The organism is Vibrio sp. THAF190c, from assembly GCF_009363355.1.
GTDB classification, from domain to species: domain Bacteria; phylum Pseudomonadota; class Gammaproteobacteria; order Enterobacterales; family Vibrionaceae; genus Vibrio; species Vibrio fortis_A.
Genome location: NZ_CP045339.1, coordinates 1383620 through 1441290 on the forward strand (window position 1 = coordinate 1383620; position 57671 = coordinate 1441290).

The window sequence follows — 57671 nt, forward strand, 5'->3', positions numbered from 1 at the left end:
ACTGCATTTCTTCCTCAGTTTGTCGATGTGTCGACCAATGTAAACGAGCAGTTTTTGATTCTTGGGCTCACATTCCTAATCTTGGAATTAGGCGCAATATCTCTTTACGCCATATTCGGTATTTATCTGAGACAGTGGTTCACCAAGCCGAAAATGGCCAAACGATTTAACAAGGCATGTGCTTCGTTTTTGGCACTGTCGGGAGCAAATCTGTTAATCAGTCGCCAATAATCTATCTACTATTCACAAGGAGTTTGAAATGAAAAAGACATTTAAGAATGTAAGTCCTGAATCAGGCGAAATCACGGTTCAATTGGACCAAGCTAAATTGAGCTTTCATGTAGAGTCTGGCGCTGAATTCACACTGGAATCAAGTGAAGGAGCTGATGTGGTGTTTTCCTCGACTAGTCCAGATGTAAACCTCGTCATCGAACCCGTGTGATTTACGTTAAACCTGTGTGATTTACGTTCAAAGAGTTAAGCCTGCTAGGAAGAAGTACGATGAATATTAAAGAGTTTTCTAACTTGGTGGGTTTGTCTGCTCATACGTTACGGTACTACGAGAAAATCGGTTTGCTGAAAAATGTTCAACGAACCTCTAGTGGGCATCGTGCTTATACATCGAAGGATCAAAAGTGGATCGAGTTTGTGGTGCGTCTAAAAGAGACCGCTATGCCACTTGAAGAGATTCTGGAATACGCGAGTTTGAGAGAACAAGGAGCAAGTACGCTGCAGCAGCGCCAAGCTTTGCTGGAGAAACATCAGCAGAATCTCAAGGCTCATATTGAGCAACAACAGTCACACCTTACTGCACTAGAAAACAAAATCGACCTTTATAAAAACAACAAAGTTGGTTGACTTAGAGTCAACTCTAACTTGTAAGCTTTTCTCTTATTAGAACCAATAGGAGAACAACCATGGAAACATCACGTTTTGATAAAGGTCTAGAGCTACTGACCAAGATTGATGGAGAAGCGGGGCAGAATGTTATCGAAAGCTTGCAAGATATTTGCCCTGACTTAGCCAAATATACGATTGAGTACCCATTTGGTGATATATACGCACGTGAAAGACTTGATCTGAAATCCCGCGAAATCGCGACAGTTGCTGCATTAACAGCCCTAGGTAATTGCGCTCCCCAGTTAAAAGTACATTTGAATGCGGCACTCAATGTGGGGTGCAGTGAAGAAGAGATCAAAGAGGTTATCCTTCAGATGTCAGTGTACGCCGGTTTCCCAGCGGCTTTGAATGGCATGTTTGCGTTTAAAGAGGTTCTAACCGAACGTTCTAATAATCGATTAATAGATAACTGATGCACAATACTTGGCATTTTTTGTCGGTGTGGGTTTGTTGTTTTGGGGCTAATGGTTTAGGTTAAATAGTCGCACTGTATATCGATGTGAGGAATGACAAAGGAGGTGAATTTTGCACTTTGAAATTGTTAAAGGTATAGATATTGCTCTCCAGAAAGAGCTTCTTCTAGTCGCGTTATGGACACCCGATGAGGAGCCCGTTCATAAACCAGAGGTCTTAGAGCTTCCTCACATCAAAGAGTACTATGAAGACTGGGGGAAGAGAGGGGATCTAGGTTTCTTTGCAATATCATCAACAAATCAACCAATGGGTATTATTCAGCTTCGCTACAAATCCAGTCAGACCAAGAAGTACGCAGATTATCCAGAAATCGCAATTGCTGTTCATCCTCAGTATCGTGGTCAAGGTGTCGCTTCAGCTTTAGTGCGTAAGTTGTTAGATTCTACGGATTGCGGTTTGAGGCTTGGTGTTCACCCTATGAATACTTCAGCCATTGCTTTGTATGAGAAGTTCGGTTTCGAAGTTTACGAAATTGCCAAAAGTGGTTTCCCGCAAATGGTTTTAGTTCGATAAACTAGCGATTAAAAGTAGGGCGTCGTAGTGACGCCCTTTGTGTTATTTAGAAACACTAAACGTGTCGTAATCACGCAGCAAAAATAGTGCGATACAAGCTGCGAGCATAGGCCATGAAGCGAAAAACAGTAAGTTATTGAACGGGTCCATATACTTACCAAAAGATGAGAACGTTGACCCTGCATGAAGGACTAAAATGGCACCATAAGTGTATTTCTTCCACAGACCTGCGATAAATGCGCCCAGAAATGCTAGCTGTGCGATGCCGAGAATTATCATCATGCCAACAGATATATCAATCCCATAAAAGCCAGACAGCACCTTTACCGCGTGTTCAGGAACAAGGATTTTATCCAAGCCCCAAAACAGAAATACGATAAAAATACCAATTCTTAGAAGCAGTAAACTAGTAGCCAATTTCGTTTGAAGTTTCTTTTCCATGATTTTCCTTTTAATGCACTTTACGGTGCAATGCGATGAATTACTCCCCAAAGCAGACCTACTGGTTTCGAGTTTTATTTCGTGGATTTTTGATGGTGTGTGTAACAAGGCATTTCATGGGTTTGATGAGACACGCTTAAGAGAAAACTATTGCTGATGCTGTGGGGAGTATGCGGCCGACAGTGAGCCGACATTTTTTAACTCGGATTAGAGTTCTGATACCACTTGGGTTAGTCTGAGCTATTCAATAAACGCAACGAAAGAACTGAATGCGTATGATCACTTGTTATGTTCGCTATGTGATAGATCCAAAGAAAGTAAAAGAGTTCGAAGAGTATGCCAAGATGTGGATACCGCTGGTGGAGAAGTTTGGTGGTCAACATAATGGTTACTTCTTGCCTTCTGAGGGGGCGAACAATATTGCGTTGGCACTATTCACCTTTGAGAGTTTGACGGCTTACGAAGATTATCGAATCAAATCTTTAAACGATCCTGAGTGTATTGAGGCTTTTGCTTTTGCCGATAAGGCGGATTGCATCATCAGCTATGAACGCAGCTTCTTCCGTCCAGTTCTGAAATAACAGATATTAGAGCTCATACATTCACGATTGACATAGGAATTAGGCATATATGGTCACTATCGAACGACTCACTGAAGCTCAAATTGAGCCGGTAAAGAAGGTCAAATTAGCTGAAGAACAGGTTAAGTTTGCAGCGACGGCTGAAGAGTTTTTACAAGATGGTAGTGAGACGACTCACCTACATATTATTAAGCTAGATAATGAAGTTGTCGGATTTTTTAAGTTAGATATTGCCTATTGCGAAAGTTACGAGTTTTGCCCAGAGTCTGGTATAGGATTAAGAGCGTTCGCGTTAGATAAGAATCAACAAGGTAAAGGGCTTGGTACACTCGCGGTAAAGGCTCTGTTTCCGTATCTAAAAGAGCACTATTCCTCATTTGAGTTCATCTATTTAACCGTAAACCTGAAGAACCCTGGTGCGATTGCTTGTTATGAAAAGGGTGGTTTTGAAAAGACCGATGAGCTGTATCTCGGAGGCGCTGCGGGCCCGCAACATATTATGCGTGCACGGTTCTAGCTAAGGATTAAAACACGAATAGTCTTCAACATATTTAGTAATACACACTATTAAATAGAGTATAAATTCTGCTTTAAGTCACTAATTTTAAAGACTTAGATTGACGCTTTCTGGGAGGTGTTGTTGTAATCGCAACTTTGAAATTATAAAACAGGCTTGAGTTATACAAAATGGAAATGAGTCAAGAAAGCAGGATAATCGACGGGAAACCATGGGTTTGCAACTTTGGCATACGAATCTTCGCACTTATCATCGATTCGTTAATTCTCGGTGGAGTAGGGTTCGTCCTAAGTAGTTTTTTTGAACAACAGTTCATTCAACTCGGCGATCTTGCTTGGGCTGTTGGCGCGCTTGTATCTATCTCTTACTTCAGTATTTTTAACAGTTCGTTAATGGGCGGACAAACCTTAGGTAAGAATGCTACCAACATAAAGGTTGTTGATGCCAACAACAAAACACTGAGCTTTCCAAGATCATTAGCGAGATACTGTATTTTCTCAATTCCTTACTATCTTGGGAGTGTAACGGCCAGTAGTGAGATGATGCTGCCTTTTACTGATACGATTGTCTCGTTTCTCGTAATAGCTGTGTTCTTTGGGACAGTTTACCTTTATATGTTCAATAAAGTGACGCGTCAGACTTTGCATGACGTCATCGTTGGGTCATTCGTAGTTAATCTAAATAGTGCACCCGCCGTAACCCCGACGAAAGTGTGGAAAGGACACTTAATCATTATTGTTACGTTGGCTTCGTTATTGACAGTGGTCCCTGCATTTTTCTCTGAAGAGGAGACTGTGGATCGTTTAACTGTTACGCAAGAGATTTTGGATGACTTTGATGTTGTTTCATCATCTTATGTTGCGTCTGGGACGCGTCATTTCAGCTCTTCAGAAACAGGCTCTAGAACTACAACGTACGTAGATGTGAGCGTAACTCTGGTAGAAGACGATGTTCTCAATGAGTCTATAGCTCAAGCAATTGCGCAAGAGGTGGTTTTTAGCTATCCAGAATCTGTCGAAAAGGATGTATTGAATGTGACTCTTTCCTATGGCTACGATATTGGCATTTGGTCTAATTGGAATAGCAAAACATATCGCTTTAACCCCAAGGAGTAGTAATGCTTCGTAGGGCCGCGTACTACAAGTACTGTTTGTGATTTTTTAGGTTCTGTCATCGAAGAAGCCGGTTAGGGCATCTTCGATAACAGGGCAATGTCAGAATCGATGGCGTCAGTTTACTTTTAAACTGGCGCTTTTCGTTTCTGGGTTAGTCACGTTCAAACGCAGTGAAAGCGTAGTCTTGGTGTAGGCTTGCTTGATATTCACCACTTTCGATTTGTTCAACTAGTACATTTGAATCGCCTAAACGTACGTTACGCACCATGTGATGGAAATTTGTTGGTAATGTTGCTTTAAGTTCTTGGTTGCTCATCGTGTTTAATGAAGAAGCAAACTTTTCAGCAGCACTTTGCGCTTGTTCTTGAGTTGCAAAAACACCCACGTTTAGGTCGGCTTCACGCTCAATTTGAACCCAAGAAGATGAAGCGAAAGAAGCAGAAGTGAATGCTAGAGTTGCTGCAAGAGTAATAATGCGTTTCATAATGTAATCCTCAAATAATCTGTTTTCTTGAGGCGCTTTGCCTCGGTACAACGCCATTATTATGCAAAACATAAGTGTGATAAATATCACATTGTTCTTTTCACTGATGCCAAAAATACACGAATAAAAACTTGGTTTTCCATTTTTTGCCCCAAATGTGGCTGAGTTTTGAACGTAGAAGGGGCGCCTTGATGTACTTTATAGATCTTATATCAACGATTGTATGGTGAGATCATCTTGTGATAATAAAGCTACAGGTATAAGCTCGTTATAATCGTAATATTTATTTACTCTCTATATGGGAGGTATAAGATTGGCGGGGATGGGAAATAAATGGATAAAAAAAGAGCAGCAATAAATTGCTGCTCGAATCTTTCGGAGTTAATAAGTAACTTTCAAAGGCAGTGGGGAAAGTCAACGAAGAAGATAATAGTTTAAATACAGTGGTTTGTCTCGATAATAAATAGCCATACATTGTGGTAATAATTGCATGAAACTGTCTTTAAATATAAAAAAGCCCACAATATGTGGGCTTTTGACTAGCGGCTTTATATTAGAACGAGTAGCGAAGTGCCAATGCTAAAACATCATCTTCACCATCTACGTCAGTGATCTTGTATTCAGCAAGTGTTTTGAAGTTAGGAGTTAGGTTGTATTCACCACCTAGCGAGTAATAATCAACTGTCTCTACGCCGTCTTTCTCTAGGTTGTTGTAACCGATAAGAGCGTTAAGCTCTTCAGTTACCTGATAAGTAACGACTGCTTCAATACCTTCGTAATCAACACCGTTATCTGTACCGTCTTTTTCCCAGTTCTCGCCATCGCTGAACAGCACTGCAGCGTACAGATTTTCATAAGTGTATGAAACTGCTGCCGTTACAAGCTCAGAATCTGCACCAGCGGCTGCGCCTTCACCTTCGTTGTAGCCCAGTGCCACTTTTACGCCGAATGGCAGTGCGTAGTCTGCTGCAATGCCGTATGAAGAGGCATCAGTTGAAACTTGATCGTTTTCGCCTTGATAGCTTACGTGTACGTTAAGCGCATCGTAAGAACCTGTTGCCTTGAATACAGAATCTGAACGGCCAGTACCAAATAGATCAGCACTTACACCTGCAGCTTCGTTACCAAACTCTGGGAAAATATCTGTGTAATCAGACACTAGTGTTACTGCACCAAATTGGCGACCGTAGCTTACAGCCCAGAATTCAGAGCCTACACCTACGTAACCTTTACGTACGTCGAACTCGTCACCGTTATCATCTGCGCTATTAGACTTGAATTGCAGCTCGTACAAACCGAATGCGTAAAGGTCATCATTGATTTGAGATTTACCGTCTAGGCCAACACGGATGTAGCTTTGATCTCCGTCTTCTGTTTTATCGCTAGAAAAATAGTAAGCGCCTTGAGCTCTGCCGTGAATATTCAGTTCAGTTTCTGAATCAGAGTAAACTTGTGCTGCATTAACTGCAGAGCCAAAGATTGCGGCACCAATCGCCAGCGAAATGATTTTCTTATCCATATTTTAATTACCACTACATTGTGTTTGAAGTCGAAGTAATTATCTATACACGTGGATTATTTAAAAGTGAGTAATTATCAATTCACTATGGTAAATAATAAGCACAAGTATTTGGAATAAACTATTCTATTTTGTTATTTGTCGAACAATTATACAAAGTGATCCGTGTTCGGTTACAACAAACGGAAAGTGCTTTGCTACAATAGATGTGATTATATTTTTTCTCTCAGTAATATGATGCTAGAGAGAAGAAAAGAATAACCGAAGAATTCCAGTCCTTCTTCAACCAGTGTTTTTATATCTCTGTTGTAGCCATCCCCTAAAAACTCCATCCAGAACCCTTTATAGCCAGCAATTCGAGAAAATATAAGGAACATAAAAACACCGATTATCCAAACAAGGAAACTATCGGTTGCTGTAAATCGTTTCGCTGCAACAATTACGCTTTTTCGGTGAGAGAACATTTGATAGGCAATTGTTGCCACTATGGCACCAGCGGGAACCTTCCAAAAGCCATGAAATAGGAACAGCTCAAATACTTGGTCAAGCTCTCTCGACACGAGTAGTAGCATGAGCAGAGCATGAATTTTCAATATCGATGAAAAGGCACGACTTTCTTGGGCTTTAATGTAACTAATTAGCGCGGTACCTAAGAGGATAGCAACTTGGCTGATCTCAAGTACAGAGCTCTCTTTGGTGTGAGAGTCAAAGTGAATACTAATGTAAGCGACGACTAGTGTGAGTAAGAAGCTATGTAAAATAATGAATGTATCAAAGACGCGGTCGCTGCGTCGCTCGTCATAAATTGGGCTGATGTATTGCATTGCGTAAATCCAGAAAGTGGTAGAACGATAGAGTAAACGAGAGTCTTGTTATAAGTAGGTTTCCCAAATTGGCGTTGTACCAATTTCACTCTGTATTGAGTCGATAAACAGTTTTGCCAAAGGTTGCTGATTGCGATGTGAGTACATAGCAAAGATATCGCTGTGAGTTGACAGCTGGTACTCAGGCAGAAGTTGTACAAGCCCTTGTTTTTCTATGTCTTCCTGTAACATGAACTGGCCAATAACTGCATAACCAAGGCCGTCCTTTACCGCGTCCATGATCAGATCAGTTTCGTTTACCTTGTATTTGGCATTCATGTTGAATGTTTTGATTTCACCAGGTTGCTTGTCATCAACAATTCTGATCTTGTCTGATAGGAAAGATTCACTTGAATACACGACCGCTGGTAGCTTTATTAACTCTTCTGGGGTTTGTGGATTGCCGTGTCTTGCTAAGAAATCTTCTGAAGCAATGATGGCCAGCTTATTGGTCGCTAGCTTGCGGACAATCATGTTCGACTCGCGAATCGGGCCGATGCGGAATACAACGTCGTAACCCTCGCTAATCACGTCAACTTTATGATCAGACAGTAAGACTTCGACAGTAATGTGGGGGTACTTGTGCATGAAGCTTTTGACGGCCTTTTTGAGGTATGTACGGCCAAAAAACGATGAGCTCGAGATCTTCAAATGACCACGGGGCTCAGCGTGAAAAGTGTCTGCAAGCTTTTTGGTCTCAGTCAGCAGCTCACGCACTTTTTTCGCCTGTTGGACCATCTCTTCGCCAGCATTGGTGAGTGATAGCGATCGGGTAGAGCGGTTGAGCAGTCTTAACCCTAGGCTGTCCTCTAATTTTTTTATCTGTTTAGACAATGCAGAACGGTCAATGTGGTTCCTATCGGCCGCCTTTGCAAAGGTGCCGTGTTCAGATACGTCGAGCAGTAATTCCAGTTGAGTCGCTAAGTCCATGCTCACACTCCTAGTCATATTTTTGTAATTAGATGTGATGGAGAGCGCATTTTACAAAACCTATTCGCAAAAATTATGGTTTTATTGGCACTTCACTAGTGTGTTTTATGCACCAATGCCGGGCTTATTCGATAACTTTGCCGATAGACCTTAAAAGTGTGCAAGGAGTACACAAATGCCCCCCTAGTTAGACGTAATGGTTATTTTGTAGATGAAAATACAATAACGGTAATAGCTTGCTGGTGAATAGGCTGAAAAGGGTATTGGAGCCATTAGACCGTGGGCCGAGCGATTGAGCCGGCATCTTAATCGTGCAAATTGGGCATTACTAAATGTCTGAATTGGGGATTTTTCCGCATCACCGCATCTTCTTAGAATAGCCGCCGCAAATAGGTGAGGTTATTTATGTATAAAAAGATGATTGCTGCTAGCGTGTTGTTAGCAGTGCTTAATGGATGCAGTGATGAAGAGGCTCAGACCTTAGCACCGCTAAAAGTTCTTCCTGAACTCGATATTGCACAAGTGGCGCAAGAGCCCGTGCAGCAGTGGTTCACTTACACCACACGCTTAGAAGCGCCGAAAGAGGTGGCTTTGATGCCACGAGTGTCGGGAATGATCGAAACGATTGAGTTTCAGGATGGTCAACGAGTAGAAAAAGGCGATCTGTTAGTGACACTCGATGCTCGCCCTTTTGCTGCTCGTGTGGAACAGCTCAAAGCTCAGCAGGCGAGTGCATTAGCTGCGCTTTCCCAAGCAAAGAGCGAACGTAAGCGTGCGGATGAGCTGATTAAACGTAAAGCGATATCTGCAGAGCAGGCTGAAACGCGTTCGACAGCGGTGAAGCAACGTGCCGCGGAGTTATCAGCGATTGTGGCTCAATTGAAATCGGCTCAATTAAACTTAGATTTTACGCGTATCTATGCGCCTATCAGTGGCACTATTTCTCATGCTTTTATCACTGAAGGCAATAACGTTAATGCCAACCAAAGTATTCTTACGGACATTGTTTCTAATGGAGAAGTGTATGCGTACTTTAATGTGGATGAGCGTACTTGGAATCGATACTTTTCTGAAACGACCGTAGAGTCTGCACTGCCAGCTCGTCTTACTCTTTCTGGACAAGCAAATAAATCGGTAACTGGTCGAGTTGATTTCGTTGATAACGCCATTGATGTTAATACCGGGACATTAACGGTGCGCGCTGTTTTCGATTCGAACAAACATCCTCTGTTAGTGGGTTCATTCGGCCGAGTGCAAATCACAACCAGTGATGAGCAAGATGTTTTATTGGTTCCAGAGCGTGCAATAGGTACAGACCTAGAAAACCGTTTTGTTCTCACTATGAATGAGGCGAATGTCTTGGAGTACCGACCGATCGAGTTGGGCGAACGTTACGGCAAGTATCGAGCGGTTATTAATGGCTTAGAGAGCAGTGATTACATCGCGGTAAATGGTCCCGCAAAGGTTGGGCCAAACACTAAGATTACTCCACGCCCTGTGAATCTTGACCTTTCAAGTACGCCATTGACATTGGCGAAGCTAGAAACGCAAGGGCAAAATGCCTCTTCGGTTCAAGGTCAATAGGAGTCGAGAAGTATGAAATTTGCACACTTCTTTATTCAGAGACCCATTTTCGCATCCATGCTTTCTCTACTCATTCTTATTGCTGGTGGTATCTCTCTGTTTCAATTGCCGGTTAGTGAGTACCCAGAGGTAGTTCCTCCAACTGTGGTAGTAACTGCGAACTATCCAGGTGCTAACCCGAAAGTGATTGCCGAAACCGTTGCTACACCTCTAGAGCAAGAGATCACCGGTACTGAGAACATGCTATACATGTTTTCTCAAGCAACGAGTGACGGGCGCATGACGCTAACGGTGACTTTTGCGTTGGGGACCGACTTGGATAAGGCTCAAGTACAAGTACAAAACCGCGTCAACAGTGCGCTTCCTCGTCTACCGCAAGCGGTTCAACGTCTGGGTGTTATTGCAGAGAAAGCCTCACCTGATTTAACCATGGTCGTTCATATCTATTCTCCGGATGAGAGCAGAGAGATCAGTTACTTGTCTAACTATACAAACCTCTACATCAAAGATGAAGTGGCAAGACTAGGTGGTGTGGGTGACGTTCAACTCTTCGGCGGCGGTGAGTACTCGATGCGTCTATGGTTGAACCCGGACGAGCTTGCTTCTCGCAACCTAACCGCAATGGATGTGGTTAATGCTGTACGAGCGCAAAACCAGCAAGTTGCAGCTGGTTCGTTGGGGGCGCAACCTGCAAGTATCGATAATCAGTTTCAGATTCTTTTGAATGTAAAAGGTCGTTTGGCAGACCTTGATGAGTTTCGCGATATTGTTGTCAGCGTTGGTGATAACGGCGGCATAACGCGTCTTCGCGATGTCGCAGAGGTCGAGTTAGGTCAGAATACCTACGCGTTGAGAGCGATGTTGAATGGCAAACCAGCAGTCGCGATGCCGATTTTCCAGCGACCGGGTTCCAATGCGATTCAGCTCTCTGATGATGTTCGCTCTGTTATGGCTCGTTTGTCTGAGAAATTTCCACAGGGTGTTTCCTATGAGATCGCATATGACCCGACCGTTTTTGTGCGAGAGTCTATTGATGCGGTAATTCACACGTTATTGGAAGCGATCGTTCTTGTTGTGATTGTGGTGATACTGTTCCTGCAAACATGGCGAGCATCGATCATTCCAATCATTGCGGTACCAGTATCTTTGGTTGGAACATTTGCCGTTATGCAGTGGTTAGGTGTCTCCATCAATACCTTGTCTCTGTTTGGTTTAGTACTCGCAATCGGTATTGTTGTCGATGATGCGATTGTAGTGGTTGAGAACGTTGAGCGTAATATTCATAACGGTCTTTCCCCATTGGACGCAACAAAGCAAGCCATGTCCGAAGTAACGGGTCCGATTATCGCGATTGCTTTGGTTCTATGCGCTGTATTTGTACCAACGACTTTCATTACAGGTTTGTCTGGGCAGTTTTACAAACAGTTCGCACTGACGATCACGATTTCGACCATCATCTCGGCGTTTAACTCTTTGACGTTGTCGCCAGCGCTTTCTGCACTTCTGCTTAAAGAGAAGGGGGCCAAACCAGATTGGTTGACGCGTGTATTGGATACAATCTTTGGCCGTTTTCTGTTCGCGCCGTTCAATAGACTGTTTGATGCAAGCTCAAATCAATATCAGAGCTTAGTTAAAAAACTGATTCGAATGAGCGCGATTGTAGTGGTGATCTACTTTGGTTTACTCGGTAGCACTGCGACCTTGTTTAATGCTGTGCCGGGAGGCTTCATTCCGCAACAAGATAAGCAATACTTGGTTGCGATTGCTCAGTTGCCTGATGCGGCGAGCTTAGATAGAACAGACGCAGTCATTCGTGAAATGGAACAAATGGCGCTCGAAACACCTGGGGTGGCGCAGACGATCTCTTTCCCTGGGCTTTCAGTGAACGGTTTCACTAACAGCCCTAACAGCGGCATTGTTTTTGTTACTTTGGAGTCGTTTGATAAGCGTATAACGCCAGAGCTTTACGCGAATGGAATTGTTGCTGAGCTAAATAAGCGTTTTTCTGTCATCGATGAAGCGTTTGTTGGGATCTTCCCACCACCACCAATTCAGGGGTTGGGTTCTACGGGTGGATTTAAACTGCAAATCGAAGACCGTTCGAATAAAGGGTTCGAAGAGCTGTTCAATCAACTGAACCAAGTGATCATGGAGGCTCGTGCTCGTCCTGAACTTATGGGGTTGTACTCAACCTTCAGGATTCAAGTTCCACAAATGGAGATCAACATTGATCGTGAGCAGGCTATGTTGCAAGGCATTCCGCTTGAGCAAGTGTTTGATGCTTTGCAGGTGTATCTTGGCTCTTTGTATGTCAATGATTTCAATATGTTTGGTCGTACTTACCAGGTTAACGCGCAAGCGGACGCGAATTTTAGGGTCGATCCGAGCCAGATTTTGAAATATGAAGTGAGAAACGCACGTGGTGACATGGTGCCGTTAGGAGCTGTACTGGAAGTCGTTCCATCGATTGGTCCAGATCGAGTGATGCACTACAACGGATATCCAAGCGCAGAGCTTAACGGTAGCCCAGCATTTGGTTACAGCTCTGATCAGGCCCAAAGTGCGATTGAAGAAGTTCTGGCGCAAACTCTATCGGAAGGTATGGTCTATGAATGGACAGAGGTGACGTACCAGCAGATCATTGCGGGAAATACCATGGTCTATATTTTCCCATTGGTTGTGCTACTGGTATTTATGGTTCTGGCATCTCAGTATGAGAGCTTAACGCTACCATTCTCAATCATTTTGATTGTCCCAATGACTATCTTATCGGCGTTAGCTGGGGTTTGGTATGTAGGGGGAGACAACAACATCTTCACTCAAATCGCCTTGATTGTATTGGTGGCATTGGCAAGTAAGAACGCGATCTTAATGGTTGAGTTCGCAAAAGAACTTAAAGATCAGGGGCAAAGTCCACTAGATGCGATTTTAGAGGCGTGCCGATTGCGTTTACGTCCAATCTTAATGACTTCTATTGCTTTCACAGCGGGCGTTATTCCATTGATGCTTGCAACCGGTGCTGGTGCAGAAATGCGTCAAGCGATGGGAACCGCAGTGTTCTATGGCATGCTTGGTGTTACCGTATTTGGGTTATTACTCACGCCAGTGTTTTACATGTTGGTGAATAGAAAGAGCAGCTAAGCACGAGCTAGTTGAAGACGAAAACCAAACCTTAAATAAAAAGCCCCTAACGTTTGTCGTAAGGGGCTTTGCTTTTGATATCTGTTGGCCGCTGAATAAAGGGGCTACCTTTCTCGGTAAAGCATATCATTGATCGTTTGCTGCGCTAGCTCGCTGACTCGATTGAGGTTTTTTTGTTTGTCTCTTTCTACTTTGGCTTGCTGGCGTTCTTTTTTCTGGTCTTGTTTGGGTTTAGTAGACTGCATTCAACCCTCCTTGCGTATTCAACGTTTTCGTTGCAATGCATAAAACTTAACCAATCGTCTCACGACTTGGGCTTGAAGATTAGCCACATAGTACTTATTACTGTATTAGGCTCTGCCTAATAATTTTATAAATTTAAGTGATGCTTCATGTGCGGTAACATCGTGTACAAAGTGTCGAAATTGGACAAAATAATGGATTTAGCAACACGATTGGAACTGCTTCTTGAAGTCTCTAAAGCTGGCTCTTTTGCCAAAGCGGCAGATAGGCTGAACGTTGATCGTTCTGTTTTATCAAAACAGGTTAAACAACTCGAAGAGCACTTGGGTGTTAGGTTGATCAATCGAACAACACGTTCACTTTCGTTGACTCATGTAGGAAAACAGATCGTCGAACAAGCAGTGAAAGTGAGTGAACTGCTTGAAGAGACGGAAAAGATAGCGGCGTGTTTCTATAAAGAACCTATTGGTAACCTTCGCATTTCGAGTACCACACTCTTTGGTCGTCGGTTTTTACAAAAAGCGGTTGAGGAGTTTCTCACTCGTTACCCAAGAGCGTCGATTGAATTGATATTAGATGATAGTCGTGTTGATTTGGTGGGCGAGGGGTTTGATATTGTTTTCCGTATTGGCCCAATGAGAGATTCATCGATGATTGCTAAGAAGCTTGCTGAAAACAAAACAGTCATCGTTGCCTCAGAAGCGTTTATTGACAAACACGGTATGCCACGTTGCCCGGAAGAGTTGACGATGCTACCGAGCATCATTTACTCACATGCGGGCTTTGTCGCGGACAAGGTGCAGTTCTATCCGGAGGATAACACCGGAGAGCTTGAAACTTATGCACTGAAAGGTAACTATCGAGTGAATGAACCCGAGTTGATTGTTGAAAGTGTAAAAGCTTCACTTGGGTTCGCTCAAATAGGCCAGTTTATGCTGAGTGAAGGGTTAGCTGAGCAAGGCTTAGTACAACTGTTACCAGAACGCGAAATCCCATCTTTTGGTGATATCTACGCAATGTACATGCATCGAAAGCAGTCGCCGCTTGTTTTGGCCTTTATTGAGATCGTTCAAGAGATCATCGGCACACCACCAAGTTGGGAAAAGCACTTTGCTTGAAGAGCACGAGCAAACATGCAATTTTCTTTATGATAGCTATTGACCTCAAGTTAACTTGAGGTCTTATTCTCTCTTTAAACATACAAGGAGAGAATGTTATGCAGAATGATTATATCAAAGCCCTAGCGGTCAAAACCTACCAAGAAGAACGTACACGAGAGTACGTCATATCTAAGAAACGTCCATTCCATCCATCGAGCTTTACGTTTGGGTTTATCGTTGCACTGATGTTTGTTCAGCTATTCTAGTTCTAAAGTTAAACCGATTGATATTGGGTAAATGTATTTACATATCAATTTGTTAGTGGTTGGAGTTGAATTAACACTAAGAAAGTTATATAACGCTCGTAAATTTATAAATGTTATTAATTGCATATCATTAATCATTTCATGGGTACTTTAGAAGTACAGTTCAAATCCTTAGATCTGCTACTGCTTCTAGACACCAATGTCTTGTAAATGAACATTGATACTTGGCATTTTGAGGGCGAGCCATGCTAGGGCAAATCGAAGGGACTGAAGTGAAAATCGCATCTAGGTGGTCGCGCTTTTGGGCGTTTTTCATTGATGGGTTAGTTGCTGCAGCCATAATGGTCGTACTTTTTTATTTTGATTCGACTAGGACCATCATGATTGTTGGCTCTGCTTCAGGAGAGGCTTTTTCTCTAGTTTTTTCCGCTCTTGTCTATCTGCTGTGCAATGGATACCTACTGCATAAGTATGGTCAGACAATCGGTAAGAATATTTTTGAAATTTCTATTGTTTCTATGAACAACCAGCCTTTAAGTCTGGCGAAGATCTTCTTCATGAGATGGGCTCCGTTCTACTTTATTATGTACCTGCCTACTAGGCTGTACGAGCTTTGGCCAAACTATGAATTGTTTAAGTTTCTTTCTTTACTAGCGATGATTTCTGTAATCCTGAACTACCTGTTTATTTTCGGAAAAGAAAGACGTTGTCTGCATGACAGGATAGCCGGGACAAAGGTTGTCGATTTATCAAAACCTAAGAGGGTTGATTTCAGCGAAGCCTAGCTAGCTCAATAGTTTAGAACTGAATGACTTAATCCTATTTTAAGCGGTTTATCTGACTCATATCTGAGCTTGGGTAAGCCGCTTTAATTCTTTGCGCTTGGTGGATGTTAACGAGTAGGCGATTGATGAGCTTCTGTAACGGCTCAATTTCTGGCAGCTTCTGATTCTTGGCTTGAGTTTCCAAATCTAAAGCTTGCTTCGAGAGTGTGTCGAGTCCTAAATTGAGAGACATGCCTTTGATTGAGTGAAGTGTCTTTTGTAGTGAACTGAGCTCTTTGGACATATAAAATTCAATCAGGTCGTCGACGGATTCTTCGAATTCCACAATTGTAGAGTCAATGAGTGTCGCGAGTCCTTCTTGGTCATCTTGCAACATCTGAATGATTTCAGAACGGCTGATCTCCTCTTCAGTGAGTCTTAACTTCTCAATAGGTTCTCGGTGAAGTGCGATGACATTGTTGCTCGTGCCTATATCCTCTTTCGCCATATTTGATTGTTTCGGCAATTGAGAAGAGAAATGGTGAAGGGCGTCTAAGAAACTTTCTTGTTGAAGCGGTTTGGTTAAGACGTGATCAGCACCAGCCTCAATAAAACTATCATGCGCCTCACGAAATACATCGGCAGTGTAGGCGAAGATTAGGATGTTTAGCCCTAAGGTTTCACGGATATAGCGTGTTGCTTCAATCCCATTCATCTCCGGCATGTGATTATCCATCAATACAAGATCAAAACGCTCGGCTCTGAGACGGTTTATTGCAACAGCACCGTTTTCTGCCAGTGAGACATGGTGGCCGTAGTTCTCGCAGAAGCCTTTGGCGACAATCGCATTTACGCGGTTATCTTCGACTAGCAGAATGTTCAATGATGTTGTTTCAACAGAGGTTGATGAATTTGGTAAGTCTGATTCTTTAACAAGTTCTTTTTCTCGCCAAGTGATTGGGAGAGTAATTTTGAAACGCGTGCCGAGCCCAGGAGCACTGTTGAGTTTTATCTCCCCTGACATAAGGTCAACGAGATTTTTGACAATGGCTAAACCAAGCCCTGTTCCACCAAATTCTCTCGTTGTCGATGTATCTGCTTGTTCAAAGGAATTGAAGATATGTGCGTGCTTCTCTTTGGGGATACCGATACCGGAATCTGTGACAGTAAACACAAGTTCTGACGTTGCTTGGTTCAGAGTAGCCTGAATCAGTACGTGCCCCTCGTTGGTGAATTTAGTCGCATTACCGCCGAGATTAAACAAGATCTGACGTAAGCGAGCGCGATCACCAAGAAGCTCGATATTGTTGGGAATTTCGTTTTCGGTCAGTAAGCGAATACCTTTTTCATCTGCCATCGGCTGTATCGCACTGCAAACCGGTTGCAACACTTGATGAAAACTAAATGGTGCAACCTCCAGTTCCAGTTTGTTCTCTTCAACCTTTGAAAAATCCAAGATGTCGTTGAGGATGGTCATCAGGTGTTGCCCAGAGTCTAAGATGATATCTATGTTCTCTTTGGTTGCTGGTTCCTTAGTCTGAGAAGCAATGATTTGTGATATGCCAAGTACTCCATTCATTGGAGTTCGGATCTCATGACTCATCGTAGAGAGAAACTCACTTTTGGCTTTAACGGCGGCTTCTGCTTTCTTCCTCTCTTCGATTAAGGCTTCGTTTGAATCGCGCATATCTTGCTCGTTTTTGATCAAGCTAAGGGCCATTTGTTTGAAACTGTGTGTGAGTTGAGCAACCTCATCCTTTCCTTGAAGGTTAGGGCTAGTGTTGAGCGTGTTCGCCCCTTTACTTAAATGTCCTTCGGAGACTTGCTGCGTTGCTTCTAGCAGGCATTTAATGCGCTTTCTGATTCTGCTTGAGGACCAAACCGCGACCAACAGCGATACAGACACAGTGAAGATAGCTCCCCCAATCAGAACATATGTGGTTTTAATCGCGCTGTTGTCAGACTTAACCACGCGGACACCGATGAGCTCGTTTTCGATTTCGATGAATTGTGCGATCTCTTTTCGGATCTCGTCGACAATGGTTTTTCCCGTCTGTTTTTGCGCAAACTTGATCACGCTGAGCATCGAAGCTTCGCCTTGGTCGACAAGTTGGCGTTGGGCGATCTCTTTTTCTCCAGACTCTTTGAGCCATCTCTCTAACAAGGCATCGATTCTATATAAGCGTTCAACTTGAGGTGGGTTATCGTCGACTTGTTTGGCTAATGTGGTGACTTTGTCTTTCCATACTGACAAAGCAAGATGGTAAGGCTCAAGGAATTCGGTATCGCCGGTGAGTAGGTAGCCTCGTTGTCCTGTTTCCATGTCAACGACTAAACTCAGTAACTCTTGGGCTCGTGCGATTGCTTTATGAGTGTGAACGACCCAGTGGTTATCTTTCACCATGGATTGAGTATTTTCATAAACTGATAGAGACACAAGCAACATAAACATGATGGGAATACAGAAACTGACAAATAGTTTCTTTTGCAGGGATATGTTGTCGAACCATGCAGCATACATGAAGAATATTGCCTCAAACCGTTTGCTATATTGAATCAGTGTAGAAGAGAAAAGTAAAAATGTTAGGTGTTAAAGTGCATATTGGTGCGGTAGATCAGCTTTAACCTCAAAAATACTCCTTTAGTGTAAGAGAAGATGGGTAGAGATCGTCATAATGATGAAACCTAAAGAGTTTAGATTGAGCTTAGCTGAGCGTATTTCTACAGGTAATGAATTCCAACTGGTACGATGATTTAATAATTCACTGTCTTTTTATAAATTATTCGTATGCTTTGTAACAAATTGTAATCATTCATGTTAGCATTTGTACGTTATACAACTACTCACTATGCAAAGATTGGAACCGTAACAATTAGTGATGGCTTTCAACGTAAAACACAACATTATAAAAACACAAAAATGAATACATATTTCTTCGCTAAGCAAGCAATTTTTAAGAAAGACAGATCAGTTTTCGGCTATGAAGTTTTATTTAGAAAATCAGGTAATGAGCCATTAACGTCTATTCCAGATAATGCAACTGATTCAATAATAAGTGGCAGTTTAGCATTGAGCCCAGTGACTCGGATAGATACTCAAAAGTATTGGTTTTTTAACTTCTGTGAACAAGATATGTTGAACAGAACTTATCGCATACTTCCCAAACAAAAGGTATGCCTAGAGGTGTTAGAGACTACCGTACCATCAAAAGCTCTCGTTCAAGAGATCAAGGCGGCAAAAGCATTAGGATATCGAATCGCGTTTGATGATTTCTCACCAGAGAACCCTTGGCGTAAGTACCTTCCGTTGGCAGATATTATTAAGTTTGATCTCACTAAAAGTGACTTAGACTATATTGAAACCGTGATGAGTGTGTGTGATCACCCGTGTCTATATCTAGCAGAAAAAGTAGAAACAGAAGAAGAATTTAAGCAATGTGTTGATATAGGGATGGATCTCTTTCAGGGTTATTATCTAGAGAGGCCTCAATTACAAGAATCTGATAATTTGTCACCAAGGCAGTCCACGCTCTTTAAAATACTTGAGAAAGTTAATTGTAAAAATGCCAATAAACATCAGATAGAGAATGAAATAAAGAAAGACGTCAGCACATATATTAGCATTATAAAAATGGCGAATGATATTAGCATAAAAATATCGAAGCCAATCGTGAATATAAAACATGCAATTAATTATTTAGGCCTGTATAAGATACAAGTTTTAGTTTCTACTATTATATCTTCTGAATTATGCAGTAATGAATATCTTTATGATAAAGCGATAAACAGAGCAAAAATGTTTGAGTTCTTGTGTCGAAAGTCGAATAATCGAGAAATGACCCAGTGTGGATTTTTTATCGGTTTAATAACGATACTTGATGAAATTACTCATAACAATGGTCAGCGAATTATCGACTCTATTAATTTGGAGCCTAGAGTGCGCGAGCAGATCAAACACAGAAAAGGTGAACTAGGTGAGGTATTGAGCCTTGTCGAATTACTTGAAAGTTCTGGTACATATCTGGAAGAACTTCCCACCAATATTACCGATACAACAGTTGATGACGTTCAAGCGATGTACAATCGGATCTATATTTAACAAAAAGAGCGCTAATTCGATTAGCGCTCTTTTTCTATCTCACAGTGTATTGATTACTCTCGGTTGCTAAACGATAGCGCGAGTCCATTTAGGTTATCCGCAGATACTGTGAGTTCTTGAGAAAGCGTAGACAGTGCTTCAGCTTGGGCGAGATTGCTCCGAGATGCGTCATTGATGCTCATGATGTTGGTGCTGATATCTTCGGCAACGGCACCTTGTTGCTCGGCAGCAGTTGCTGTTTGTAACGCGATATCAGAGATCTCACTTAATGAATTAGACATCGCAACTACTTTCGTCTCTGAGTGTTTAGTCTCTTGCACACATATTTGGCTTACGTTTTGATTTTCAATCATTTTGTCTTGAAGATCGTGTAAAGAGGTCTGTATGCGTCCAATCGTCTTTTGGATGTGTTCGGTAGCATCGTGAGTACGAATGCTTAACGCTCGAACTTCATCAGCAACGACAGCAAAGCCTCGACCAGCACTACCAGCTCTGGCTGCTTCTATTGCTGCGTTAAGCGCGAGTAGGTTGGTTTGTTCTGCAATGCCTTGAACTTCAGAGATAATGGCATTTATCTGCTCAGATTCACTAACAACCTTGGAAGCCACCAGTGTCGATTGCTCTACTTCTTGCGTCATCGTTTCTACTTTCTGACGTGTGATTCCAATGGAAGACAATGCTTCCTGACAGTGAGACTCGGCAATTTTAACCTGTTCAGATGTTTGCACGCAGTTCTTAGCGACATCTTGAATTGTTTGAGTCATCTCTTCGATTGCGACTGAAACTGCCTCTAGCTCTTGTGTTTCACGTGCGATATTAGACTGAGATTGTGCGGAGGACTTATTGACCTCTTCGGCACTGGAACGAATTGATAGTCCTCGGTCTGTTACGCGACCTAAGATAGTGCGAACTCGCCCTTGTTCAATCTTTAAGTGGTAATCGGTGGCATTGTTTCTGTTAGTGCTGAATACAAGGCGAGAGACGCTGTCGTAGTCATTAGCGCGCTGTTTCTGCTCTGATGGATTTGATACTAACTCACGATAGTAGAGCGAGAGTAAAAACGCCGGTGTCGCTAGATTGAATAGGGGGGAACTGGTAAAAGCAAGATAAGTAAATGCTGCGCCAGCAAGCAAACCAGATGCCAATTTTAGGTTCTGAAATCGACCTACTTGAACGTTGAGCGATGGTTTTTGGTTGAGTTTTTCGTAAGCCTCAATAGCGCGCGTTTTATATTGGTTATCTAAATGTACACGTACAGATTGGTAACCAACATGATCACCATTCTCATATATGGGACAAACAAAGGCATCTACCCAATAATAACCACCATCTTTAGTGCTGTTTTTTACAGCACCGCGCCAAACTTCACCTTGTTTTAAATGTGACCACAAATCAGCGAATGCTGCTTTCGGCATATCTTTGTGTCGAACGATATTATGATGCTGTCCTAATAACTCCTCTTTAGTAAAGCCTGCTATTTCACAAAATATATTATTGACGTATGTAATTCGACCGTTTAAGTCTGTCGTTGAGATAAGTTCTGCACCTACAGGTACATGGACTTCTTGGTTTATAGTCATTGTTATTGAAGCTCTTTATTAATAATTTGTTACACGCGGATATTAATTTATAAAATCATTCATTTGAATTATGAATTGCGTTTTAAGTGTGACCTTGCTTCCATTGGTTGGGCGTTGTTATTAATTGAACTGATATTTAACCATGGTATTAAAGTGGTTATTTTTCGTAAGGTTGGGTGGTGAAATTTGGAGCAAAAAAAAGAGCACAAATATGTGCTCTTAATAAATCTAACTGACTAATTTATAGAGTTAAAACACTACTTCTTTCGATGAGAGTAGGCTCTAATTCTACGACTTGAGGATAAACTTCTGGAGACTCCAAACGACTCAACAGAGTATCAACAGCCGCTTTACCTAGCCGATGTTTTGGCTGGTGGATGGTCGTTAATGCTGGGGTCATGTATTTCGATAAGTGGATATCATCGTAACCGATCAGTGAAAGATCTTGTGGTACACGTAACCCATCTTGCGCAGCAGCGTGAATCACACCCATAGCCATCATATCGTTGCAAACGAATAGGGCACTTGGCAGTCTTCCACGGTTTTTTAGCGTCTGAAATGCATCAAAGCCGCCGTCACACTCAAAGTTAGACTCAACAATCCAGTCTGCATGAACTTTAAGGTTGGCTTCACTCATGGCCTGTTTAAATCCTTCGTAACGTGAAGATGCTTGATTACGATGAAGAGGGCCTGTAATACAACCAATCTCAGTATGACCGTTATCAATAAGATGTTGGGTAGCCATATATCCCCCTTGGTGGGAGTTATCTTGGATCTTATCGCTTGCGAACAGCATTGGTCCCCAATCCATTACAACGACAGGCAACTCTGGGTAGCGTTCAAATACGTCTAAATGCTCACCCTCTAGTGTTGAGCACATCAACATTAAACCATCGACACGCTTCTGGAGCAGTGTGTCGATAGACGATTTCATACGTTCACTGTCGCCCTCTGTATTACAAAGTATGAGATTGTAGCCTTTCTCATAGCAACGTCGCTCTACGCCCTTTACAACTTCACCGAAGAATGGGTTCGTTGAGGTAGTCACCAACATACCGATCGTTTTTGTCTGCTTCATTTTAAGACTGCGAGCAAGGGCTGAGGGGGCATAGTTAAGCTCTTTTGCCGCTTTGTTGACGCGCTCTGCGATTTCGTCGCTAACAAATCGAGATTTGTTGATCACATGGCTAACGGTAGAGGTTGAAACCTTGGCAAGTTTAGCGATGTCTTTCATTGTTGCCATAATAATTCCTTGTGGTGCTGGTCGTTCCACTTTGGGCGATATTCTGCCTTAAAACAGACGGTTGTGCGCAACAAATTATTTAAAATTTATTACGCACTAGCTAAGACACTTTTCGTTATGAAGTTTGTAATTACCCTAACTGCTCAGCCAAAAATGCATCTGTTTCTTGACGTGACGGTATTGATGTTTGTGCACCAAAACGTGTCACTGAAATAGCCGCTGCAGCATGTGCGAACTTAATCGCCTTCTCTAGTGGCATCTCTTCAAGTAAGCCAGTGACCAATGCGCCATTAAATGTATCACCTGCAGCTGTTGTATCCGTAGCTTCAACGCGGAAGCCTGGAATCAATTCTCCTTGATTACCTTCACCACTATGGCTTAGCCAAACACCTTTCGCACCAAGCGTGATCATCACGGTTTCAATGCCTTTGTCATGCAGAGCAAGTGCTGCTTGGTGAGCAGATACGTCATCGGTCACGGTAACGCCAGTTAAGACTTCTGCTTCCGTTTCATTTGGTGTAATCACGTCGATGCATGCAAGCAGTTCGTTGGATAGAGGGCGAGCTGGTGCTGGGTTAAGAATCACTTTAGTGCCGGATTCTTTTGCCACTTTTGCTGCGTACTCGATGCCTTCAATCGGCGTTTCAAGTTGCGTCAACAGGTATTTTGCGCCGCGAATCTTATCAAGATGTGGTTCGATTTGCGCGCAGTCTAATTTGTTGTTTGCTTCAGCTGATAAACAGATACTGTTCTCACCGGTTGCGGATACTTGGATCATGGCAATCCCCGTTGGGGTACTTTCCGCAACAATCACACCATCGATATTGATGCCGTCTTTCTCGAAATCTTGGCGAATATTGATACCAAATGGGTCGTCACCAACACAGGCGATAAAACCGATATCTGCATTCAAGCGAGCAGCGGCAACCGCTTGGTTTGCGCCTTTACCGCCAGGAATGACCTGGTAGTTTCCGCCAATCAGTGTTTCGCCTGGGCGGGGGAAAGAGGGAACTTGCAGTACATGGTCAGCATTTACGCTACCTAAAACAATCAGTTGAGTCATGATACGAGCCTTATGATATATCGTATTTGAAAATGCATGGCTGTTTCTCATCACCGTCAACGGGTATCGAGAGATCGCGCAATGGGAAAGAGCTATGCACTGTCGTGATAGAAAGAAAGCGAGGGTCGGGGGACCCCCGCTGTTCTTAATTAAGAGAGATTATTTAGCAACAATTTTCAGAGGAACTGGTACGTACTCGTCAACTTTCTCGCCTTTCAGTACTTTGTCTGCCATTTCGATGCCAAGAGAACCGATTAGGTCAGGTTGTTGAGCAACGGTCGCACCTAGCAGGCCACGATTAACGGCAGCAATACCGTCGTCTGTGCCGTCAAAGCCAACGATCATTACGTCTTTACCTGAAGCTTGAACAGCACGTAGTGCACCTAGAGCCATTTCATCGTTCTGAGCGAATACAGCTTCAACGTCTGGGTTCGCTGCAAGTAGGTTTTCCATTACGTTCAGACCTTTAGTACGGTCGAAGTCAGCAGGTTGGCTTGCAAGAAGCTCAAGGCCGCTGCCGTTTACTGCGTTCATGAAGCCTTCACCACGCTCACGTGCCGCAGATGTACCAGCAATACCTTCAAGTTGGATTACTTTAGCTTTCTCGCCCACTTTTTCCATGATGAAGTGACCCGCCATTTCACCACCGATTACGTTATCAGAAGCGATGTGGCTCACTACATCACCACGGCTTGCACCACGGTCTAGAGTCAGTACAGGGATGCTTGAACGGTTAGCCATGCGAATCGCGTTAGATACAGCATCTGAATCTGTTGGGTTGATCAGGATAGCCTTAACACCACGAATGGTCAGATCTTCAATGTTCGATAGCTCTTTGCTCGGGTCGTTTTGAGAATCAAGAACGATAAGCTTGTAGCCTAGCTCTTCTGCTTTCGCTTCCGCGCCATCTTTCATTGTCACGAAGAACGGGTTGTTCAATGTAGACAGAACGATAGCCATTGTGTCTTGCGCTTGAGCAGACACAGAAACCGTTGTTGAAAGTAGAGCAGCAGAAATTAGAGTTGCTAATTTTTTCATGGTGTAAGTCCTTTGTGTAGGGTGAGCTAGAAGGTGAGTCCTAGCTCGTTGTTATATTATTAATTTATTAAGGTGTTACGTTGACTCAAACTAGAGTCGTTTAATGTGTCACTTGTTTTTGTTATCAACCAATACCGCCAGAAGAATAACCACTGCTTTTGCAATCATCTGGTAGTAAGAAGAAACGTCTAATAGGTTCAGTGCGTTGTTCAGGAAGCCGATAATCAGAGCACCAATCAATGTGCCCATGATGCGACCACGACCGCCGGCTAAGCTGGTACCACCAAGTACAACGGCTGCGATGGCGTCTAGTTCATAGCCCATACCTGCAGTTGGCTGTGCTGAAGAGAGACGAGAAGCAACGATGATGCCTGCTACGGCAGCAAGTAGACCACAGATGGCGTACACACCGATTTTTACTTTGTCTACGTCGATACCCGATAGGCGAGTTGCTGATTCGTTACCACCTAGTGCGTAAACGTAGCGACCAAAGCGAGTGTGGTTAAGTAGGTACCAAACAGCAGCGAATACAACTGTCATGATCCATACTGGAACTGGGATGCCCATTGCGTAGCCTGTACCAAACCAAGCAAACGCGTCTGCTGTGTCAGTAAAGCCAGTAGAAATTGGACGACCATCGGTGTAAACCATGGTCACACCACGTAGAAGCGTCATGGTTACTAGGGTTGCGATGAAGGCTTGAACCTTACCTTTCGCGATGATCACACCACTGATTGCACCTAGCGCAGCACCTGCTACTAATGCCGTTGGGACTGCAACCATCACAGGAACTTCCATGCCAATCATACTGGCTGCGAACGCACCACAAAGTGCAAGTACCGAACCGACGCTCAGGTCGATGCCGGCAGTCAGAATAACCAGTGTCATACCTACCGCGATGATGGCGTTAACCGATGTTTGGCGTAGGATGTTGAGGATGTTGTCGACTGTAAAAAAGTTTGGGTTTAAGAAAGAAACAACGACAATCAGAAAGATCAAAGCGATCAGTGATTTTTGTTCAATCAGCCACTCTTTGCTCAGTAGAGACTTCTTTGCTGGTGTTTCAGTTGTTTTGCTCATGGTATTAGTACTCATGCTGCGTCCTCGTTGATCTTTTTACCGACCGCACATGCCAGTAATAATTCTTGGTTTGCTTCTTTAGCGTCAAATTCGCCACTCACGCGGCCTTCATGCATCACCATGATGCGGTCACTCATTCCCAAAACTTCCGGCATTTCAGAAGAGACAAGGATGATGCTCATTCCGTCAGCCTTAAATTTGTTGATAAGCTGGTAAATCTCTTTTTTCGCACCGACATCGACACCACGGGTTGGCTCGTCGAGAATCAGAACTTTAGGTTTGGTCATCAAGCCTTTAGCGATGGCCACTTTCTGCTGGTTACCACCAGATAGGTTGCCAATGATTTGTTCGCGAGTAGGGGTCTTGATGTTGAATAGTTTGATGAAGTCATCCACTGCGATTACTTCGTCTTTGTGTTGGATTTGCGCGCCTTTGGTTAGGATGTCTAGAGAGCAAAGAGACATGTTCTCTTTCACCGACAGACCAAGCACTAGGCCATCACCTTTACGATCTTCAGAGATATAAGCGATGCCATTAGCCAAGCCGTCTCTTGGACTTGCTGGGTTAATGGTTTTGTTATCTAGGTTAATGACGCCGCGTTCGCTCGGTAGGGCACCGTAGATGACTTTCATTAGTTCAGTGCGTCCTGCACCCATCAAACCAGACACGCCAAGGATTTCGCCGCGTTTTAGCGTGAAGCTAACGTCGTGTACACCAGAGCCTGTTAAGCCAATAACCTCTAAACAAGTCTCACCGTGAGTTGGTTCGATACGTGGGTATTGTTCGTCTAGCTTACGGCCTACCATCATTTCGATAAGGCCATCTTCATTGGTGTCTTTCACTTCACATTGACCAATGAATTTGCCATCACGCAGTACGGTAATGTCATCACAAATCTCGAAGATCTCTTTCAGTCGGTGAGAGATGTAAACAATGCCACAGCCTTCATCACGCAATTCGTTAATCACTTTGAAAAGAGATTCGGTTTCCGTATCAGTAAGGGCATCAGTTGGTTCATCCATGATGATGACCTTAGATTCAAACGATAGGGCTTTCGCGATCTCTACCATCTGTTGCTCACCAAGGCTTAGCTCGCCCAGTGGTGTTTTAGAACTGTGTTTTACGTTTAGGCGTTTCAGTAGTTTGTCGGCTTCTTGGTACATTTCGTTCCATAGAATTCGACCCAACGTTCCAGTGATTTCACGACCTAGAAAGATGTTTTCCGCAATCGTCAGTTCAGGAATCAGGTTTAATTCTTGGTGAATAATACTTATACCCGCTTGCTGAGAATCGCGTGGGCCTTTAAATGCCGCTGGCTGACCTTGGTAGTGAATGGTGCCACCATCAAGGTGGTAGATACCCGTCAACACTTTCATTAAGGTCGATTTACCTGCGCCGTTTTCGCCCATTAGCGCCATAACGCGTCCTGGGTAAACGTTGAGGCTCGCTTTATCCAAGGCTTTTACACCAGGGAAAGCTTTCTCAATTGAGTTAAGTTCTAAAATGGCTTGAGTCATGTGGTTTCCTTTACTCGGGGCCAGGTTGTTTGGTTCGCTTAAAAAGTTACGCCAGCTTGAAAGATGACATTTGCATAGGGCGTACATTCGCCCGTGCGTATTACAGCGCGACTCTCATTGGTGCGTTGTTTGAATTCTTCATGGCTTACGTAGTTAATCGCGATAGTTTTGCCGCAACGTGCTTCTTCCGTTTTGAGTTGGTCAATCAGCACCGCGTGATGTTCTGGACTTACTTGCGCAAACTCTTCGGCAATAACCACGCCTTCGATTTGAGATTCATCAAGCATGGTTTTTACGGTTTGTGCAAAGCTTGGTACGCCATGTGTAAGCGCTAAATCGATACGGCGCACGTGATCGGGGATCGGCAGGCCCGCATCACAGATAGTGATTTCATCAGTGTGACCTAGAGTCGCCACAAGATAAGAAAGATCGGAATTAATTAGAGTACTTTTTTTCATAACACTACCTATTGGGCAATTTTTCGATGTCGGAACAGAGACAAGAAAACGCCATCGAAACGTTTCGATAAGAATAATAGTGTTTGAATGATGAAATGCACGAATCATTCAGAAAGAGTGTGATAACGATCATCGAAACGTTTCGATGGCGCCGAAAAGATTGAATTGGATCACGTAAGTGATAGTTGTATCAGTATGGGGTAGGGTTAGTTGATGGTGAAAGATTAGGTCAATTCTCATGCCCTAATATGTTTGAATCACTTTATTTCGAGTCGGGCTGAAAGAGCAGTATAGAAAAGTCTAAAAGAATATAAATGATTAAACTTCATATGGTTATGATCGATCTCTTATTAAAAATAGAGTTGGTTATAAAACGGTGTGCTCGTCGTTTATTTTTTTGAAGGCTTTGTTGGTAGGTTGCAGCGCTTACTTAATCAACTAGGAGCTCTTTATGAAAACTCAATTCCTGCTTGCTGCAAGCTTACTATCACTCAATGTTCACGCTTCTGATTCACCGTTTTACTTAGGCGTTGGTGTGGGAGAGACTGATTTCGATGATGGCGGGTGGGCTGAAAAAGAGTCGGACCCAATTTGGTCAGAGACTGACGGTCAGACATATAAAGTGTATGGCGGCTTTAAATTAAATCAAAATATCGGCTTTGAAGGGCAGTATACCAATTATGCTGATACGGTTTACCGATCGCCAAAGCATGCAGGAAAGGTAACTGCTGCACTCGCAAGTTATTCATTGGCAGCTAATGTAGGTTATCAGTTCAATATTGGTATTCGACCATTTGTCACTGTAGGTCTAGGTATGGTGGACCTACAAGCCACGTCACCTGGCGGCGGTTCGAATGACGAACAGGAAGCATTAATGAGATTAGGTGCTGGTGTTGAATACACTCACCCTGCTTTACGCCAGGTGACTTTTAGACTCGCTTATGAGAAGGATGAGTTTGATATTACATACCGTGGAGTGACTGAGTCATACAGTGTGGCGAGTACTTACCTTGGCGCAAGCTTTAACTTCTGAGAGAGTATATTGATACTATGAACAACAGGATGTGGCGCTTATCTGTGATTAGCGCATTAAGTTTATTGTCGTTTGGTCTATCTGCTTCCTCGTTAAGCGTTAAGTTGATTAATGATGAGAACAGGTTGGATTTAAACATCGAAGTTCATCAAATGAATACTTGGCAGGCTACGGCAAAAAGCGACTGTACTTATTACAGTAAAGTAACCGAAAACTACTCTGATCGAGATAAAACGTTTGTTAGCGGCTATCTCTTACAAGCAAGGTTGAGCTGTGTGCATGGCGAGCATAATAGTGATTATTATTTGTTACCCGAATTGTTTCTCGGCAAAAACGGAAAAGCGGCTGTCTCATTTGGAGATGATGACAGCGTGACTTTTCATTATGAGGTGAGTTTGTCGTGATAGCTTCTAATAGGCGCACAATGACATACTGTTCTTAATCATGGTATTTATTGCAGGGACTAGCTCATTTTGGCTCAAGGACGAGTGGCTATATTTCAAATCATCCAGATCACCAAGGTCAAAAATTTGCGCGTTCAAGCTGTAATGATTTGCGTACGTTGTCGACTCATCAAACTTAATCAACAAAGAGACTGGGCATTCCGTCTGCAATAGCTCATTTGCGTAAATAGCGTTGTTTAAAATCTGCAAAGCCAAGAGGTACTCCGACTCATCATTGACGTAAAGCGTCTTATTGTTGTTGGTTAACTTTTCAAAATGCTGCTGATCTAAATTACTTCTGTCCTTGGCGTGTATCATTGAACAATAAGCAGTAACGGCGAGTAAGCCGAATGCCATCAACAAGCCTAGCACCTGAAGAAAACCAGGCCCTTGAGAATGAGTTAGGTAGCAATTGTGGCTATCTATTTTTGAACCTATTTGTGTAGAACGTATTAACCCAAGCAAAAACTGAGTGAAGTTACTTTGGTTTTGCACAGGCAAACGAACGGATTCGTTTTGAGTCGTAGAGACCTGATGTGGGTTCCCATGAGTGACAATGTCACACTGTGCTTGTATTAGTTCTTTTTGATGCTTTGTATTTGTATCTTCTGTATTGAATTTTTTTAACAAAGTGGGGTGCTTGGGTTCAGTAATGCAAAAACGGTAACCGACTTTATTCACAGTTAGCACTTCAACACCTTCCGCCCTCAAACGTAGCAGTGTTTGCCTGATGTTTGAGATGACATTTGTTAAGGCTTGATCTGAAACGATACAACCTGTCCAACATTGTGCGAACAGTTCATCTCTAGACACTGCAAGCCCATCATTTTTAATTAGCACTTGAAGCACGTCATAAGCAAGAGGGCGCAGCGTGACTTGTTTTCCATCTTGATTGGCGATGGTTTTGTTTTTGGTGTTAATTACCAAGTTAGAGATGATTTGTATGTGCTTCATAGTGTTTGCGCTTCGATTTGTGTTAGGTGGTTTTGTGTCCAATCTTTTTTCTTGGCGCTAATTATGCCTTGCGAAGATAAACCGAATGTAAACGGATGTAAGTGGTGTTGATTTGATTTTATTTTTGTTTAGGCGTGTGTGTGATTGATGTGTGAAGATGTTATTTCTCTAAAAATCAGTGCGTTATAGTGTTTGTTTCTTATCGTTATAAAGTCATGATGGTTTTGTTTATTTTTCCTGACCAGCCGCAATTAATCTTCTCTGCAATTCGGAACTACCCGAAATGAATTCGTGCTTGCCTTAAAGGCAGCCAAACATATGCAGTGATAATCAAGGTTAAAAAGCAATGAACAAAAAACTAGTTCTTGGCGCAGTTCTAATGTCAGGTCTTTCTTTTAATTCTATGGCAGCAATGGATAGGGGATGGTATGTAGGCGGCGGTTTGGGAGACAGCGATATAACGTCCGATACAAAAGCAACCGACGTTTTGGACGCTGAAGACTTGACTGTCCGTGCTATAACAGGATTTAAGTTCAACCGAGTTTCATCTATCGAGTTTCAATATACGAATTACGGTGAAATTAAAGGCAAAGGAACTAACGAGACTAAGATGGAGCCAACAGCTTTATCTATTGCCGGTAATATTGGATATACATTTGATAATGGCCTTCGCCCATTCGGTCTGATCGGATTAACTTATATTGATCTAGATAGCAATATCCAGAATTTTGATGATAAAGGTGAGGCAGTTAGGTTTGGTTTAGGTGTTGAGTTCATGCCTCGCCAGTTAAAAGATTTGTCGGTTAGAGTGGCTTACGAGTCAGATACGTTTGATATCCAGCATCGTTACAATAACGGCACAACCCAAAAAGCGGACACAGTCACTATTAATTCTTTTTATGCAGCGGTGAGCTACCACTTTTAATTGCTGAACTTATGTTAAGCCTCGTTGGGGAACAGGCTAGCCGCGACTTTTATCGCGGCTTTTTCGTATCTGGTATTTAGCGATTAAAACGATCGGATATGCGCAGTCACGCTCACTACACCATGATCAGTACTAAATTGGTCGACTTCAAAGCTGGGGTTAATCAGATGCTGGTCTTGCACCTGATAGTTGGTGATCTCCATGATGCTAGAAGAGTTTTGGCAATCAAATTCATTAGAAAGCAGGATGTAGTCGAGCACTGAACCACTCGCTCCATAATAGTGAGTCGGTGGACGCTGAACCAATAGATCTTCTTGATGAAGCTGATGATAGAGCTCCCAGCTATCGCGCAAGCGAAAGTATTTCAACCAGTGCTGGCTCTCTTCATTTCTGTTGAGTGAATCGTTGAGTAACCCTTTAAACTCATCGCTGGTGAGTGGTTTATTGAAATCCCCCATTAACACAACAGGACGCTCGAATTGATGACGTTGTCGTGTGATGTATTCGTGCAATACTTGTACTTCTAGCCCTCTCTGTACGCTTGAAAGCCACCACCCAAGTCCTTCTTGGTGGAATTGAGTCAAGGTTTCGCTATGAACTGGTGTTTTCAAGGACGCGTTTTGTAGCTCTGTATCTGAGCTCTCAGCCTGAATAGGGCGCTGAGATTTAAAATGGACCACATAACAATCCGTTAAGCCAAGATGAGGGAGTTCAATCGTTGCGTGGACAGGCAAGCGATTAAATCTAAATTCCTTTAAAAGCTCTATATTGAACTGCTTTTGAAATTGCAAAGATAGGGAAACTGCGCGAGTTTCCTTGATCGGATAACGTGATGCAATGGCAACAACGGGATCTCTAAACAGGTAATCACTCTCGACATTGGGTTTATCGACAACACTAAAAAAAGGGTATCCGAGCTCATTGACTAGTGCCTCAAGCGAAGCCGGGCTGAACACCTCTTGAAAGCCAATAATGTCACTGTCGGCCTCTTTAATGGCATTCTTTATCCACCCTTGTTTCTTAGACCACTCCTCAAAGCTATAGATATTCTCAAAATCATAGTAAGCGTTGGGTGGCTCAAGGTAGTTGAAAAGGTTGAATGTCGTAATAGTTAGGTGACTCGGTGTGTTCAAAGCAGGTTCCTGAAAGTCAGACGCTGTAACAAAGCGTGATTACTCTATTCAGTATACGTCATCTCGTTTTGAGGTATTGCTATATGTGGGATTATTTTTATCGAGCAAAATGCAGCACGTTATCCATTTTACCATCGATATCGAGGCAGCAATGGTGAGTGTCATTTGATGCCGAGCGAGTTTTTGCTCTGGCGAGCTGGGCTCGAGTTCGCTTTAAAACTTGTTCTAGAGTGAGATCCGAATCAGGAACGTAACTACTTGCTCCCGCTGTGAGTGTGACTGGGATTTCAGAAGCATTATCAAACAGCTCAACCAGTCGGCTAAACACATTACGTGCTTCCTTAAGGGAAGTGTTGGGTAAGAGGATGAAAAACTCATCATCGTCACGGGCAATAGTTTCGGTTTTTCTTAGTTGTTCTATGCAAACAGAAGCGAATTGTTGTAAGACAGCGTCTCCAACTTGAAAGCCATGTTTGTGGTTAATGGTATTGAGTTGGTTAATATCGAAATGAACAACAGTTAAAGGCTGACAGGTTCGATCGCACAATGCGATTGCTCGGTCGAGCTCCTCTAAAAAGACGGCGTAACTGTAGACGTTGGTCAGTTCGTCTTTAAAGCTGGTGGCTTGGCGCAGTTTTTCAAGTTGATGGTTGAGTTCCAAGTCTCTCAAGATGTGTTCGTCTACTGTGAGCCACTTTTCAAAATCTCTAATTAGCCTTGCTGAGTCAATGTGGTGAGTATGAAGTGAGTGTTTGAGTTGGGACAGTAAATTGGCTTTTACCGCTAGGCCACATAACAGGAATTCGGCCACCGTAACGTGATGGGCGTTTAACTCAGTAACAAGCCGAACATGATAATTGAAATTTTTTTGAGTGTAACTGCAAGTTAACCAGGTCTGTATATGATGCTTAATAGCGTTGCAAAGAGGACCATGCGACAGACAGCTATGCACTTCAGGATGGGAAAATCGGGTTTTAGTCCTCAATTGATGAAGGTATCTATCTGAGAATTCTGAGTGATTTATGCTCAGTTGAGCTAGATGATGAGAGAGAGTTTGAACTTGTTCGGTGGTTAGGTTGACTAACTCAAAGTAACGCTCAATGTTGCGTTGATTGATTGTCATTCCTTCCCGCTGTAGGTTCATATTACCCTCTAAGTGCATTTGTGTACGGTAAAATTAGCATAGTATTCGGAGGTGGAAGAGTAAAGGATACGCAGAGAAATAAAATCAATCACTTACATAATTTGAACTTCCTTACATTTTAAGAGAAAAGAAATGTAAGCGCAGGTAGCGTTTTTACTAGGGTAGGGTTCTTTAGGGTTTTACTCGAGAAAAGTCTGTTTCGACGCACTAAGTGTTTTATTAGTTATTACATGGCGTTAGATTTTTCTCTATACTTATTTTTATTATCGTGTGTCCAACTTGTGGCGTATTCAATCACACTATTTATTTTATCATTTGCAGGGAGAGTCAAATGGGAACAGATTGCCGAGTTAATCCAATTAAACGGTCGACATTTTTTCGCTTAACCCACCGCTCACGCGCACTAGCACTGCCTCTCATGGCGCTCTTACCTATCTCTTCATTTGCTTCTGAAGGTGGCGTTCAAGTCATCGAAACGACCCAGTTAGTTGGGTTTGGTGAAGCCAAGTATCCAGCTGATTTCAAACACTTCGATTATGTAAACCCAGATGCGCCTAAGCAAGGTAAAATTACCTATGGGGCTATCGGTACATTCGACAGTTTTAACCGCTTTGGATCGCGTGGTGTATCAGCAAGTTACAGTGGTGAACTTTACGATACCTTGATGTTTTCACCATCGGATGAAATAGATGCGTATTACCCGCTTATCGCTTCAAAGGTGCGCTACGCTAGTGACTTTTCATGGCTAGAAATAGACATTAATCCGAATGCGCGTTTCCATGACGGTAAACCAATCACTGCGCACGATGTCGCGTTTACTTTCGATAAGTTTTCAGAAGAGGGTGTCCCTCAATATCGCGTTTACTACAAAGACATTAAATCCGTTACCGCTGTTTCTGATTTAGTGGTCCGAATTGAGATGGAAACGCCAAATCGTGAGAAGCTGTTCAGTTTTGCGCAAAGCACTCGTGTGTTGCCAAAGCATTACTGGCAAGACAAGAAGCTCTCTGAACCTTTGAGTGAACCGCCTGTAGGCAGTGGTCCTTATAAGGTGATCAATTATAAGTCTGGCCAAAGTGTCACTTACGGATTAGACGAGAATTACTGGGCTGCAGATTTACCTGTCAATGTTGGTCGCAACAACTTCGAGCGTGTCCAATACGATTACTATCGTGACGATACGGTAATGCTAGAAGCCTTTAAAGCGGGTGAATTTGATTTCCGTATGGAGAACTCCGCTAAGTTTTGGGCAAACTCTTACACAGGTAGCAACTTTGATAAGGGCTACATCGTAAAAGAAGAGATCGCTCACGAGCGTCCAGAATCGGCACAAGGCTTTGTGTTCAACACTCAATCAGATGTGTTTAAAGATCCTAAGGTTCGTGAGGCATTAACTTATGCGATGGATTTTGAGTGGATGAACAAGAACATGTTCTACAACCAATACGATCGCACTCGAAGCTACTTCCAAAACACAGAGTATGAAGCAATAGGCTTGCCGTCTGATGCAGAAGTGGCGGTACTTTCTGAATTCAAAGACCAAATTCCTCCACGAGTATTTACTGAAGAGTTCCAACCACCAGTCACTGATGGCAGCGGCCGTATCCGTACCCAAATGAGAACAGCCTTTAAGCTTCTTAAAGAGGCGGGTTGGGTGCTGAAAAACAAAGTGATGACCAACGAGAAAACGGGGCAGACACTCTCTTTCGAATTGCTTATCTATAGCCCGACCACTGAGCGTATTTCTATCCCACTTCAGAAAAACCTGAAACGAATGGGTATTGATATGAAGATCCGAACGGTTGATACGACCCAATACATCAAGCGCTTACGTGATCGTGATTTTGATATGGTCTCTTCGGCATATTCAGCGAACGCTTATCCAAGCCCGAACTTGATGATTGCGTGGAACTCGAACTACATTGACTCGACTTACAACACGGCTGGTGTTATCGATCCGGTGATCGACTCTTTGACTGAACAAATATCTAAGAGCCAACAAGATCCTGAAAAACTGCTTACGTTAGGTCGAGCGCTTGACCGTGTACTACAGTGGAATTTCTACACCATTCCTCAGTGGCACTTAGGTAAGTACCGTGTTGCGATGTGGGATAAGTTTGAGCGTCCTGATACCTTGCCAAAATATGACCTTGGTGTTGATACGTGGTGGATTTCGCAAGATAAAGCGAAGTTACTACCTGAAAAACGTCGTTAGGGAGTCTCATGGCTGCGTATATATTTAGACGTTTATTGCTGGTGATCCCCACATTGTGGGCGATCATCACCATCAACTTTTTTATCATTCAGATCGCGCCCGGTGGCCCTGTAGAACAAGCTGTAGCTCAGTTGGAAGGCCACAACTCTGGCATCATGGAGCGCTTCTCTGGCGGTGGCCAAGAAGTCGACTTGAGCGATTCAGAACAAGCTTCTTCGAGTGGCTACAAGGGCTCACGCGGTTTAGACCCCGAAGTCGTTGAAGAGATCAAAAAGCAGTTTGGTTTCGACAAGCCGATTCATGTCCGCTATTTCGATATGTTGAAAAACTACGCCACCTTTAATTTTGGTGAAAGCCTATTTAAAGGAGGCAATGTTATCGATTTGATTGTCGAGCGCTTGCCTGTCTCTATCTCATTAGGGTTGTGGAGTACGTTGATCATTTACATCATATCGATTCCGCTGGGTATTATGAAAGCCATCCATCACGGCTCTCGGTTTGATATCTGGTCGAGTGCGGTGGTGATTGTCGGCTATGCGGTTCCGGGTTTCTTGTTTGCGATCATTCTTATCATCCTGTTCGCAAGCGGTAACTACTTTAGTTGGTTCCCATTGCGTGGGTTAGTCTCCAGCAATTTTGACCAGCTCAATTGGTATCAGCAAATCATCGACTATTTCTGGCACTTGGCGTTACCAATCTTTGCGATGGTAATTGGTGGCTTCGCAACATTAAGTATGCTGACCAAGAACTCTTTCCTTGATGAGATAAACAAGCAATACGTTGTCACGGCTCGCGCCAAAGGACTCGACGAAAACAGTATCCTATACCGACATGTTTTCCGTAATGCGATGCTCATTATTATCGCTGGTTTCCCGAGTGCGTTTATTAGTATCTTCTTTACTGGCTCAATGCTGATAGAGGTAATGTTTTCTCTAGAGGGGATAGGGCTGCTTGGTTTCGAGTCGACAATTCAACGAGATTACCCTGTGGTATTTAGCTCTCTCTATATTATGACTCTGCTTGGGCTCGTTCTCAGCATTATCTCCGATCTTACCTATACCTGGGTTGATCCTCGAATCGACTTTGAAGCGCGTTAATGGTGAATTCTAAATGAAGTTTAAAAACCCTTTAGCAGAAGCAAGATGGTTACGCTTTAAAGCGAATAAACGCGGTTTTATCTCTTTGTGGATCTTTTCCATTCTGTTTGTGTTGAGCTTGTTTGCTGAGATTATCGCTAACGATAAACCGCTATTAGTTTCGTACGACGACCAATGGTTCTTTCCGGTTGCGACTGAATATGCAGAAACAGAGTTCGGTGGTGAGTTCGAAACCGAAGCGGATTACAAAGACCCTTATGTCATAGAACTGATTGAAGAGAAAGGCTACATGATCTGGCCTGTGATTCGCTTTAGCTACGACACTATTAACTTTGAAATTTCTGGGGCGGTCCCATCTCAGCCAGATTCAGTTAACTGGTTGGGGACGGATGATAAAGGGCGCGACGTATTAGCGCGGATCATTTACGGTTTTAGAATTTCGGTGTTGTTTGGTTTTGTACTTACTATAGTGTCGAGTGCTATCGGTGTGGCTGTTGGTGCTACGCAGGGTTACTACGGTGGTTGGGTTGATCTGTTTGGGCAGCGCTTTATTGAAGTGTGGTCGGGGATGCCGACACTGTTCTTACTGATCATCCTTTCAAGCTTTATTGAGCCTAACTTCTGGTGGTTGCTCGGCATTATGGTGCTGTTTAGTTGGATGAGTTTAGTCGGGATTGTGCGAGCGGAGTTCTTACGTTGCCGTAATTTTGATTATGTTAGAGCAGCTCAAGCTATGGGCGTTGAAGATAAGCGAATCATGCTGCGTCACATGTTACCCAATGCGATGGTAGCATCGTTAACCATGATGCCATTCATTTTATCTGGATCAGTGACTACGCTGACGTCACTTGATTTCCTAGGTTTTGGTCTGCCTGCTGGGTCACCTTCTTTAGGTGAGTTACTTGCTCAGGGCAAGGCTAACCTCCAAGCACCGTGGCTTGGTATTTCCGCGTTTGTTGTACTATCGCTGATGCTGACACTGTTAGTGTTTGTTGGTGAAGCGGTTCGCGACGCATTTGACCCACATCAGCAGAGGTAACAATAACAATGAATAATACTGTTCTGACTATTGAAAACCTCTCTGTTGGTTTCGGTCGTAAAAATACCATTGAACAAGTCACTCACAATGTCTCCTTGTCGATAAATAAAGGGGAAACATTAGCCTTGGTGGGCGAAAGTGGTTCTGGAAAGTCGGTGACTGCTAACTCAGTATTGAAGCTACTACCAAAAGGTTCATCTCACTATCTAACTGGGCGTGTGAACTTTTCTGGCACCGATATCCTTAGCTGTTCTGAACGTCAGCTGAGAGGTATTCGTGGTGGTCGCATTGGCATGATCTTCCAAGAGCCTATGGTGTCACTGAACCCACTGCATAAAGTGGGTAAACAGCTGGTGGAGACTCTAGCGATTCACCGTGGAATGCGAACCAATAAAGCGCAAGCCTTAGCTGTTGAATGGCTTTCTAAGGTTGGTATTCGTAACCCAGAGCAGAAGATAAACGCATACCCTCATGAACTCTCAGGCGGGGAACGTCAAAGGGTAATGATCGCGATGGCTCTGATTAATGAGCCTGAGTTACTAATTGCTGACGAACCAACGACGGCATTGGACGTGTCGGTACAAGCCCAGATACTGGACTTGCTCAAAGACCTTCAACAAGAGCTTGGTATGGCGATGCTGTTTATTACTCACGATTTGAGTATCGTACGCAAAATTGCTGACCGTGTTGCTGTTATGAAAGATGGTGAGTTAGTTGAAGAAGGTGAATGCGTTTCGCTGTTTAGTACACCAAAGCATCCGTATACCAAAAAGCTGATAGATTCTGATCCTAAAGGTTTGCCTGTCCCTGTTACAGCTGATGCAAGTTCACTACTTAATGTTGAACAGCTCAAAGTGTGGTTCCCAATCACAGGTGGTTTGTTTAAACGCACCATCTCGCACGTGAAGGCGGTAACCGATATGCAGTTTGACCTAAAGCAGGGGCACTCAATTGGGTTGGTTGGAGAGAGTGGCTCGGGCAAATCGACGACAGGTATGGCGATTCTGAAGCTGGTCGAAAGTGAGGGTTCAATTCAATACGATGGCAATCAAATCCAAGGGTTGAATCGTCAAGATATGCTGCCGTATCGAAGTCGAATGCAGGTAGTGTTTCAAGATCCGTTCTCAGCACTGAACCCGCGTATGTCGGTCGCGCAAGTAATAGGTGAGGGCTTACGAGTGCATCAAGAACTGGATGAAGCTGAACTTGACCAGCGCATTTGTGACGTAATGAAGGAAGTCGATTTAGACCCTGAAACGCGCCATCGCTACCCGAATGAATTTTCAGGAGGGCAGAGGCAGCGGATCGCGATCGCACGAGCCTTGGTACTCAAGCCAGAGTTTATTTTACTGGATGAGCCGACGTCCTCTTTGGATAGAACAGTTCAAGCGCAAGTATTGGAGCTTCTGAAATCGCTACAGGAAAAGTATCAGCTGACTTATCTTTTCATCAGTCATGATTTGAACGTAGTCAAATCACTTTGTCACTATACCATTGTGATGAAGGCCGGGGAGGTGATTGAAAAGGGCGAGACGGAACGGCTTTTTTCTAACCCTCGACATGAATACACCCAGCAATTGGTTTCTTTGTCTAATGTAGGCTCGTAAACACAACTCATTTGTCGCTTTTGTCCATTAAGCCCGATATTTAAGATATCGGGCTTTTTCGTTTCTTCATTTCCAACACTTTCAATTACTTAGGTCACCGACTCACTAACTGAAAACCAATCAAGCTAACTGATACATAAGTTAGTTTTGTAGCTGACTGCGCAATTCTCAAATTCTCTGTTTGTAGCTAAACAAAATGCAAACGTTTGGTTTGAGTTTTTAATCTAGTATAAGTGTTTGATCTTATGTATTTTTATTCCTGTTTTCATTGCGCCGTTTGTAACCTTTTGTACACGAATGTAACCATTTGACTACTTTTTATCATTAATTATATTGATGCTCAGTTGTTATAAATGGAGTTTGGCTAAATAAAATGGTTGCATATTTATTGAAGCGTTTCGCGTTAGTTGTACCGACGTTTCTAGGGATCACAATACTCATCTTCGCGATTACCCGCTTTGTGCCGGGTGGTCCGGTGGAGCGCATGCTAGCTAATATGCAGCCACAAGGTGATGGCGCTTCGGCGAGCGCTGTAGTGGGCCAAAACTCCGCACTCTCAGAAGAACAGTTGGCAGATCTAAATAAGTTTTACGGGTTAGATAAACCTGTAACCGAAGCTTACCTAGATTGGCTGTCACGTTTGGTTCAATTCGACTTAGGTGAATCGACTCGTTACTACGAACCAGTTACTGAGATGATCTTTGAGCGACTGCCAGTGTCTGCGATGTATGGCGGCATCACTTTCTTTATCAGTTACTTCATTTCGATCCCACTTGGCTATTACAAGGCATTGAAACACGGCAGCGTTTTTGACTCCGCTTCGTCAATCATGATTTTTGTTGGATACGCATTACCAGGCTACGTAGTGGGTGTTCTGCTTATCACTTTGTTTAGCTACCACTTAGAGTGGTTCCCTATGGGTGGGTTTGTCGATGATGATTTTGATGATTTCACCACACTCTCAGAGCAGGTGACAGACATCCTCTGGCATGCAGTGCTGCCTCTAATTTGTTACTTAATTGGTGATTTCGCCACATTAACCATGACCATGAAAAATAACCTGATGGAGAACCTTTCATCGGATTACATTCGAACGGCGATTGCTAAAGGTCTGCCATTTAGACAAGCCATTCGTAAGCATGCGCTTCGCAATAGCTTGATTCCGATTGCGAGCCATTTTGGTAACTCACTACTGTTTTTCATGACTGGCTCATTCTTGATTGAAGTGATCTTCGATATCAATGGCATCGGTCTGCTAGGTTACGAATCTATTGTAGAGCGAGATTATCCGGTGGTGATGGGTATTGTTGCGATTAACGCATTGGTACTGCTACTTGGCAATATTTTATCTGATGTGTGCGTTGCGCTTGTCGATCCTCGTGTGAAGTTTGGAGCGTAATCATGTCTGGATTAAATATGTTCACTATTAACCCGTTAACCAGAAAACAAATCAAGCGCTTCAAAGAGATCAAGCGTGGCTACTGGTCACTTATGTTGTTGTCGACACTATTGATTTTGTCTCTGTGTGCAGAAGTGCTGATCAATAGCAAAGCGCTGGTTGTACGTTACCAGGGTGAGTACTTCTTCCCAATTTTTTCCGATGTGTACTCAGGTAGCACATTTGGTTTGGACTATGCGGCAGAAACTAACTATCGCGACCTGCAACAAAACTTTGAATATGAGAACAATGGCGACTTCGTGTTATTGCCATTGGTTCCTTGGAATGCATTTGAACAGGACTTTTCAGGCAACTTTCCGCCTAATGCTCCAGATTTTGAATCGCAACACTACTTAGGCACCGACGTTATTGGTCGCGATATCCTTGCCCGTTTGGTCTACGGCTTTCGAACTGCGATGGGCTTTGCTTTGCTGACAATGAGCATCGCCTACGTCATTGGTGTCACGGTTGGCTGTGCAATGGGGTTCTTTGGTGGGAAATTCGATTTAGTCGTGCAAAGGCTGATTGAAACGTGGTCAATGGTGCCGTTCCTCTACGTAATTATGATTTTGGTTTCCATAGCGCAACCCACCTTTATGCTGTTCGTCCTGATCAACGTGGCATTCAGTTGGATGGGTATTACCTGGTACATGCGAACCATGACATATAAGGAGTCAGCGCGAGAATATGTATTAGCTGCCAAAGCTTTAGGTGCTTCCACTGCAAGGATCATTTTCCACCATATCTTGCCCAATACCATGGTGATGATAGTGACGCTAGCACCTTTCACTATTGCAGCGAACATTACTGCGCTTACGGCGTTGGATTATCTAGGCCTTGGCCTTGTTCCACCGACTCCTAGCTGGGGCGAGCTGTTGCAGCAAGGGAAGTCGAACTTGGATTCACCATGGATTGTTGTGTCTGTGGTAACAGCGATTGTTTCTGTGTTGGTCATGGTGACCTTCATTGGCGAGGCCATTCGAACTGCCTTCGACCCGAAAAAATACACTCTATATAGATAGAAACAAGGAAGTAATCATGTATAGATTTGCACTTATTTCACTGCTGTTCAGTGGTTTGACTCAGGCAGCCACACTACCGAGCGACCTGCAATGGCAGAGCAACTGGCAAGACCCTGTTTTTGCGTCGGACGAGGCTAAACGTGGCGGAACTCTGCGTAGTTACATGTTGAGCTTTCCACAAACTCTTCGCTCTGTCGGCCCTGACGCGAACTCGGGTATTCGCTTTTACATTATGGATGGCACGCCAAAGCTTGCTCAGCGTCACCCAAATACGGGCAAGTGGATCCCTCAACTTGCTGATGAGTGGGCGTTTTCGGATGACTACAAAACGGCTTACTTTAAGTTGAATCCAAAAGCCAAATGGTCTGACGGTGAAGCGGTGACGGCAGATGATTACCTGTTCATGCTGACGTACTACCGTTCTAAGGACATTATTGACCCTTGGTACAACGATTTCTTCAGAAACAGTATCGAAAGTGTCGAGAAGTTCGATGACTACACAATCTCTATCACTGTCTCTGAGCCAAAGAGTAATGATGAGCTGATGGTGCTACTCAATACACCAAGTCACGGCTTGCAGCCACGTCCGCAACACTATTTTGCCAATATTAATGATCAAAACGGCGATGGTATGGATGACAACTTTGTTCGTAAATATAACTTCAAAGCTGAACCAACGACGTCGCCTTACTACATATCTAAGATCAACAAAGGTCGCAGTATCACCTTTAAACACGTTGGTGACGATTGGTGGGGATACGACAACAAGTATTACCAGAACCGTTTTAATGTCGACAAATTACGTATCAAAGTAATTCGCGATTCGGATATTGCACGTAAACACTTTGAGAAGGGTAAATTAGACACTTTTGCTATGGTTCTTCCGCAAATGTGGCATGAGAAGACGGATTCAGAACCCTTTACAAAAGGCTACATTCAAAAGTTTTGGGGCTTTAATCAAACACCACAAGGTGCGGGTGGCTTGTGGATGAATACCTCAATGCCGTTACTAAATGACATCAACGTCCGTAAAGGGATCACTTTCGCCACCGACTTCGACGGCATGATCAAGAACATACTTCGCGGTGACTACTCACGTAAGCCTCACGCTATGGGTTTCGGTCATGGTGATTACGACCTGCCAGATGCGAAAGCGCCTGCGTTTGAACCAGAGCTGGCTATTGGTTATTTCGAAGCGGCTGGCTTTACCAACATTGGCCCTGATGGTATTCGATTCAATAAAAGCGGTGAGCGTCTCAGCTTTAAGATTACTTATGGTTACAACATCTGGACTCCTCGTATTGCGTATCTCAAAGAGCAAGCCAAGCTAGCGGGTTTAGAGCTTAACCTGAACCTTGTAGATGGCTCAGCGGCATTTAAATACATCCTAGAGAAAAAGCATCAACTTGCATTTTTGAATATGGGGGGAGGTGAGCTTCCGGCATACAAAGAGTACTTCCACTCTAGTAATGCAAACCGAGTACAGACCAACAATCACACTAACTACAGTTCGCCAGAGTTGGACCGCAAGATTGAAGCATTCAAATCTGAATTTGATGCTTACAAAAAACACCAACTTTCTAAAGAGATTCAAAAAGCAATCTCAAATGCTTACGTGATTGTACCAGGCTACATGGTGCCTTATACACGCGATGCACACTGGCGTTGGGTTAAGTTTCCAAATAACCCAATGACGAAGAAAACCGGTGCGATGTTCAACATTCTAGGCACCAGTAATTTCTGGATTGATACCGAATTAAAACAACAAACTCAGTTGGCTTACAAAGAGGGCGAGACGTTCGAACCTGTCACTGTGATTGACGACCGTTACAGGCTATAGGGCGCAATATTAAATGAAGCAACAAACAGTACTAAAAGTACGCGATTTAGAGGTGGAATTCAGCACCGATGAAGGCGCAGTCAAGATCCTAAAAGGTGTCTCATTTGACGTTAAAGCAGGTAGAACCTTGGGCTTAGTGGGTGAATCGGGCAGCGGTAAAAGCGTAACATCAATGTCGATCATGGGGCTGTTACCTAAACCATACGGGCAGGTAACAGCGGGTGAGATTTGGTATCGCGAGACGGATCTGACCAAGATGGCGGAGCAGGATTTGTACCAAATGCGTGGCAACCGCATCTCAATCATCTTCCAGGATCCAATGACGGCGCTGAATCCAGTTCAAACCGTTGGCAATCAATTAGTAGAAGTACTTGATCTACACCACCGCCAGATGTCTAAGGTTGAAAAGGTGGACTACGCAATCGGCTTGCTAGAAAAAGTAAAAATTCCGATGCCTGAGCTTAGATTTCAAGAGTACCCACACAACCTTTCTGGTGGTATGAGGCAGCGAGTGATGATCGCAATGGCACTGGCTTGTAAGCCGGATGTGCTTATCTGTGATGAACCAACCACTGCGTTGGATGTGACAGTGCAAGCCTCGATCCTCAAGCTCATGAAAGAGCTTCAGGAAGAGACGGGCATGGCGATGATTTTCATTACTCATGACTTAGGTGTGGTTGCTGAGATCTGTGATGACGTTGCGGTGATGTATGACGGACGAATTGTTGAAAACGCAGATGTTTTTGAGCTTTTTGATTACCCGAAACACCCTTATACGAAGAGGTTGCTTGGCCTGATTCCCGGCTTAGATTCAGAACCCAAGCAAGCAATACAGATTGACCCTCTTGATCTGTCACTTTTTCCTGAATACCAAGGGGCATCGTAATGGCAGAAATACTTAGAATCGAAGGTTTAAAACAGTATTACCTAACGGGTAAGGGTGTCTTCAAAAAAGGTTATGTAATCAAAGCCGTCGATGGCGTTTCGTTCAGCTTAGAACAAGGTCAAACCTTAGGGCTAGTGGGCGAGTCTGGATGCGGTAAAAGCACTCTTGGGCGTACCATTCTCAAGTTGTATGAACCGACGGAAGGCAAGATCTTCTTCGAGGGTAAAGAGATCACGTCTTTGAACTCAAAGCAGATGAGACCGCTTCGCCGTGAAATGCAGATTGTCTTTCAAGATCCATTAGAGTCTTTGAATCAGAGACATACAGTCGGTGGCATCCTGGAAGAGCCTTATAAGATTCATGGTATTGGTACACCAGCAGAGCGAAAACAGTGGGTATTGGAACTACTCGACAAGATAGGTTTGCCTCACACGGCGGTAAACCGCTATCCCCATGAGTTTTCCGGTGGTCAAAGGCAGCGCATTGGCATTGCTAGAGCGATTGCGTTGAAACCGAAACTACTTATTTGTGATGAGTCAGTATCGGCGTTGGATGTATCAGTACAAGCTCAAATATTGAATTTACTCCTCAAGATACAAAAGGAGATGAATCTATCCATCATATTTATCTCACACGATTTATCGGTGGTTAAACATATTTCAGACCACGTAGCGGTAATGAAAAAAGGGAAAATTGTCGAAATGGGAACCGCAAAAGAGGTGTATTCATCACCAAAGAATGAATATACCAAGGAGTTATTATCCGCGATTCCTATTACGCACCCTTCACAAAGAATAACAAACAAAACAACTCAGGCGGCGAATAACTATTAAAAAGAGAGACGGATATAAATAGCAGAAGGATAGTATGAATAGAACAAAAGTATTGCCAATTCTATTGTTGGCATCGCCCACGCTTGTACTTGCAAATAACTTGCAGGATGAGTGGGTCGAGAGCGACGAAAAAAGCGCATGGTCAGGATATGTGAGTGTCGATTACTCGCGTAATGGTTATGAAGACAGTGCCTACTTAGCTAATCGTTCAGCTTCAGCAACGGGCGTTTTGCGCTATGCCGTTTCTGATAAATCTCGATTACAACTCGTGGTATCTGGCTATCACCAGCAAGATGGCGATGTTTATGGTACTCGTGGCCAGTTTTGGAATGACACTTCTTTGTCATGGGCTCGTAACGGACTATTTAATCCGACTGAAGGGTCCTCGGTAAGTGGTGAAATTAGGGCGATATTTCCGACGTCAGAGTCTTCTAGAAGAAATGACCTGCAGTTTGGAACACGCGTGAAACTTCGTTGGAGTGCGGCATTTGATGAGTGGTTAGAAGGTTTAACGTTGAGCAATACACTATTGCTAAGAAAGAACTTTCATGAATATAAAACCGCTGGTGGAAATCAACTGATTGAATACCGATTGAGCAACCAATTTTCCGTGGATTATGCATTTGCAGACGACTTTTATTTCAATATTTTCTTAATGCCAAGGCAGTCCTGGAATTATCACGGTAACTCACTGGATCCAACCATTTTACATGGAGAAGAAATTGGTTACCAAATGACAGAGAGTATTTCGATGTCAGTTGGTATGACAAACAGTGTAGGTTATTACAATCCAGATAAAGGGCAAAACCCGCTTAATGATCTGATTGATTTAAAAAAGATGACCTATTACGCCGTGGTTAATTATCAGTTTTAGCGAGAAAGTTAACTAATAAAAAGACATCGTAATTTAACAAACGATATAACTATAAATACAGGGATATTATGTTTAGAAAAGCAATAATTGCAGCGAGTATCGCTGCTGTACTCAGTGGGTGTGGGGCCGAGGATCGTGCCTATGATACAGTCGAAAGATCCGCAAAAGAGATGACCGTTCAATCTCTAGATACAGAATCATTGTGGATGTACATGCCTTCAACTGGTGAGGCTCCACGTTACGCGTTAACGCAGCGTGGTTTCTTCCAAGGCGACCCAAAGTTGGTCAAGCTGCGTTTTGACGAAACCAATGGTATATACGTTGAAGCGCTAGATAGCGATAAAGTAAATTCTCTGGATCCTAGTCGTTGGGACAATGAAATCAACCGTAAACCTGTACTGAAAATTCCGGGTGAATTCAGACAGTATCGTTGTGCTGAAAATGGTTACGGTGAATGTACCAACAAAGAAGAGATCAACACGGATGAGAATGTCGACTGGACAGCAGCGACACACTTTGTTCCTAAATATGAAAATATGGAGTCGCTAGCAGAAGATGCGCTTACTACCTGGTATACGGCGAGTAACGTAACAGAGAGTGCTGACGCTCGCGTTATCTCATACGAATATAACCCGGAAGAAGGCGTGATTAACGTTGAGCTAGAGCGTACATTCACTGCTGACCCCGACGATCAGTATGAGTTTGGTGGCTTAGAACAGTTGTCTTTCAAAACTCGCTTTTTCTACTCTTTAGTCAAGTTAGATAAGCTAGCGAGCTCAAATTACGAGCCCGTTTATTATCAGGGCCAAGACAGTGCGTACTACGGCTTTTTTAATGATAGTAAGGCGGTGAAAACTCACACAGGCGAAAGTGATGTTCAAGGCTCGCGCTTCGCTTACATCAACCGTTTTAACCCAAATCTAGAGTCGATCGATTACTACCTGAGCGATAGCTACTTTAAAGAGGGTAACGAAGTCTACCGTCAACTGACTATCGATACGATGAATGAGGTCAACGAGTCTCTTGAAGGCACTGGAGTGCCGCCAATTAAGATTGTTAACCCCGATGAAAAAGCGGGAATTCAATCTGGAGACTTACGTTATAACGTTTTCAATCTGATTGATGAGCCGGTAGATAATGGCTTGTTGGGTTATGGCCCATCGGCAACTAACCCACTAACGGGCGAGATCATTCATGCTCATGTTAACCAGTACTTAGGCGTTATTCGTACTACCACTCGTCGTTATTGGGATGACTTGGCGATGCGCTATAACCGTCAAGAAATCGCTAAGCTTGTACCGAAAGTGGAGAGTGAATCTGATAGTGGTGAGGCTGATGGTGACGCAGCACCTGTGGTTGCTGAGCGTACTGATGTTGATGTGTTTAACGACATGATCGCCGCTGACCGAGGCCCAGACCAATTCGTTCCACAAGTGACCGAAGGTGAGATGGAATTTGTTGGTCAAGGTAAGTTCATTAATGAACTACCAAAAGCTGACTTAAACCAACAATTTGATGTAACCAACCAAGATGCAGCGCTAAAAGCGTTTTATAAACGTCAAGATATGCTGAAACGTTTCTCTGAGCAGAATGTCTACAGTGAAGACGCAATGTGGCTAAGTACTAATGCAAAAGGTCTGATCGCTGGTATTGACTACGCTGATGGTGGTTATTTTGCTGATGCTGAACAAAACACCATGAAAAAATGGAATGAGTTGAGCTTAGAGCAGCAGAAGTTCGCAAGTGAAGCGATCTCTGAGCACATGTTTAAGTCGACTTTGATTCATGAGCTAGGCCATAACTTAGGTTTACGCCATAACTTCATGGGCTCTGTCGATAAGACGCACTTCTACACTACCGAAGAGTTAGCACAAAGTAGCCTTGGTCACCAAGGTAAACCTGCAGCATACAGCTCGATCATGGATTACGGTGCATCGATTTTTGATGAGCTGTTGGTCTTTGGTAAATACGACAAGGCAGCGCTTAAATTTGCTTACGCTCGTGAGATTGAAACCAACGAGTTTGTTGGTGAATCAGTTCGTGATAAGACCGGCGCTCAAGTTCGTAAGACATACTCATTGGCAGAGTACGACCGCCAGATGACCGAGGATTACAATGCGTATCCTACCGGTGTTATTGCTCACTTGCGTGCTAACGCAGGTACTGATGGTATCCCAGAATTAGCGAGCTACCGCTTCTGTACCGATGAACACACAACAACAAGTTTAACGTGTGATCGTTTTGATGAAGGTACATCGCTAACCGAGATTACGGAGTTCCGTATTCAGCGTTACTATGATAGTTATGAAACGGCGAACCGCCGAAATGGTCGTGATTGGTTCTCTCAATATCACCAATACGAATACTTCTGGCAACGTATGTATGAATTCCAGAAGATACGTGACATTGTAGAAAACGTGGGCGAAATCGATTTTATGTTCGCACGTTACATTGGCGCTGATACTACCAATAACAAAGGGCAGGTGTTTGAAGAGATCGCAGAGAACAACTGTTTAGATTTTCGCGGAAATCCAGTATCACTAGATAATATGTCTGCAGGTTTACGTCCTATTTGTGACACGTACAATGCAGCAAATCTGGCGGCTGACTTCTTCTTAGATGTACTCACAGCACCAGACAAAGTGTGTGAGTTGGAAGAGCTAAGTGGTGTTGAGGGGGTGCCGAACCGTTATCGCTTTGCAACACTATCTGATCTTTGGTTAACGTACCAGGGTGGCATGTCACTGAACCGCGACGTTCCGACGAGCTGTTTCGATGAGGAGCTTGTTCGACTACTTAAAAATCAAGCAAACGAAATTGTGATGCGCTCTGAGACGCGTGACGGTCATATTTGGTCAAGCTTGAAGGCAAACAACCCGTACCAAACTGCGTCTAATTCAGTTGATCTGCTGGGTGTGTGGCCGGATAAACTACTTGCTGCGCAAATGTTGGTTCGTCGCGATTCACCATATATTTCAACTGAGAACTCAAGTCTAGCGTTGATTGATCTGTCAGATAAGATAACCAAGTTGTACACACATCTGTCAGACCTAGCTGGCCGACCTGAAGCGCGTCAAGCGATCTTCGTTGATGGCAATGGTGATTATGTTGAAACCGTACTTCGTTACCAACCGAGTATGACTCAAACGATTGAAGCAGTACCTTCATACCTATGGCCAATGAAGCGTTACTTTGTGTTGGGCGGACAAGATGCCTTTGAATATTGGACTGAAGGTGCTACACAAGACACTGTGGTTCCTTATTTTGGTACGCTGTTAGCGAATTTATCTAAGTATAACCGTGCGAATGAATATGGCCTTGGTGACTCTGTTCGTGGACTGAGTGATTCAATCGCGATTAACTTAGCTAACAGTTCAACCGCTGACCCAGACGGTATTAACTTTACTTGGAAAGGGGTGAACTACTCGCTGAACTCACGTAACTCGCTTGCGAATGCTGTCGCTTCACGTGCTTTGTATCAAGATGAACAAAAAGCTCGTGTCGAGAAGCTAAATAGCGCGCCATATCCAGTTCGAAATGCGCTGTCAGTATTTAGAAACACGCGTGACCGTAATGAAGCTCGTATTATTGCGATAGGCGACAAAGACGCATTGATTGCGCTTCGCGATACGACTGGTTTCGCACGTTGGACAATGTTCGACAGAATGTTTGAAGAGTACGAAGAAGATGGCAACAAGTGTCTGCGCTTTAAGGTCGATGGTGAGTCTGATGAAGACCACATGAAGCGCAAGTGTAACTCTTTATCTCGCCTACAAACCGCTCAAAACAGTGCGATTGGTAAGTTTGAGGATGACGAGCTAGACAATATGTTTAATGTAGCGCAGATTTTTGGTGACCAAATTGTTGAGAACAATAAAAGCTCTTTCAATGCTGCTCGCAAAGAAGTGTACGACTACGACCCAGAAGAGCTAAGACTTTGGAGTTCGAACGAGTATGTGACATACCGCCGTGCTTTCGAACAGTTTCCTCGTTACACAAAGTAATTAGGAAGTAATAAACTAAGTCGTTAATTGGAGCCGGTTATTCTTTCTAGTCTAACCGGCTTTTTTATTCATCAATTTAATGAATTGCATTGAATTTTTAGCTGCATTATCTGTTATTTATGTGTTATATAGATATATCTATCATTTTATGAAACCAAATTAATTTTAAAAAATCACAGCTATGTAAGACGAATGTGCTGAATTCAAAATCAAGGAAGCGGTTCACAAGGGTAGCAAGAAACACGGTAAGAAGGATTTATGACCAACCCTAAATTAGTGATCGTGGAAGACGATCCAGTCCTAAGAGAAATGCTGCAAGAGTATTTCGAGAGCCAATCATTTGATGTTGCTACCATATCTGATGGGGCAACTGCCTGTGAGCAAATTTTAACAATTCAACCTGACATTGTACTTCTGGATCTAATGTTGCCAGAGGTTGATGGGCTGACCATTTGTCGTGAAATACGTAGCCAATTCAATGGCAAAATTCTGATCTTAACGGCCAGTGACGACGATTTTGACCATGTTGCGGCGTTGGAAACGGGTGCAGACGACTTTATTAGCAAACCTGTACGACAACGTGTATTGCTGGCAAGGGTGCGTATGCTGCTTCGTCGAACTCAAGATCTACAACCAAATACTACGGGTAATGGCAATGAGCTGAGCTTTGGCAAGCTTTCCCTCAATAAGGCGACCAAATCATGTGTTCATGCTGGCCAAGATATTCCGATTGCCGAGAGTGAATTTGAGCTGCTTTGGTTATTGGCGTCTTCGCCTGAACAGGTCTTGTCACGCAATTATCTGACTCAGGAGATTCGAGGGATTGAATACGATGGTGTCGATCGCTTTATCGATAACAAAATCGTGATTCTTCGTAAGAAGCTGAATGACATCACTATGCCACCGAAAAAGATCATTACTGTTCGCGGTAAAGGCTATCTATTTGTTCCTGAACGCTGGTAAAGGCGACTTTTCTTAATGAGAAGAATCTATTTTGAATACTTGGTGGGCCTGACGCTAATCTTCCTCATCAGTATCTATTCGTACGCTTTTGTCGTTTATAAGCTGGGTACCGACTATGAATACATCCTGCGCGATCATCAAGCAGAAGCTTACCAAGAGCTGATTAGCACGATTGCGAGCGAGAAGGGAATAGTCGAAACCGAAACCATTTTGACAAACTATGCGGAAAAAACGCGCCAAAATCTTCGTATTGTGGATTTTGAAGCCGCACCTAAAATGGTTCAAAAAGCGTTTGGTAATCCAGATGTAAACGTGTACTACCATGAAGAAGACTTTCTTTGGCTGCGTTTACCTGGCAGTCAAAGCGTGTACGAATTATCGGACAACAAAGACTCTTTCCTAAGGAAAAAGATAAAGACCGAGAACCGATTCATTTGGGTGTTTGCCATCACAGGCTTTGCCTTCAGTGGTCTTTTCTTGGTGTGGCGAATCAAACGTCGTTTGAAGAATTTAGAATTGGTTACGGTTGCGTTTTCTAATGGCGAATTGATGCAGCGTGCTTCCGAGAAAAATAGCATTAAACTCGGTACGCTTAACCGCAGTTTTAATGTGATGGCGGATAAGATTCGCGATCTAATCAACAGTAATAAATCACTGACCAATGCTGTTGCTCATGAGCTGAGAACGCCGATTTTTCGTATTCAATGGCAAGCAGAGCTATTGAGTGATTTGGACCCTACGAACAAACAGTCGAAGGCAATCGCACGGATACTTGCTGACACTGAAGAGATGGAAGACATGGTCGATGAGCTGCTTTACTACTCGCGACTGGAGCGAGGGGGCTCTGAACTTCAGTTGCAGCCTGTCGATATGAATAACTGGCTGGATGAGCGATGTGCTATATGGGAAAAAGAGACCACGCTTGATCTCGTTAAGGTACCTCTTAAAGAGTCTGTGCCCTTACACGTTGATCTTAAGTTGTTTAATCGCGCCGTAGACAACATCGTACGTAACGCATTTAAGTTCGCTGATTCGAAGATTGTGATTGAGCTTTGGTATAACGATGGGGAAGTTGTGGTTGAAGTGCATGATGATGGCAAAGGTGTTGAGTCGGAGCACTGGCCATTCTTGTTTGATCCTTTCTACAGCGCAAATGCAGCAAGGAATAAAGGTAAGACAGGGCATGGACTAGGCCTCGCTATTGTAAAGCAGGTGTGTGAACGTCACCAGGCTCAAGTTACCGTGGGAGAGAGTTATCTTGATGGTGCTTGCTTTGCGCTCTCTTTTCCTCGTGTTGGGGCGTAAATAGAAGATGGTTATTTTGTTGGTTTCCCATTACACTGCGCTGCATACGATAAAGAACATGTTTTAGGTAAGTTCATCATGGACCAAGAATACTACGAAGACGCTGATTACGATGAAGTGGATCAGTATGGCGAAGAAGGCGAAGAGATTGAGATTGAAGCGATTGGCGTTGATGTCTCATCACAACCTATCGAGCTATATAAAGTCTTTAAGATCGCTAACCTAGTTGGCGGTGGCGGTGAGGCCAAGCACGTGATTTCTGAAGGTTACGTTGCGGTAAATGGTGAGCTAGAAACTCGTAAGCGTCGCAAAATGTACGATGGTGACTTCTTTGAGTTCAACCAAGAGTACTACGTGGTTTGTTGTGATCAGCCTGTTCAAGAAGTGGTTGAGAAACCAAAGAAAAAAGAAGAGCCTAAACAGCAGCATAAATCTAAGCGTTCTTCTAAGCAGAAAAATAAGAGCGCTAATCAAGGCCAAAATTTGAGTGCTTCCGCTGAGCCACGTAAACAGAAGAACAAATCTACCAATAAGCCTAAGGCTCAAAACGAGAAGTCAAAGCCACAACGTGATGAGAAGAGTGGTCGTAACTCTATCGACTTCTTCTAATCAAGTGACTTTAAGTTAGATCCTACCTTTTTCAGATGTGAGGCTAGAAATCATCGCCTCGCGTCTGATATCCAATATCTCATCAATCAGTTTCTGTTTTGCGTTCAAGCCAAAGTGATTGGAATAGTTGTTGATCTGATTCACTTCTGAAGCCTGCAACTTATAAACTTGTTTCTTCAGGCGTGTTTTCGCTTCACTTTTGATCATGCCGCGCTGCTGTAATAGGGCGATGATTTTGTTGTCTAAAGGGTGTTTTGCCTGTGACATATCTTTTTAATCAGAGCTTTAGTTAAACTTCGCAGGGTAATCTACAGGCGAGAGATGACAGATTTGTGACGTTATTGTCGCGTTTCGTTTACAGGTTTATAGAGCGTCGTGCTGATATGGTTAGCAAATGCAAAGTAAAAAGCGGGCTATCGATGAATAGCCCGCTTTTTGTTTTGGTTGAGTCATTAAGGTGAATAGAGCTAGGCTCAACGAATGACGAAGTGCGAAATTAATTCACTCTGGCGACTAGATAACTCATTTAAGGACTCACTGTTGCGCGCTGACTGATTGACTTCTTCTGCAATACTGACGGCTTTTTTGGATATATAAGCGATGTTACTCATGACTTCCTGTGCAACATTGCTCTGTTTTATTGATTCATCAGCTATGTGGCGGCTCATTTCATTAATGGTTGAGAGCCTTGTGACCATAATATCCAACGATTGGTTGCTGAGATTGGTTTGATTGACTGATGCGGCAGCTTTTTCTAGATTGTTCTCTACTAGCATTACCGCTTTTTCGGCTTGAGACTGAAGGTTGGTGATCATTGTATCAATGTCATTAGCAGAGCTTTGCGTTCGAGTTGCTAGCGAGCGTACTTCATCTGCGACTACGGCGAATCCTCGTCCTTGTTCTCCGGCGCGAGCCGCTTCAATTGCGGCATTGAGTGCCAATAGGTTGGTTTGCTCAGAGATTGACTGAATCACAGTGAGAATATCTCCAATTTGGCGAGATTCATTTGAGAGTTGATGAATCACATCGGTTGCTTCGACTAGCGAGCTCTGCAGCTGGCTAACAAAGGTCAGATTTTGCTGCATGCTGTCCATGTTGTTGTGAGCTAACACTGTGATCTTATCGACTTCATCACTGGTCTCTTTGGCTGAGCTGGAGACACTGTCGATGGCGATCTTCATTTCCGTTACCGATTGACGAATTGTGTCGGTCTGTTTCTGCTGCTTAGCGACGTCAATGTTTGTTTTATTGCTTAAGATATGGCTTTCATTGGCGACATCACTCAATGTGTCTGCAGACTGCTGAACTTGAGTGATAACGTTACTTAGCTGAGAGCCTAACGCATTGATATTGAGGGCGATGGCACCCAGTTCAGATCGAAAACCCGTTTCAATACGATGAGTAAGATTACCGGAAGTCAGCTTGTCGAGTGCCTCAACAATCTTGCGCAGTGGTCTCTTGATCGATAATACAATCGTCGAGGAGATGGCGAGGGCAATAAGAGTAGAAATCACCGCAAGTGAAGCGTTAAGGAGTAGTGCTCTGTTTGAATCTTGCTGTGCTTCATTAGCGGTTTGACTTACCAAAGAACCGATGTCATTTCCCATAAGCTCAAAGCTGTTTATGGCACTGTCCATGTCTGCAGCAAGCTGGCGCAGAAGTTGTTCGCTGGTGGCCGTTAGCTGAATATAGGTAAGGTGCTGTTGTAGTACTCCTTGCGGCTGCTCAATGGCACGTATCAACTGATTCAAATAGAAGCTGATGCTCTCTTTACTCTCTGGCATCGAGATAGGGACTCGCTTTGCTTTATCCTTAAACCTTTCAATGTGAGCGATTAATTCCTTCTTGACTACCTCAGCGTCATCGACATCTTCCATTGCGTAGATCTTCTGCAGATAACGGTCAGCGCCTGTTCCTTGTGCGACTAAGTAGTTGAGGTTGCGGTTATTGGTGCGTTGTCTGTTGGCTTTTGCTACAGCTGCTAGGTCGCTGATGTCTTGCTCGAAGAATTTCCATTTTTCATCAAACTGATTTAGCTCTTGAGATGTTTTGTGTCGCGCACTCATGCGCCGGTTCTTTGTTTCTAACTGCTGTTCAGCATTAATGAAAATACGCTGGGCAGTGGTGTTTAACTCGGCGATATGCGTTTGTAGTGCAGGGAAATTATTGAAGTCGTTGAGCAACTCTTGGTAATTGGTTAAATAGCGCTGCTTCTCTTCGTAAAACTCTTGTTCTAGTTTATTTCGGTTAGCAACAGAATCTGTATTGGCGTGAACCAAAACCGCTCGGTTGATATTTTGTAAGTTTTGACCCAACAAATTCGAATCTGCGAGGAGATTCGTCATCTTTACCGATGTTAGCTCTAACTGTTGTGCCATTTTACTCTGATTGAAATAGGCAAAAATACTGATGGCGACAACGAAAGTAATAACGATACCAAAGCCGATAATGATTCGCTGAATAATGGACAATTGCATTGAAACCTCAACAGTTATTTCCATTTAACTTGAAATTGAAGGTAGAGACAATATAACCAATCATAGGGTTATTATTGACTCGCTTGTTTTTTCAGGAGGTTAGTTGATATATATGAAAATTTAATGAATGCAGGGGCTGCATTTAACATCCATTTATTGGTTATTTTAAGAACATCGATCTGATACTGTTTTTCATGTGACAAGCGAACTTGGTGAAGATGAGTTATTGGTGGTGAACGGTCGTCAAGCGCACTGTTTAAAGCTAATAGTTTACATTCCCAAAGTTGTGGCCTCTTTTGTAAATGTTTATTTATCAAAGATTTATTATTAGGTCTCTTCTCGGGGATACTATGCTTCGTGAATGTGAAGTGTGGATTATAGATATGTAACTTATGATTAATTTTTGTGCAATAAAATCGTCACAAGCCTCTGTTTGAATTATTGGAGTTCAAAACATAAATCGAACTGATTATTCAGCATCTTAATGATTACAGATGTTTAACTCCATTAATTCATTTATCAACTTGGAGGTTGATGTGAAAATTAAAGCGCTTATTGCTACTACAACAGTTGCTCTAACTATGGCTACAGGCGGCGTTGCTAATGCTGCTTCACGCGACTACATTAGTATTGTTGGTTCATCAACTGTATTTCCATTCGCGACTGTTGTTGCAGAGCGATTTGGCCGTACATCTTCTTTTTCCGTACCTAAAATTGAATCAACAGGTTCAGGTGGCGGTTTAAAACTATTTTGTGCGGGTATCGGTGAAAATACACCAGATATCACAAATGCTTCTCGTAAAATTAAAGCTTCGGAAGTTGAGTTGTGTGCCAAAAATGGTGTTAAGGATATCGTTGAAATTAAAATTGGCTTTGACGGCATCGTGCTAGCGAACTCTAAAAAAGCTCAACAATTTGAATTGTCTCTACAAGACGTTTACAAAGGCGTAGCGAAAATGGTGCCAGACGCGAACGGGAATCTTGTAGAAAACCCATACAAAACATGGAAAGAAGTGAACCCAACACTTCCAAACATCAAGATCGAAGTACTTGGTCCTCCACCAACATCAGGAACACGTGACGCTTTTGCAGAGCTTGCTCTAGAAGGTGGCTGTAAGACTTTCCCACAAATCAAAGCACTTAAAAAGACTGACAAAAAGAAATACAAAGCGGTATGTCACTCTGTACGTGAAGACGGCGCTTACATTGAAGCAGGCGAGAACGATAACCTAATCGTTCAGAAACTGGCTTCTAACCCGAACGCTCTGGGTGTGTTTGGTTACTCTTTCCTTGAAGAGAACGCAGACAAAGTTCAAGCGTCTATTGTAAATGGCGTAGAACCGACATTTGATGCGATTGGCTCTGGTGAATACCCAGTATCTCGTTCACTGTACTTTTACGTGAAAGAAGCGCACAAAGACACAATTCCAGGTCTAAAAGAGTACGTAGCGGCGTTTACTTCTGAACAAGCTATTGGTGATGAAGGCTACCTAGCTGACCGCGGTCTAATTCCTCTATCTGCAAGAGATTGGAAATTGGTTCGTGCAGCAGGTACTGAGCTAACACCAAACCTATAATTCTTGTCGAAATCACGGGGTGCCTAGCCAATAGGTTACCCCGTTTTTATTTTCAGAGGTCCTATGAATTCTTTGCTTGTGATCTTGTTGTTCGGTATCTCAACGCTTGCCTATGTGGCAACTAAGAGTCGCTCCAGACAATTGGCTCATTCAAACGGTGGATTAAGATACCTTCACTCTAGACCCTCATACTATGCGACATTAGCGGCAATGATGTCAGCCATTCCTGCACTGATCATTTTCGCGGTTTGGAGTGCATTCTACCCAGCGATTGTTGAGTCTATGGTGATGTCAAACCTACCACGCAGTGTACTTACTGGTGGTACAGAGCCATCTCTACTGTTTAGCCAGATAAAGCACGTCGCGGATGGTATTACAGATACTGACAAGAGATGGTTAATTGAAGCGTCTCGTTACTACACCTACGTGATGGAGTCGGGTAACAATATTCGCTTTGCAACGCTGATTGCGATCGCTTTTGCAGGGTTAGTACTAGGTCTAAAACTCGTTCGACCAAAAGTGAAAGCGCGTGTTTATGTTGAAAATATTCTTCAGCTGTTTCTGATTATTTGTTCGATCATCGCGATTCTTACCACTTTGGGCATCGTGCTGTCGGTATTGTTTGAGGCGATCCGTTTTTTCAATATCGTACCCGTGACGGATTTTATTTTTGGGTTGGAGTGGTCGCCACAAGTGGCACTCCGTGAAGACCAACAAGGTGCAAGTGGCGCTTTTGGCTT

General features: G+C 43.3%; 52 protein-coding genes (2 of these 52 running past the window's edge). 33 read left to right on the forward strand and 19 right to left on the reverse strand.

Annotation, left to right across the window (positions count from 1 at the left end; all coding sequences use genetic code 11):
• From FIV04_RS21215 to FIV04_RS21235, 5 genes are all read left to right on the forward strand, one after another.
• Positions 1–231, forward strand: partial view of a LysE family translocator gene (locus FIV04_RS21215; RefSeq protein ID WP_152470430.1) — the final stretch only. It extends 384 nt beyond the left edge of the window; 231 of the gene's 615 nt are visible here — the last part of the coding sequence; its start codon lies beyond the left edge, outside the window; its stop codon occupies positions 229–231.
• Positions 232–259: 28 nt separating this feature from the next.
• Positions 260–442 (forward strand): hypothetical protein, encoded by a 183-nt coding sequence (locus FIV04_RS21220; RefSeq protein WP_152470431.1) that lies wholly within the window; start codon positions 260–262, stop codon positions 440–442.
• A gap of 59 nt (positions 443–501) precedes the next feature.
• A complete protein-coding gene (locus tag FIV04_RS21225) occupies positions 502–858 on the forward strand; it encodes a MerR family transcriptional regulator (protein WP_152470432.1) in 357 nt (118 codons plus the stop codon).
• A gap of 59 nt (positions 859–917) precedes the next feature.
• Positions 918–1313 (forward strand): carboxymuconolactone decarboxylase family protein, encoded by a 396-nt coding sequence (locus FIV04_RS21230; RefSeq protein ID WP_152470433.1) that lies wholly within the window; start codon positions 918–920, stop codon positions 1311–1313.
• A gap of 112 nt (positions 1314–1425) precedes the next feature.
• Positions 1426–1887, forward strand: coding sequence for a GNAT family N-acetyltransferase (locus FIV04_RS21235; protein ID WP_152470434.1), 462 nt, complete (start codon positions 1426–1428; stop codon positions 1885–1887).
• Between the two features lie 42 nt (positions 1888–1929).
• Here FIV04_RS21235 and FIV04_RS21240 read toward each other — a convergent pair whose 3' ends face one another.
• Positions 1930–2328 (reverse strand): hypothetical protein, encoded by a 399-nt coding sequence (locus tag FIV04_RS21240; RefSeq protein ID WP_152470435.1) that lies wholly within the window; start codon positions 2326–2328, stop codon positions 1930–1932.
• A 275-nt stretch (positions 2329–2603) separates the two neighbouring features.
• Here FIV04_RS21240 and FIV04_RS21245 point away from each other — a divergent pair, with 275 nt between their 5' ends.
• The 3 genes from FIV04_RS21245 to FIV04_RS21255 all read left to right on the forward strand — a co-directional run bounded on the left by FIV04_RS21245 (position 2604) and on the right by FIV04_RS21255 (position 4541).
• A complete protein-coding gene (locus FIV04_RS21245) occupies positions 2604–2909 on the forward strand; it encodes an NIPSNAP family protein (RefSeq protein WP_152470686.1) in 306 nt (101 codons plus the stop codon).
• A gap of 49 nt (positions 2910–2958) precedes the next feature.
• Positions 2959–3426, forward strand: a complete 468-nt coding sequence (locus FIV04_RS21250; RefSeq protein WP_152470436.1) for a GNAT family N-acetyltransferase — start codon at positions 2959–2961, stop codon at positions 3424–3426.
• 170 nt (positions 3427–3596) lie between these two features.
• Positions 3597–4541: an RDD family protein gene (locus tag FIV04_RS21255; RefSeq protein WP_152470437.1), complete on the forward strand. Its 945-nt coding sequence runs from the start codon at positions 3597–3599 to the stop codon at positions 4539–4541.
• A 151-nt stretch (positions 4542–4692) separates the two neighbouring features.
• Here FIV04_RS21255 and FIV04_RS21260 read toward each other — a convergent pair whose 3' ends face one another.
• The 4 genes from FIV04_RS21260 to FIV04_RS21275 form a co-directional block, all read right to left on the reverse strand.
• Positions 4693–5025, reverse strand: a complete 333-nt coding sequence (locus tag FIV04_RS21260; protein ID WP_152470438.1) for a DUF3316 domain-containing protein — start codon at positions 5023–5025, stop codon at positions 4693–4695.
• A gap of 553 nt (positions 5026–5578) precedes the next feature.
• Positions 5579–6544, reverse strand: a complete 966-nt coding sequence (locus FIV04_RS21265) for a porin (RefSeq protein ID WP_152470439.1) — start codon at positions 6542–6544, stop codon at positions 5579–5581.
• A 212-nt stretch (positions 6545–6756) separates the two neighbouring features.
• Entirely contained in the window at positions 6757–7368 is a 612-nt protein-coding gene (locus FIV04_RS21270; protein ID WP_152470440.1) for a hypothetical protein, read from the reverse strand.
• 48 nt (positions 7369–7416) lie between these two features.
• On the reverse strand, positions 7417–8337 hold the full coding sequence (locus FIV04_RS21275) for a LysR family transcriptional regulator (protein WP_152470441.1): 921 nt from the start codon (positions 8335–8337) through the stop codon (positions 7417–7419).
• 405 nt (positions 8338–8742) lie between these two features.
• On the opposite strand from FIV04_RS21275, the gene FIV04_RS21280 reads away from it, so the two are divergent.
• Positions 8743–9921, forward strand: coding sequence for an efflux RND transporter periplasmic adaptor subunit (locus tag FIV04_RS21280; RefSeq protein ID WP_152470442.1), 1179 nt, complete (start codon positions 8743–8745; stop codon positions 9919–9921).
• Positions 9922–9933: 12 nt separating this feature from the next.
• Positions 9934–13062 carry an efflux RND transporter permease subunit gene (locus FIV04_RS21285; protein WP_152470443.1) on the forward strand — a complete coding sequence of 1043 codons (3129 nt, stop codon included), beginning with the start codon at positions 9934–9936 and terminating at the stop codon, positions 13060–13062.
• 104 nt (positions 13063–13166) lie between these two features.
• On the opposite strand, the gene FIV04_RS27010 is transcribed toward FIV04_RS21285, so the two are convergent.
• Positions 13167–13307, reverse strand: a complete 141-nt coding sequence (locus FIV04_RS27010) for a hypothetical protein (RefSeq protein ID WP_172974296.1) — start codon at positions 13305–13307, stop codon at positions 13167–13169.
• 192 nt (positions 13308–13499) lie between these two features.
• On the opposite strand from FIV04_RS27010, the gene FIV04_RS21290 reads away from it, so the two are divergent.
• From FIV04_RS21290 to FIV04_RS21295, 3 genes are all read left to right on the forward strand, one after another.
• Positions 13500–14423, forward strand: a complete 924-nt coding sequence (locus FIV04_RS21290; protein ID WP_152470444.1) for a LysR family transcriptional regulator — start codon at positions 13500–13502, stop codon at positions 14421–14423.
• A gap of 98 nt (positions 14424–14521) precedes the next feature.
• Positions 14522–14671 (forward strand): hypothetical protein, encoded by a 150-nt coding sequence (locus tag FIV04_RS27015; RefSeq protein ID WP_172974297.1) that lies wholly within the window; start codon positions 14522–14524, stop codon positions 14669–14671.
• A 272-nt stretch (positions 14672–14943) separates the two neighbouring features.
• Positions 14944–15456 carry an RDD family protein gene (locus tag FIV04_RS21295; protein WP_253895464.1) on the forward strand — a complete coding sequence of 171 codons (513 nt, stop codon included), beginning with the start codon at positions 14944–14946 and terminating at the stop codon, positions 15454–15456.
• A gap of 34 nt (positions 15457–15490) precedes the next feature.
• Here FIV04_RS21295 and FIV04_RS21300 read toward each other — a convergent pair whose 3' ends face one another.
• Positions 15491–17956, reverse strand: a complete 2466-nt coding sequence (locus FIV04_RS21300; RefSeq protein WP_152470446.1) for a CHASE3 domain-containing protein — start codon at positions 17954–17956, stop codon at positions 15491–15493.
• Between the two features lie 294 nt (positions 17957–18250).
• Between FIV04_RS21300 and FIV04_RS21305 the strand changes: the two genes are divergently transcribed.
• Entirely contained in the window at positions 18251–19534 is a 1284-nt protein-coding gene (locus FIV04_RS21305; protein WP_152470447.1) for an EAL and HDOD domain-containing protein, read from the forward strand.
• Positions 19535–19587: 53 nt separating this feature from the next.
• Here FIV04_RS21305 and FIV04_RS21310 read toward each other — a convergent pair whose 3' ends face one another.
• The 7 genes from FIV04_RS21310 to rbsD all read right to left on the reverse strand — a co-directional run bounded on the left by FIV04_RS21310 (position 19588) and on the right by rbsD (position 27513).
• Entirely contained in the window at positions 19588–21114 is a 1527-nt protein-coding gene (locus FIV04_RS21310; protein ID WP_152470448.1) for a PAS domain-containing methyl-accepting chemotaxis protein, read from the reverse strand.
• A 241-nt stretch (positions 21115–21355) separates the two neighbouring features.
• Positions 21356–22357: a substrate-binding domain-containing protein gene (locus FIV04_RS21315; RefSeq protein ID WP_152470449.1), complete on the reverse strand. Its 1002-nt coding sequence runs from the start codon at positions 22355–22357 to the stop codon at positions 21356–21358.
• A gap of 130 nt (positions 22358–22487) precedes the next feature.
• Complete coding sequence (gene rbsK / locus FIV04_RS21320; RefSeq protein WP_152470450.1) at positions 22488–23420, reverse strand: ribokinase; 933 nt, start codon at positions 23418–23420, stop codon at positions 22488–22490.
• Positions 23421–23579: 159 nt separating this feature from the next.
• Positions 23580–24458 carry a ribose ABC transporter substrate-binding protein RbsB gene (gene rbsB / locus FIV04_RS21325; RefSeq protein ID WP_032552358.1) on the reverse strand — a complete coding sequence of 293 codons (879 nt, stop codon included), beginning with the start codon at positions 24456–24458 and terminating at the stop codon, positions 23580–23582.
• A 108-nt stretch (positions 24459–24566) separates the two neighbouring features.
• Entirely contained in the window at positions 24567–25553 is a 987-nt protein-coding gene (gene rbsC, locus FIV04_RS21330; RefSeq protein ID WP_032552359.1) for a ribose ABC transporter permease, read from the reverse strand.
• Positions 25550–27055, reverse strand: a complete 1506-nt coding sequence (gene rbsA / locus FIV04_RS21335; RefSeq protein ID WP_150869752.1) for a ribose ABC transporter ATP-binding protein RbsA — start codon at positions 27053–27055, stop codon at positions 25550–25552. The genes rbsC and rbsA overlap by 4 nt, the downstream gene beginning before the upstream one ends.
• 38 nt (positions 27056–27093) lie before the next feature.
• Entirely contained in the window at positions 27094–27513 is a 420-nt protein-coding gene (rbsD, locus tag FIV04_RS21340) for a D-ribose pyranase (protein WP_032552361.1), read from the reverse strand.
• A gap of 451 nt (positions 27514–27964) precedes the next feature.
• On the opposite strand from rbsD, the gene FIV04_RS21345 reads away from it, so the two are divergent.
• The gene (locus tag FIV04_RS21345; RefSeq protein ID WP_152470451.1) at positions 27965–28546 is read left to right on the forward strand and encodes an outer membrane beta-barrel protein; all 582 of its coding nucleotides are present in this window, start codon (positions 27965–27967) and stop codon (positions 28544–28546) included.
• A gap of 44 nt (positions 28547–28590) precedes the next feature.
• Positions 28591–28950, forward strand: a complete 360-nt coding sequence (locus FIV04_RS21350) for a hypothetical protein (protein ID WP_172974298.1) — start codon at positions 28591–28593, stop codon at positions 28948–28950.
• A gap of 6 nt (positions 28951–28956) precedes the next feature.
• On the opposite strand, the gene FIV04_RS21355 is transcribed toward FIV04_RS21350, so the two are convergent.
• The gene (locus tag FIV04_RS21355; RefSeq protein WP_152470453.1) at positions 28957–29943 is read right to left on the reverse strand and encodes a winged helix-turn-helix domain-containing protein; all 987 of its coding nucleotides are present in this window, start codon (positions 29941–29943) and stop codon (positions 28957–28959) included.
• 346 nt (positions 29944–30289) lie between these two features.
• On the opposite strand from FIV04_RS21355, the gene FIV04_RS21360 reads away from it, so the two are divergent.
• On the forward strand, positions 30290–30868 hold the full coding sequence (locus tag FIV04_RS21360; RefSeq protein WP_152470454.1) for a porin family protein: 579 nt from the start codon (positions 30290–30292) through the stop codon (positions 30866–30868).
• An 83-nt stretch (positions 30869–30951) separates the two neighbouring features.
• Here the strand turns inward: FIV04_RS21360 and FIV04_RS21365 are convergent, their stop codons facing one another.
• Together FIV04_RS21365 and FIV04_RS21370 are read right to left on the reverse strand one after the other, a co-directional pair.
• Positions 30952–32001, reverse strand: coding sequence for an endonuclease/exonuclease/phosphatase family protein (locus FIV04_RS21365; protein WP_152470455.1), 1050 nt, complete (start codon positions 31999–32001; stop codon positions 30952–30954).
• A gap of 97 nt (positions 32002–32098) precedes the next feature.
• Positions 32099–32671 carry a GGDEF domain-containing protein gene (locus FIV04_RS21370; protein WP_216651673.1) on the reverse strand — a complete coding sequence of 191 codons (573 nt, stop codon included), beginning with the start codon at positions 32669–32671 and terminating at the stop codon, positions 32099–32101.
• A gap of 805 nt (positions 32672–33476) precedes the next feature.
• Between FIV04_RS21370 and FIV04_RS21375 the strand changes: the two genes are divergently transcribed.
• The 14 genes from FIV04_RS21375 to FIV04_RS21440 all read left to right on the forward strand — a co-directional run bounded on the left by FIV04_RS21375 (position 33477) and on the right by FIV04_RS21440 (position 52877).
• Complete coding sequence (locus tag FIV04_RS21375; RefSeq protein WP_152470457.1) at positions 33477–35360, forward strand: extracellular solute-binding protein; 1884 nt, start codon at positions 33477–33479, stop codon at positions 35358–35360.
• 8 nt (positions 35361–35368) lie between these two features.
• Entirely contained in the window at positions 35369–36457 is a 1089-nt protein-coding gene (locus FIV04_RS21380; protein WP_032552367.1) for a microcin C ABC transporter permease YejB, read from the forward strand.
• Between the two features lie 13 nt (positions 36458–36470).
• Positions 36471–37496 carry an ABC transporter permease gene (locus FIV04_RS21385; protein WP_032552369.1) on the forward strand — a complete coding sequence of 342 codons (1026 nt, stop codon included), beginning with the start codon at positions 36471–36473 and terminating at the stop codon, positions 37494–37496.
• Positions 37497–37504: 8 nt separating this feature from the next.
• Positions 37505–39103: a microcin C ABC transporter ATP-binding protein YejF gene (yejF, locus tag FIV04_RS21390; protein WP_152470458.1), complete on the forward strand. Its 1599-nt coding sequence runs from the start codon at positions 37505–37507 to the stop codon at positions 39101–39103.
• A gap of 373 nt (positions 39104–39476) precedes the next feature.
• Positions 39477–40502, forward strand: coding sequence for an ABC transporter permease subunit (locus FIV04_RS21395; protein WP_032552373.1), 1026 nt, complete (start codon positions 39477–39479; stop codon positions 40500–40502).
• Positions 40503–40519: 17 nt separating this feature from the next.
• A complete protein-coding gene (locus FIV04_RS21400; RefSeq protein WP_152470687.1) occupies positions 40520–41563 on the forward strand; it encodes an ABC transporter permease in 1044 nt (347 codons plus the stop codon).
• 16 nt (positions 41564–41579) lie between these two features.
• Positions 41580–43403 (forward strand): extracellular solute-binding protein, encoded by a 1824-nt coding sequence (locus FIV04_RS21405; RefSeq protein WP_152470459.1) that lies wholly within the window; start codon positions 41580–41582, stop codon positions 43401–43403.
• 13 nt (positions 43404–43416) lie between these two features.
• Positions 43417–44289 (forward strand): ABC transporter ATP-binding protein, encoded by an 873-nt coding sequence (locus tag FIV04_RS21410; protein WP_152470460.1) that lies wholly within the window; start codon positions 43417–43419, stop codon positions 44287–44289.
• Positions 44289–45122 carry an ABC transporter ATP-binding protein gene (locus FIV04_RS21415; protein ID WP_152470461.1) on the forward strand — a complete coding sequence of 278 codons (834 nt, stop codon included), beginning with the start codon at positions 44289–44291 and terminating at the stop codon, positions 45120–45122. The genes FIV04_RS21410 and FIV04_RS21415 overlap by 1 nt, the downstream gene beginning before the upstream one ends.
• A gap of 34 nt (positions 45123–45156) precedes the next feature.
• Entirely contained in the window at positions 45157–45996 is an 840-nt protein-coding gene (locus tag FIV04_RS21420; RefSeq protein WP_152470462.1) for a hypothetical protein, read from the forward strand.
• Positions 45997–46064: 68 nt separating this feature from the next.
• Entirely contained in the window at positions 46065–50000 is a 3936-nt protein-coding gene (locus FIV04_RS21425) for a zinc-dependent metalloprotease (RefSeq protein WP_152470463.1), read from the forward strand.
• Positions 50001–50258: 258 nt separating this feature from the next.
• Positions 50259–50963 (forward strand): response regulator transcription factor, encoded by a 705-nt coding sequence (locus FIV04_RS21430; protein WP_152470464.1) that lies wholly within the window; start codon positions 50259–50261, stop codon positions 50961–50963.
• Positions 50964–50978: 15 nt separating this feature from the next.
• Entirely contained in the window at positions 50979–52268 is a 1290-nt protein-coding gene (locus tag FIV04_RS21435) for an ATP-binding protein (protein ID WP_152470465.1), read from the forward strand.
• 78 nt (positions 52269–52346) lie between these two features.
• The gene (locus FIV04_RS21440) at positions 52347–52877 is read left to right on the forward strand and encodes an RNA-binding S4 domain-containing protein (protein ID WP_032552384.1); all 531 of its coding nucleotides are present in this window, start codon (positions 52347–52349) and stop codon (positions 52875–52877) included.
• A gap of 15 nt (positions 52878–52892) precedes the next feature.
• Here FIV04_RS21440 and FIV04_RS21445 read toward each other — a convergent pair whose 3' ends face one another.
• Together FIV04_RS21445 and FIV04_RS21450 are read right to left on the reverse strand one after the other, a co-directional pair.
• Positions 52893–53144 (reverse strand): hypothetical protein, encoded by a 252-nt coding sequence (locus FIV04_RS21445; protein ID WP_032552385.1) that lies wholly within the window; start codon positions 53142–53144, stop codon positions 52893–52895.
• Between the two features lie 206 nt (positions 53145–53350).
• Positions 53351–55354 carry a methyl-accepting chemotaxis protein gene (locus tag FIV04_RS21450; RefSeq protein WP_172974300.1) on the reverse strand — a complete coding sequence of 668 codons (2004 nt, stop codon included), beginning with the start codon at positions 55352–55354 and terminating at the stop codon, positions 53351–53353.
• 536 nt (positions 55355–55890) lie between these two features.
• Between FIV04_RS21450 and FIV04_RS21455 the strand changes: the two genes are divergently transcribed.
• Together FIV04_RS21455 and pstC are read left to right on the forward strand one after the other, a co-directional pair.
• Positions 55891–56931, forward strand: coding sequence for a PstS family phosphate ABC transporter substrate-binding protein (locus tag FIV04_RS21455; RefSeq protein ID WP_150869767.1), 1041 nt, complete (start codon positions 55891–55893; stop codon positions 56929–56931).
• Between the two features lie 63 nt (positions 56932–56994).
• Positions 56995–57671: the start of a phosphate ABC transporter permease subunit PstC gene (pstC, locus tag FIV04_RS21460; protein WP_152470467.1), read on the forward strand. 703 nt of this gene lie beyond the right edge of the window; 677 of the gene's 1380 nt are visible here — the first part of the coding sequence; it begins with the start codon at positions 56995–56997; the stop codon falls past the right edge of the window.

Coding starts and splice junctions, on each gene's coding strand:
- FIV04_RS21220 (WP_152470431.1), top strand. CDS start 260: ATGAAAAAGACATTTAAGAATGTAAGTCCTGAATCAGGCGAAATCACG.
- FIV04_RS21225 (WP_152470432.1), top strand. CDS start 502: ATGAATATTAAAGAGTTTTCTAACTTGGTGGGTTTGTCTGCTCATACG.
- FIV04_RS21230 (WP_152470433.1), top strand. CDS start 918: ATGGAAACATCACGTTTTGATAAAGGTCTAGAGCTACTGACCAAGATT.
- FIV04_RS21240 (WP_152470435.1), bottom strand. CDS start 2,328: ATGGAAAAGAAACTTCAAACGAAATTGGCTACTAGTTTACTGCTTCTA.
- FIV04_RS21245 (WP_152470686.1), top strand. CDS start 2,604: ATGATCACTTGTTATGTTCGCTATGTGATAGATCCAAAGAAAGTAAAA.
- FIV04_RS21250 (WP_152470436.1), top strand. CDS start 2,959: ATGGTCACTATCGAACGACTCACTGAAGCTCAAATTGAGCCGGTAAAG.
- FIV04_RS21255 (WP_152470437.1), top strand. CDS start 3,597: ATGGAAATGAGTCAAGAAAGCAGGATAATCGACGGGAAACCATGGGTT.
- FIV04_RS21260 (WP_152470438.1), bottom strand. CDS start 5,025: ATGAAACGCATTATTACTCTTGCAGCAACTCTAGCATTCACTTCTGCT.
- FIV04_RS21265 (WP_152470439.1), bottom strand. CDS start 6,544: ATGGATAAGAAAATCATTTCGCTGGCGATTGGTGCCGCAATCTTTGGC.
- FIV04_RS21270 (WP_152470440.1), bottom strand. CDS start 7,368: ATGCAATACATCAGCCCAATTTATGACGAGCGACGCAGCGACCGCGTC.
- FIV04_RS21275 (WP_152470441.1), bottom strand. CDS start 8,337: ATGGACTTAGCGACTCAACTGGAATTACTGCTCGACGTATCTGAACAC.
- FIV04_RS21280 (WP_152470442.1), top strand. CDS start 8,743: ATGTATAAAAAGATGATTGCTGCTAGCGTGTTGTTAGCAGTGCTTAAT.
- FIV04_RS21285 (WP_152470443.1), top strand. CDS start 9,934: ATGAAATTTGCACACTTCTTTATTCAGAGACCCATTTTCGCATCCATG.
- FIV04_RS27010 (WP_172974296.1), bottom strand. CDS start 13,307: ATGCAGTCTACTAAACCCAAACAAGACCAGAAAAAAGAACGCCAGCAA.
- FIV04_RS21290 (WP_152470444.1), top strand. CDS start 13,500: ATGGATTTAGCAACACGATTGGAACTGCTTCTTGAAGTCTCTAAAGCT.
- FIV04_RS27015 (WP_172974297.1), top strand. CDS start 14,522: ATGCAGAATGATTATATCAAAGCCCTAGCGGTCAAAACCTACCAAGAA.
- FIV04_RS21300 (WP_152470446.1), bottom strand. CDS start 17,956: ATGTATGCTGCATGGTTCGACAACATATCCCTGCAAAAGAAACTATTT.
- FIV04_RS21305 (WP_152470447.1), top strand. CDS start 18,251: ATGTTAGCATTTGTACGTTATACAACTACTCACTATGCAAAGATTGGA.
- FIV04_RS21310 (WP_152470448.1), bottom strand. CDS start 21,114: ATGACTATAAACCAAGAAGTCCATGTACCTGTAGGTGCAGAACTTATC.
- FIV04_RS21315 (WP_152470449.1), bottom strand. CDS start 22,357: ATGGCAACAATGAAAGACATCGCTAAACTTGCCAAGGTTTCAACCTCT.
- rbsK (WP_152470450.1), bottom strand. CDS start 23,420: ATGACTCAACTGATTGTTTTAGGTAGCGTAAATGCTGACCATGTACTG.
- rbsB (WP_032552358.1), bottom strand. CDS start 24,458: ATGAAAAAATTAGCAACTCTAATTTCTGCTGCTCTACTTTCAACAACG.
- rbsC (WP_032552359.1), bottom strand. CDS start 25,553: ATGAGTACTAATACCATGAGCAAAACAACTGAAACACCAGCAAAGAAG.
- rbsA (WP_150869752.1), bottom strand. CDS start 27,055: ATGACTCAAGCCATTTTAGAACTTAACTCAATTGAGAAAGCTTTCCCT.
- rbsD (WP_032552361.1), bottom strand. CDS start 27,513: ATGAAAAAAAGTACTCTAATTAATTCCGATCTTTCTTATCTTGTGGCG.
- FIV04_RS21345 (WP_152470451.1), top strand. CDS start 27,965: ATGAAAACTCAATTCCTGCTTGCTGCAAGCTTACTATCACTCAATGTT.
- FIV04_RS21355 (WP_152470453.1), bottom strand. CDS start 29,943: ATGAAGCACATACAAATCATCTCTAACTTGGTAATTAACACCAAAAAC.
- FIV04_RS21360 (WP_152470454.1), top strand. CDS start 30,290: ATGAACAAAAAACTAGTTCTTGGCGCAGTTCTAATGTCAGGTCTTTCT.
- FIV04_RS21375 (WP_152470457.1), top strand. CDS start 33,477: ATGGGAACAGATTGCCGAGTTAATCCAATTAAACGGTCGACATTTTTT.
- FIV04_RS21380 (WP_032552367.1), top strand. CDS start 35,369: ATGGCTGCGTATATATTTAGACGTTTATTGCTGGTGATCCCCACATTG.
- FIV04_RS21385 (WP_032552369.1), top strand. CDS start 36,471: ATGAAGTTTAAAAACCCTTTAGCAGAAGCAAGATGGTTACGCTTTAAA.
- yejF (WP_152470458.1), top strand. CDS start 37,505: ATGAATAATACTGTTCTGACTATTGAAAACCTCTCTGTTGGTTTCGGT.
- FIV04_RS21395 (WP_032552373.1), top strand. CDS start 39,477: ATGGTTGCATATTTATTGAAGCGTTTCGCGTTAGTTGTACCGACGTTT.
- FIV04_RS21400 (WP_152470687.1), top strand. CDS start 40,520: ATGTTCACTATTAACCCGTTAACCAGAAAACAAATCAAGCGCTTCAAA.
- FIV04_RS21405 (WP_152470459.1), top strand. CDS start 41,580: ATGTATAGATTTGCACTTATTTCACTGCTGTTCAGTGGTTTGACTCAG.
- FIV04_RS21410 (WP_152470460.1), top strand. CDS start 43,417: ATGAAGCAACAAACAGTACTAAAAGTACGCGATTTAGAGGTGGAATTC.
- FIV04_RS21415 (WP_152470461.1), top strand. CDS start 44,289: ATGGCAGAAATACTTAGAATCGAAGGTTTAAAACAGTATTACCTAACG.
- FIV04_RS21420 (WP_152470462.1), top strand. CDS start 45,157: ATGAATAGAACAAAAGTATTGCCAATTCTATTGTTGGCATCGCCCACG.
- FIV04_RS21425 (WP_152470463.1), top strand. CDS start 46,065: ATGTTTAGAAAAGCAATAATTGCAGCGAGTATCGCTGCTGTACTCAGT.
- FIV04_RS21430 (WP_152470464.1), top strand. CDS start 50,259: ATGACCAACCCTAAATTAGTGATCGTGGAAGACGATCCAGTCCTAAGA.
- FIV04_RS21435 (WP_152470465.1), top strand. CDS start 50,979: ATGAGAAGAATCTATTTTGAATACTTGGTGGGCCTGACGCTAATCTTC.
- FIV04_RS21440 (WP_032552384.1), top strand. CDS start 52,347: ATGGACCAAGAATACTACGAAGACGCTGATTACGATGAAGTGGATCAG.
- FIV04_RS21445 (WP_032552385.1), bottom strand. CDS start 53,144: ATGTCACAGGCAAAACACCCTTTAGACAACAAAATCATCGCCCTATTA.
- FIV04_RS21450 (WP_172974300.1), bottom strand. CDS start 55,354: ATGCAATTGTCCATTATTCAGCGAATCATTATCGGCTTTGGTATCGTT.